Source organism: Komagataeibacter oboediens, from assembly GCF_018491655.1.
GTDB lineage: Bacteria > Pseudomonadota > Alphaproteobacteria > Acetobacterales > Acetobacteraceae > Komagataeibacter > Komagataeibacter oboediens.
The window spans coordinates 57,672-115,342 of sequence record NZ_JABLUU010000009.1 but is presented as its reverse complement, the minus strand read 5'-3'; the positions used below and the strand labels follow the sequence as shown (position 1 = coordinate 115,342).

Sequence of the window (57,671 nt, the reverse complement as noted above, 5' to 3'; positions counted from 1 at the left end):
TCTGGGCACTGGCTTCCAGCCGGACCATGATCGGGGAAACGCTGCAGCGCGCTACGGGCACGGCCTTTGCACCTCCGATTGTGGTGTGTAACAACGCGCACCGTTTTCTTGTCGCAGAACAGTTGCGCGAAAATGGATGTGAGGACGGACGGATCATCCTGGAACCCGCCGTGCGCAACACCGCAGCCGCAATTGCGGCTGCAGCGCTGCTGGCGGCGCAGGATGACCCCGAGACCCTCCTGTGGATCATGGCCGCTGATGCCGTTTTCCGTTATCCCGAGCGCCTGCCTGCAGTTCTGGAAAAAGCCATGACCGTGGCGCGTGAAGGATACATCGTCACATTCGGCATGAAGCCCGACGTGCCGGAAACCGGTTACGGTTATATACGGCTTGGTGCGCCGCTGCATTCCGGCGATGCTGACGATAACGTGTACCGCGTCGCCCGTTTTATTGAAAAGCCCGATCGCCTGCGTGCGACCGAAATGCTGAACGAAGGGGGCTACCTGTGGAATTCAGGCATGTTCCTGGCCCCGGCTTCCGTCATTCTGGCAGAACTGAAGCGGCATGAACCGGATGTTCTGGAAAATGTGCGCCATGCGTTGCTGCACAGCGAAAGCGACCTGACGTTTCGCAGGCTGGAAACTGCGTCCTTCATGCGGTGCCCCAATGTCAGTATCGATTATGCCGTCATGGAACGGACGGATCGTGCGGTCGTGATACCCGCCGATCTTGGCTGGTCGGATGTCGGGAACTGGAATGCATTATGGGAACTGGGCGATAAGGATGCGGCAGGCAATGTCGTGGTGGGCGATGTCGTGCTGGAACAGTCCCATAACTGTTACGTGCGCAGTGAGGGCATGCTGACGGCGGTAGCGGGGCTTACGGATATCGTGCTGGTAGTGACATCGGATGCCGTGCTTGCGATTCACCGTGATTATGCGCAGGACGTGTCCGCCCTTGTGTCTCAGCTGAAAATGGCCAGGAGAACGGAAGCCGAAATTCACAATCGGTGTTACCGGCCCTGGGGTTTTTACGAAGGGCTGATCCAGGGGGAACGTTTTCAGGTCAAGCGGATCGTAGTGTATCCGGGCCAGAAACTATCCCTGCAGAAACATTTTCACCGTGCGGAGCACTGGGTTGTTGTCAGTGGTACCGCCATCGTGACGCGAAATGAGGAAAAACTTATGTTGCAGGAAAACGAAAGTGTTTATCTGCCGTTAGGATGTATGCACCGGCTGGAAAACCCGGGGCGCATACCCCTGACCCTGATCGAGGTCCAGTCCGGTCCCTATCTCGGTGAGGATGACATTGTCCGGTTCGAGGATACCTACGGCCGACAGTAGGAAGATACCAGCGCATGCGTGAAATCCGGGCGGGATTTCACGCGGTATGGTTGGCGGTTTTTACTGAATGTCCGTGGTTTTGTCTCTTCTGGCCTGTATCGTTACGATAAAATAACGGAAATATAAAAATGATCGGGTTTTATGAATAAAATATGATTGGGAAATTCCTTCCATGTATTGATGTCGTGACATATTTTCGCCTCAAAATACACAGAATATTCCGGCATCAGGAAGCGGGGTTACCCGATTCATGTAAAAAACAACAATAAATGGGGATTATTTCGCACTCGATTGTGCAGTGCGGAAAATGGCAGGCGGGTCCTGCCCGACGTCAGGTCGTGTTCCGCGTCCACAGGAGATGTTTCAAAATGAGCGAGGCACTCAGGCACTTGAAGAATGGCGAAACGGACCTGTCGTCGCTACCATCCGGTCTCGACAGCATTCCCCGGCGCATCCATACGGCGCGTGGCGTGGATGACAGCTTTTCCTACCGGCATCCTGTCCTGCCCCAGGTTGTGGTCCTGTCTGATGCATTCTGCGTGTGCCTCGCCGTTGTGGCCTGCATTGCCTGGCAGAGGATATACGATACCCCCGATGAACTGTCTGGCGCCCTTCTGCTTGCCAATATCATGGCGGCGGGGGCGTTTTTCCTGTTTCCCAAGAATGTTCCCCTCCTCGACATTCCCGACATAACCAAGATTTCTGTCCAGATCCGTTACCTGCTTCCGCCCGTGGCCTTTGGTGAGGTCGTGTTCTGTACGGTTCTGGTCATGCTGTCATGGCCGTTTGGCGTGACGGTGCGCATGGGAATGGAATGGCTGGTCTTTGTGGTGGCCATCCTGTTCGTGGAACGGTGTGTCGGGACATACATCCTGCACACGCCGACAATGACCCGTCGTCTTGCGCGCAAGGTGGCGATCATCGGATCGGGCAGCGAGGCCACACAGATGGCCACCCGCATCAATACGCGCATGCAGCGCATGTTCCGCCTCGTCGGGACATTTGATGACCAGGGCGGCGATAGTGATGGCACGGTGGAAGAACTGGTCCTGCGCGCGCGTGAGGATCATATCGATGCGGTCATCATATGCTTTCCCCCCGCGTGCGGACAGCAGCATGTCATGGACGTACTGTGGCGACTGCGTGGCGTGCTGGCGGATGTCTATGTCGTGCCATCGCTGATGACCGAGGATTGCCATGGCTGGCCGGTTGAACGGTTCGGGCCGTTTTCGCTGACAGTACTGCAGCGCCGTCCGCTGAGCGAATGGGACATGCTGGAAAAGCGCGCATTCGACCTGACGGCCAGTGTGCTGCTGCTGCTGGCGCTTGCCCCGCTGCTGACGCTGGTGGCGCTGGCGATCAAGCTGGACTCCCGCGGGCCGGTGCTGTTCTGCCAGCCCCGGCAGGGCTTCAATAACCGCTACTTCAATGTCTTCAAGTTCCGGTCGATGTATACGGACATGTCGGACCTTGACGCCGCGCGCCAGACATCGCGCACCGACCCGCGCGTGACCCGTATCGGCAGGTGGATCCGGCGATTGAGCATTGATGAACTGCCGCAGCTTTTCAACGTGCTGCGTGGCGAGATGTCGCTGGTCGGCCCACGCCCCCATGCGCCGCAGACCCGTGCCGGTGGCCAGCTTCTGCATGAGGCGATGGAGGAATATGTCGCCCGCCACCGCGTGCAGCCCGGCATTACCGGATGGGCACAGATCAACGGGTCACGGGGTGAACTGGTCACGCGTGATGACCTGTGCCGCCGTGTGGTGCTGGATCTGGAATACATTCGCGCATGGTCGATCTGGCTGGATATCAAAATCATTTTCCTGACCATAAAACGCGAGATTTTCAGTCGGAATGCGTTCTGAATTCTTCAATTTCCTGACGATGAACGGTGTATTCAAATGAACGCAAATACGGAAATCGCAGTAGATAATACGATTGTCGATGTCATGGGCCTGCCGCTGCACGACATATCACGGGCGGATATTGTCCAGCGCGTGGTCGATGCGGTCCGGGCGGGACGGAAAATGACAGTCGTCAACGCTAATGCCCATATGGCCGTCGTATCGCAAAAGCAGCCCTGGCTGCGCACGCTGTTCCGGCGGGCTGACATTGCGTTCTGTGATGGTGCGGGCGTGCAGCTGGCAGGCATCGTGTTGACGGGGCGACACCTGCCGCGCACCACGCCGCCGGAATGGATCGGTCCGGTCCTGTCGCAACTGGGGAACGATGCCTCGGTCTTCTGGATCGGGGGCACGAAGGATGTGGTGGACAAGGCAGCAGAGGCCTTTTCCGCCCGTTATGGCGTGCGCACGGCGGGCACGCAGCATGGCTTCTTTGACCCGACGCCGGGATCGCGTGATTCCACGCTCCTGCTTGAACGGCTCAAGGCGACACGGCCGGACATCATCCTGCTGACCATGGGCATGCCCCGGCAGGAACGCTGGCTGCATGATAACATGGACTACCTGCCCACCGGCGTCATCATCACGGCGGGCGCGCTGGTTGACCATGCGGCCGGACGTGTGCACCGACCGCCGCGATGGGTCGCGAACATGGGGCTGGAATGGCTTGTACGACTGGTGCGTGAACCGCGCAGGCTGTGGCGGCGTTACCTGCTGGGACTGCCTGTATTCGGGTTTCATGTCCTTGTTTATTTGTGGCGCAGGCTGATGTGCCGGCCCGCGTCATCCATCTCGCGGAAACTTGCCGGATAAACAGCATGAATTATGTTTCCATACAGGAACGGGCCCCTTCAATGTCATGGACAGCGCACGACGTGGGCCTCGTCATTCGCCAGACGGTGCGGGCATTCCTGCGCCACAGGGTGCTGTTCACCCTGACCGCCCTCGGGGTCGTGGTCGTGGGGGGGGCTGTCATGCTGACGCTCAAGCCGCGTTATACCGCGACCACGACGGTCGTGGTGTCGGGCCGTGCACAGCAGGACCCGCTTGCCCCGAACGGGCAGCAGCAGAACCTGGCCCCGCCGGATGATGAACTGGTGTCGACCGAAGCCGCGATGATCCATTCGCGTGATGTCGCCGCCGCCGTCATGGCGCAGCTTCCGCCACCTGCAGCCCCGCCGCATGTGGGCCTGCGTGACCGGCTGTGCCATATGGGGCTGGGGTTCCTGTGCCATGCCAGCACACCGGTTGACCCGCAGGTGCAGCGCGAGCATGAGGAAGACGCCTTCCTCAACAACCTGACGGTCACACCCGAACCGCGTACGCAGATCCTTGATATCAACGTGGTTGATGGCAATCCCGAACGTGCTGCCGCACTGGCCAATGCGGTGGTGACGAATTACCAGCGCATTGCGCTGGCGCGGCAGACGGCGGACATCAACCGTGTTGCGACATGGCTGGACAACCGGACCGCGGCACTGCGGCAGCGGTGGCTGGATGCGGTGCAGAAGGCCAATACCTTTGATAATGTCCATGGCCTCACCAACACGAGCGAGGGCAGCACCAGCACCCCGCTGATCGAACGTCAGATTGCCGATACATCCGCCAATCTCAGCCAGGCAGAAGGACGGCTGGCGGCGGCACAGGCGCGCGCGGACGCGCTGCAGGATGCTGCGGCACGCGGGGATGCGCGCGCGGCTGTCGCCCTGTCGCAGGAACCCATCCTGGTCGCTACCGCGAATGCGCTGATGCAGTTGCAGAGCACCCGGCAGGAAGAAGCGGCGACCTATGGCCCGCAGCATCCGCGCCTGCGCGCGCTGGATCAGCAGATCGCAACCACCCGCGCCAGCCTGGAGGCCGAAACGCAGGCCGCGCTGAGCACGATACGTGAAGATCAGATTTCCGCCCGCGCGGAAGTGCAGCGCCTGAACGAGAACCTTGACCTTCTGCGCCAGAAGGCAGGCGGGCAGAGCGCGCCGCAGGCAGAATACCGCACCCTGGACCAGGAAGCCCAGAGCGCGCGCGCCGTGTATGAAACCTTTCTGGAACACGCCAAGGAAGTCGTGGACCGTGCGGCCCTGCTGCAGCCGCCCATTTCCGTCGTCTCGCATGCCTCCCCGCCTGATGTGCCCAGCTTTCCCAATCGCAAGAAAATCGGTCTGGGGTTGATCGCGGTTGCGCTGGCGGCCGGGGCAGGGGCCGTGCTGCTGCGTGATTACTTCGCGGCGGGCTTTACCGAAATCGAGCGCCTGCGCGCTGCGGTTCCGCTTCCCCTGCTGGCCGTGGTGCCCAAGGTGCGTGGCCGGACGGAACAGGCCGTGCGGCGGCATGTAATCGACCATCCCTATTCCCGTGCGACCGAGGCGGTGCGCAGCCTTGTCATGCAGCTGTCCATGCGGGTGCATGAAGGGGGGCAGCCGCTCTGCCTTGCCATCACGTCGGCGGGGCCGGAAGAAGGCAAAAGCACGCTGGCATTGTGGATGGCGACCATCGCCCGCCGGGGTGGGCAGAAAGTACTGGTCATCGATGCCGATCACCGCCGGGGCATGCTGGACCAGTATCTGGCCGATGGCACGACGGGGCGTCCGTCGCTGGGCATGAGCGACCTTGTGACATCGGGCGTGCCGGTGGCCGATGTCATCCGCACGGACCCGGATACCGGGTTTGACTACATTCCCGCCGGGCGCACGATGCAGCATGCCTTCAGCCCGGTCGAGATCAGGCGCCTGCGCACGATCCTGACGGAACTGAAGCGGTCATATGAACTGGTCATCATTGATTGTCCGCCGCTGCTGGGGCTGAGTGACGCCCTGGTGCATGCGAACATGGCCGATCAGGTGATCTTTGTCTGCCGCTGGAAAAGCACGGCGCAGCGTGCCGTCATGGCCTGCCTGGAACGGCTGGAAGCCTGTGGCGCGCCGCTGGCGGGTGTGGTGGCCACCATGGTGGAAGACAACGCCATGGACGTGATGGGCTACAGCTACGGTAACCGGGACATCAAGATCCTGAGCCGTTTCGACGACAAATGACAACAGGGGGATGAAATATTGAAAGTTCTGCATATCTGTCGCCAGTTCAGTCCCTCTGTCGGTGGGCTGGAGGATTCCCTGCTCAACCTTGCACGCAGCCAGAGACGCAACCTGAATATCGATGCGCAGGTCCTGACCCTCGACAGCGTATTCGGTCGTCCGGGCCGGCTGGCGCATCGTGATATGGTCGAGGGCATACCGGTCATCCGCATTCCGTGGCGGGGGTCGACGCGTTATCCGCTGGCGCCGGGGGTGCTGCGTCATATCGGGACCTTCGACCTGCTGCATGTTCATGCGATCGATTTCTTTTTCGATTTCCTTGCCTGGACATGGCCGGTTCACCGCAAGACCATGATAGCCTCCACCCATGGTGGTTTTTTCCATACCGGTGCGTTGCGGCGCATCAAGGAAATATGGTTCCGCACCATCACACCGGTTTCCGTGCGGGCATATAAGCGCATTGTCGCATGTAGCTATAGTGACGCCGACCTGTTCCGCACCGTTGCGGCGGGACGGCTGCAGACAATCGAAAACGGTATCAACCAGACGCGTTTCCGTGATGCCGCCTCCCGCACGCCGGGGCGCACGATCCTCGCCTTCGGGCGTTTTGCCGTGCACAAGCGGCTGAAGCTTCTGTTCCAGCTTGTTGCCATGCTGCGGCGTGAAAATCCGGAATGGAAACTGATCGTTGCAGGGCAGGATTCCAACCTGACGGCAGCGGACCTGCAGCAGCAGGCGCAGGCATGCGGCATTGCGGAGGCCATGCGCATCGTGTCCGGTCCGTCGGATGCCGCCCTGCGTGACCTGATGGGGGAGGCGAGTTTCTTTGGCTGCCTGTCCGCACATGAGGGGTTCGGCCTTGCAGCGGTGGAGGCGATGTCCGCGGGTCTGGTCCCTATCCTGAGCACCATCACCCCCTTTGTCCGGCTGATGCAGCAGGGGGCGGCGGGGGTCATGATCGATCCCGACAACATCGGTCCCGGCGCGCGGGAAGTCGAGGCACTGGCCATCTCCCTGCCGGACACGGCGGATGCGTTGCGCGCACGCAATATGGAAGTGGCCAGTCGCTATGACTGGAACAGTGTCGCGCAGGAATATGTGCGTCTTTACCAGCAGGTTCTGGGTCAGGCGGGACCACATCCCGTCATGGCGACAGCAGGGGCGGAGTGATGGCGCAGAGCAAATTTTCCACCAATTTCCTGTTCAACGTCTTCGGTTCCATCTTCCCGATCGTCGTCTCGCTGGGCACCGTGCCATTCTACCTGCACCTGATCGGCACGGACCGGTACGGCATTGTTGCCATTTCGTGGATCCTGCTGGGGTATCTGGGGTTTCTGGATTTCGGTCTGTCGCGCGCATCGGCCAATGCACTTGCGCAGTTGGGCCATGCCACGTCGCGGGAACGTTCGCCCGTGCTCATGACGGCGTTCTACAGTAACCTTGGCCTTGGTGCGCTGGGGGGGCTGATCCTGTATCCGATCGGGGATATGGTGCTGCTGCATTTCGTGCGTATTCCGCCCGACCTGATGGCGGAAACGCGCCATGCCTATCCGTGGATGGCGGTCATGTTGCCGCTGGGCATGATCAATGGCGTGGCGACGGGTGCGCTGGAATCCCGTGAACGGTTCCTGCTGTCGAACATGCTCAATTCCAGCACGACCATGGCGGGCCAGATCATTCCGCTGATCTGCATCCATTTCTTTGGGCCGCAACTTACGGTTGTCCTGCCGTCCATCGTGCTGTCGCGACTGGGCATGATCGTGCTGGCCTACTGTGTGGTCATGGCGCTGGAGTGGCCGATCCGTCCGCTGGACTTTGATGTCACATGGCTCAAGCGCCTGCTGGGCTACGGGTCATGGGTCAGCATTTCCAGTCTGATCAACCCGCTGCTCGATACGTCCAACCAGTTGATCATCGGTGCGACACTGGGGGTGACGTCGGTGGGGCAGTATACCGTGCCGATGAACCTGGCCATGCGTTCGCAGGTTGTGGCGACGGCGCTGGCCCGCACGCTGTTCCCCCGCCTGTCGCGCGCCGACAGGGGGGAGGCGGTTGACCTGACCCGCCGGGCCACGGCGTCACTTACTTACGGGTTCGGCATGATCTGTGCGCCGGGTATCCTGTTTTCGGGCGCGTTCCTGCATATGTGGGTGGGGGGAAGCTTTGCCGATGTGTCCCGTCCCGTGGCCGAGATCCTGATGTTCGGCGCCTGGACCAACGGCATTGCCTTCCTGCCCTATGGTCTGCTGCAGGGGCAGGGCCGGCCGCATATCACGGCCAAGGTCTCTATGGTGGAAATCCTGCCGTTTTTCTGTGTGCTGTGGCTTCTGATCAAATGGTGGGGCCTGCCGGGGGCGGCCGCGGCCTGGACATTGCGGGTCACAATTAATTTAGTTGCTCTTTACCTGTTGTCGGATTGCCTGTCTAAGCAGACTTGGCGGCTTGTGCCGGGACTGTTGATAATGACAGGAGCGCTGATTGTGAGTCTGCTGATTCCCATGAATCTGGTGGTATCCGCCTGTGCCGCCGCGGTGGCGGGGCTGGCAATGGCTGTGGCTGCATACCGGCTGGATCCGGGCCTGCATGACATGGTGCACCGGTTTGTCCAGCGTGCGGGGGGCAATCCCCGTCTTACGATTACAGGGTAGGTTACAGTATGAAGGTGAGGCGGTTGCAGGACAGCGCCATGACGTGGCGCTGTCTGTCGTGGGGACCGGTTGGTATGGTGATGCTGGGGATCGGCCTGCATGCGAACAGTGCGCATGCACAGTTGATCCAGCAGCTTTTTCCCGCTGATATTCCTGGCTACTCGACGGATATGACCGGTTCGGTCGTGACCCGGCAGATGATGGGCCAGCAGACCGATGGCATAGGCCTGGGCAGCTGGTTGCTGCGGCCCAGCGCATCGGAAAATGTGGGCTATAACTCCAACACGCTGGGCATTCCGGGATCGGGCAGCCCGGCAGTGCAGACTTCGGCCAATGTCAGCGTCAATTCGCGTTGGCGACGGCATGCGCTTGGCGCGTCCGTGGGCATGGATGACCACCGGTATCCCACGCAGTCGATCGCAAGCTATACCAACTGGCATGGCAATATCGGCGGGACGCTCAATCTCGGGCATGACACGCTCAGCGCGGCCTATTCCCACTACCAGTACCATCTGTCCGCGACCAACCTCGGGGTGTATGGCGTTGTCTATCCTGTTCCCTATCAGGTCAATGACGGGCGGCTGACCTATACCAAGATGTTCGGCCGTTTCAGTCTGATCCCCGCGTTTGATTATCAGGATTTCTCCTTCGGGACGGCGCCGGGGCCGATTTCCATCGATTACGGCGCCATCAGCCACAAGGTGGAAACCGGGTCACTGACCTCGCGCTATGAATTCTCACGCGGGAACGCGGCTGTCGTGGTGTTCCGCGGGTCCGCCGCGCAGTATGATTCCGCGCCGGAGGCATCGGTCAACAATTACGCCGATGGCGCCGGGTTTGCCGGGGTCGATTTCCGTAGCGGGCAGGTCTGGCAGTACCGCCTGCTGGTGGGTGGGGAAACGCGCAGTTTCAGCAATGCCACCAGCCCATCGGTCACGACGCCTACATTCGAGGTCAACGTGTCGTGGATGCCGCGCAAGATTGATACCGTCAACCTGACGGCGGCACGGCATCTGAGCGACCCGGAAACCCCGTTTGCACGCAACCAGGTGGTGACGGACGTGCGGCTGCAATGGGATCATGAACTGCGGCAGAACGTGTTCCTGCGCGCGTATGCCGAATATGGGGAAAGTGCGTCGCAGTCCAACATGGTGACCCCCGAAGGAAGCGCCGTTTCCACGCTGGAGGGGAACCGGCTGCAGAAACAGATCCATTTCGGGGGATCGGTTTACTGGAATATCGACCGTCATGTGCGGGCGTCGCTTACCTACAACTATGTCAATAACGCCACATCGGGCGGGAACGTGAATTACCTGAACATCCCGGGGCGTCTTTCAACGTTTACGAGCAATACAATACTGTTGGGCTTTTCCTTCTCTGGCTGATGACGGTGCCCGCCATGCGGGCGGGGTGAAGGAAAGTCACATTGAATGATTTGGGAGTGGCCATGTTTGCAATGATACGGAAGACGTGTCGGCCCATGATGATGCAGGCAGTCGGTGTCACGGCCCTGCTTGCCTTAAGCTGCTGTGCCTCCGCGCGGGAGCAGTCCTTTGAGACGGTTGATGCCCGGGTCTACCATCTGGGCCCGGGGGATCAGGTGCGTGTCATTACCTATAATGACCCGCAGCTGAGCAATACGTTTACCGTAAGTGACAACGGGAATATCGATTTCCCGCTGCTGGGGGTAGTGCCGGCGGCGGGGGCCGCGCCACCGGAACTGGCTGCGCGTATTTCTGCCAGCCTGGAAAAGAAAGGTATCCTGACCCAGCCCAGCGTGTCGGTCGAGGTCGCGCAGTACAGGCCGATCTTCATTCTGGGGGAAGTCAACCATCCGGGGCAGTATCCTTACCAGCCCGGCATGACCATGCTGACCGCCGTGGCGCTGGCGGGGGGCTTTACCTATCGTGCCGTGACCAGCCACGCGACCGATGTGCGGCAGGAAGACCTCAGCACCGCCCCGCATGAAGGCCGCATATCGCGCGCGACCGTGCTGCTGCCCGGTGATGTGGTGACGATTGACGAAAGATTTTTCTGAAACCTGAACCAGAATAGATGAATCCGGGGGAACAACATGCCCAAGGCCCGTTCCATCCCCAGCCTGACCGGTGTGCGCGGTATCGCGGCGTTATGGGTTTTCATGACGCATTTCTATGGTCTGGCTGCCGATATCCTGCATCAGCCATGGATGCTGCAGTCGCTGTTCCTGTTTAATGGCTTCCGTGGCGTGGACCTGTTTTTCGTGCTGTCGGGGTTCATCCTCATGCATGTGCATGAAGGGCAGTTCACGGTCCTGCGATGGCGCGTGGTCCGGGATTTCTTCATTGTCCGGTTCTTCCGGGTGTATCCGCTCAATACATTCGTGCTGCTGGCCATGGTGCCGCTTGTGCTTCTGGCACCCGGCTATGTGGCCATGCAGCGGTATTATGCGGATCCTGCCTTCGCCTATCGTGCGCACAACCTGTCCCTGCCGGGTTTTGTGCAGACCCTCCTGCTGGTGCAGAGCTGGACGGTGCTGAAGCTGGGGGAATGGAACATTGTGTCATGGACCCTCAGCGCGGAAGTACTGGGGTACATCCTGTTCCCGTTGCTGGCGATGTGGGCAATGCGCATTTCATCGCCACGTAACGCGCTGGCGCTGTGTGCATGCAGTCTTGTCACGCTGGTCGTGGTGCTGTTCGCCTGTCACCATGCCAATAACAACCCGACGGGAACATTTGGCGCCATTCGCATGTTCTTCTGTTTTGTGTCCGGAATATTGCTGTATCGTGCCTACCATCTGCTGCCTGATAGTATGGAGCGTCATGCATCGTCCATTACATCGGGTGCTGTCATATTTATTGCGGCAACACTGTTTTTCCCCGTTGCACCAGTACTGGATGTATTCGGGTTTACCGCGCTGATTTTCGGCCTGGCCTATCAGCGCGGGGCGGTGGATGCGCTATTGCGTTCGGGGCCGGTCATATGGCTCGGGCGCATATCATTTTCCTTTTACCTGACGCATTACCTGCTGATTGGCATCATATCCTGGAGCCTGGGCGAGTGGCTGCGCCACCTTGATCTGGCATCCGGGCTGGCGGTTACTTTCGCTATATTCGGGTTGTGCCTGATTGTGGGCACGGTCTGTTACCATCTGGTTGAACGGCCGTCACAACGTCTGGGCCGCAGGGTCATGCAGCGGGTCGAGACGCGTGATGCCATGATTGGCGCGCGCAGGACAGCGTGAACGGTTCGGCAGGACATGCGCGCTGTTTTGCGTACAATATTGTTTTATTGTTTTTTGACTGAATAAGGCACCACTTTCCATATTTATGACACAGACTACCCCTTAGAATGTCGCGTTCCATTCATGATTTTACAGGGCCGTCCCGGTTTTTGCATTCGGCCCGTATAAATGAAACGACCGGCTTTTTCCCCACCGTGAAAAGTCATGGGATCGTACGGTCGCGTAACGGGGGAAAGGAAGTGAGACATGCGAATACTTGTAACAGGGGGATGCGGGTTCATTGGTTCCGCGGTTGTGCGGCGTCTGATTGACCAGACTACGCATGAAGTCCTCAATGTGGATGCCCTGACTTATGCCGCAAGTATAAAGGCAACGGAAGCCGCTGCGCAAAGCGGGCGTTACAGGCTGGAAGTGGCGAATATTATTGATGCCGCCAGCATGGAGCGGATATTTGCGGAATTCAGCCCCGATGCCGTCATGCACCTTGCGGCGGAAAGTCATGTGGACCGCTCCATCGACGGTCCCGGCACGTTTGTCAGCACAAATATAGTGGGCACCTATACATTGCTGGAGGCCGCACGGAAGTGGTGGGCGCGACAGGATGCAGAACGGCGGAAGGCATTCCGCTTCCACCATATTTCAACCGATGAGGTATTTGGCGCGTTACAGCCCGGTGATCCGCCATTTACCGAACGGACCCCCTATGACCCGCGCAGCCCGTATTCCGCCAGCAAGGCGTCTTCCGACCATCTGGTTCGGGCGTGGTACCATACCTATGGGCTGCCGACCTTCGTCACCAATACCACCAATAATTACGGACCTTGGCATTTTCCTGAAAAACTGATCCCGCTGGTGACGATCAATGCGATCGAAGGACGCGAACTGCCGGTTTATGGTACGGGTCAGAATGTGCGCGACTGGCTGTTTGTCGAAGACCATGCCGAAGCCCTGGTCCGCGCGGTGGAATGCGGGCAGCCCGGTGAAACTTACGCCATCGGGGCACGACAGCCACGCACCAACATGCAGGTGGTGCAAACCATCTGCACGATACTTGATGAACTGCATCCTGACCCGGCAGGCCCGCATGCGCGTCTGATCCGGCATGTGACCGACCGGCCGGGACATGACTTCCGTTATGAAATCGACCCCACCCATGCCGAACAGGCGCTGGGCTGGCACGCCCGCCATGATTTTGAACACGGTATCCGCCGCACGGTGCAGTGGTACCTCGATAACCGGGACTGGTGGGAAAGCATTCGTGCGGCCCGGTACGCTGGGCAACGCCTGGGCCAGACGGGTGAGAAGATGGGAACAGCAGCATGAGCAAACATACCGCGACCAAACCGCCCAAGGGTATTCTTCTGGCCGGTGGATCAGGCACGCGCCTGCATCCCATGACGCAGGCGGTCAGCAAGCAGCTGCTGCCGGTTTATGACAAGCCGATGATTTTCTATCCCCTGTCCACGCTCATGCTGGCGGGGATACGCGATATCATGATCATATCGACCCCCGCGGACCTGCCGCTGTTCCGGCGTCTTCTGGGAGACGGGTCGGACATGGGCGTGACCTTCACCTATCGCGAGCAGCCTTCGCCCGATGGGATTGCGCAGGCATTCGTCATTGCCGATGACTGGCTGGATGATGCGCCATGTGCCCTGATACTGGGGGATAACCTGATTTTTGCCGATCATCTGGGCCGGCAGCTGCGCGAAGCGGCGGCGCGCCCGACGGGGGCTACGGTATTCGCCTATGAGGTACGTGATCCTGAACGCTATGGCGTGGTCAGTTTCTCGGCAGATGGTCACGCACTGGACATTGTTGAAAAACCCACATCCCCACAGTCGAACTGGGCCGTGACCGGCCTGTATTTCTATGACGGTCGCGTGCGGGAATATGCGCGCTCCCTGAAGCCCTCATCGCGCGGGGAACTGGAAATTACCGACCTGAACCGCATCTACCTGCAAAAGGATGATCTGCATGTGCAGCGTCTGGGGCGTGGCTGTGCATGGCTTGATGCCGGCATGCCCGACAGCCTGATGCAGGCAGGGCAGTTCGTGCAGACCATCCAGTCCCGGCAGGGGCTGCTGGTTGGATCCCCGCATGAAGTTGCCTTCCGCCGTGGGTTTATCGACGCAGCGGCACTGAAGTTTTACGCACAGCGCATGATCAAGACCGAACTTGGGCGCGAACTTATGAAAATTGCCAGTACATTGCCCCAGAAAGATGCAGTGGCGGCCTGACCGCCGATGGGGGGCACAGCATCACGCAAACGTGTCGTCACGTTGTGGATGTATTGCGCTCCCCCAATGCCCTGAATGAAATTTTCCTTATATTTTAAGGGAAGTTATTTATTCAGGAGCAAAAAACATGGGACGTGTATCGGGAAAAGTGGCGCTGGTTACAGGTGCTTCCCGTGGGATCGGCAAGGCGACAGCCCTGCTGCTGGCACGCGAAGGGGCAAAGGTGGTCGTGGCCGACCTGAAGGAAGACGAAGGTCAGGCTGTGGTTGCTGAAATTGCAAAGGCTGGGGGCGAGGCGCAGTTCGTCCCGCTGAACGTCACCGCGGAAGATGACTGGAAACAGGCGATGGCTGCCATTGATGCCCGTTTCGGGCGGCTGGACATCGCGGTCAATAACGCGGGCATCCTCTATACAGGCTCGGTCGAGAGCACCAGCCTTGCGGACTGGCGGCGCGTGCAGTCTGTCAATCTGGATGGCGTGTTTCTGGGCACGCGTTATGCCGTGGAGGCCATGAAGCCGCATGGCGGCGGGTCGATCATCAACCTGTCCTCGATCGAGGGGCTGGTGGGTGACCCCACGCTGGCTGCCTATAACGCCAGCAAGGGGGGCGTGCGGCTGTTCACCAAATCCGCCGCCCTGCATTGTGCCCGGCAGGGATACAAGATCCGGGTCAATTCCATCCATCCCGGTTATATCTGGACGCCAATGGTGCAGGGCTTTACCGCCGAAACCCCGGATCAGGCCGCAGCCCGGCAGCGTCTGGTTGACCTGCATCCCCTCGGCCATCTGGGTGAACCTGATGACATTGCCTATGGCATTGTCTTTCTGGCATCCGATGAATCGAAGTTCATGACCGGTAGCGAACTGGTCATTGATGGCGGTTATACCGCACAGTAAAAACCGGGGCCGTGGCGCATGGCCCCTGCATCCGCGTCCCTGCCCATATGATGGGCGGGCGCGGCTGGCATATGTTCAGGGGCAGCGGCGCGGCACGTAGGATACGACCCGGTCCAGCAGTGTATCCATTTCGGGCCGGGAAATCGGATCGATGCAGGTTGCCACATACGCCCGTGCCCGCTGCTTGATGGTATTGGCCGAACGGAGATTGATGGAAAGCGCGTCGCTGTCTTCAATCAGGTCCGCCACCGTCATGTGGCGCTGAAATGCGGCGCGGGCGATATCAAAGGCCAGGCGTTCCACCACCGTTTTCATTTCCGCACGACCGAAGGCGGACTGGCAGTTCATGAACTGGGCATTGGCCTGTGCATACAGCCGGATAACGGGCAGCTTGCCGCTGCGGTGGAAATGACGGTGGTGCCATGACCGCGCCCACGCGTGTTCCCGCTGGGCGGTTTCGTATTCATGCAGGTCCGTGCTGTCATCGCGGATCAGGGCATGTACGCCACGCGCTGCAAGCCATGCTGCGGCAAAATCCGGATAGGCCTGTCCATTCCATAATGGCTGCACGCCATGCGAACCGGTGGCGAAGCGGAAATTGCGCTGTCCATCCACACCATACACGATGGAAACGGACGGGTCCGGAACCGGGTCACGTCCCAGGACAAGGATATGTCCCCCGTCGCCCCCATGCATGTGGCGCTGCATGGTAAACAGGTCAAACAGGGCGTCGTCTTCGGCCGAACGTTCCGCATGGGCCTTCACATAGGTCAGGAAGAGTGGATTGCGCACCCCGGTTACGCCACGCGGGCAGAAATCAAACCGCCACCAGCGCGACATCTTGACCAGATGGAATGCCAGCGCATTGCGCAGCCTTGTCAGCGCGGGCGGGCACGAACCCGCATCACACAGGGCCTGCACATCACGGAACCGTGCCGTCAGTGTGTTGATCTGTCGGGCAAAAAGGTGCTGGGGCGCAAGATAGTGAAGAAACATCCCGGGAGAAGAGTGTTCAAGGTGCCAGTCGGCCGTGCATCCTGTGGTTTCACTCATGATTGACATGGTCCCTGCATGAAAAAAAGGAGTACGGCATCGCGCGGACACGATGCCGCAGGAGTTTTCACGGCGTGGTGCTGGGAAATCGATGGTTGGGAAACTGCCTGATCGTGCCGTGAGTGTGTCATTCCTATTGCAAACGAATATCAGTTGCAACAATAAACCGCATGGAGCATTCGCATGGTGTAACCGGATGGCCGGACAAGAACCCCACTGGTCAATCGGCGTTAAAGGCCATGCCACCCCACATGTGCCCGCAACCGGGGCAGTGGCATGAAAAGACGCCAGACCAGATGACAGAACAGGGGAGACGATGATGACTGATGCAATGGCAAAGGCCGGTGCGGCCCATGTCCGGACCTATCTTGGTACGCCCACGGATCTGAAGCAGGCTGCCGTACATGAAATTGCCGCCGGGTTGAAGGCGGTCCTGGCGGATGTGTTTGCCCTTTATATCAAGACCAAGAATTTCCACTGGCACATGAGTGGCCGTCATTTTCGCGATTATCACCTGCTGCTGGATGAGCAGGGCGACCAGCTATTCGCCATGACCGACCCACTGGCCGAACGCGCCCGCAAGATCGGGGGAACGACACTGCATTCGGTTGGGGAAATTGCACGGCTGACAAAGGTGGCTGATAATGACGCCAGCTATGTCACGCCAGAAGATATGCTGGCGGAACTGCGGGAGGATAACCTTGCCCTGACCGCACGCCTGCGTGCGGTTCATGCCGTGTGTGACGACGGCAATGATGTCGCGACCGCCAGCCTGCTGGAAAACTGGATTGATGAGACCGAACGCCGGACATGGTTCCTGTTCGAAGCCACGCGCCCCGCCTTTGGCGGCAATAGTTGAGGGAAGTGTCACGGCGACGCCATAAGAGCCTGTTCAGAAATCCGGCTTGATGAAACAGATCGCAGATATTGAACACGGTTCTGGTAAAGAATTTTTCAAATAGCTTTGAAAGTCATCGCCTTTTAAAAAAAGGCGACAGCCATTTCCGTACATGGAAACGAAGATGCGGTGGGGAATGGTTGTCGCTGGACCTGATGCCGTGACAGGACAGCGGGCCGCGTATTCATTATGTCATCTTTGGTATCGAAACCTGTTCATTGTATTGTCCCGGCTGTTGCCTGCGGGCGCATGACTGCGCCATGCCGATCCGGGCGACACGGAGGGATTGCAGGCTGTCAATCCCACCAGTGCTTGACGATGGCCGTGATCCGCGCTTTTAAGAACTGACGGCAATGGATTCTGCCGGACCATGATGGTCGAACCGCCTCTGTATGGGGGCTGATGATTCCTGCCCAATGCCATTGCGGCAACAAGGGGAGGAATCCGTGTAGGGTCGTACGATCATGTCCGCGCGCAGGCGCAATCTGCCTGTTATTCCATGAAAAACATGCCGGGTTTGGCGAATATCAATGAATATTGACGTAATCATGCGCGATGGCTGCCGTGTGGCGGTCGTGGTGCTGAAATGGGCGGGGCTTCTTGCCGCGCTGTCATTGTGTGTGGGCAGCGCCTGCGCCATGTTCCTGTGGCTGCTGGATCACGCGGCGGCAACGCGGCTGGGCCACCCATGGCTGCTGTATGGCCTGCCGGTGGCGGGTGTCGCGATCGGGTTGCTCTATCACTGGTTGGGCCGCACGGTGGAAGGGGGCAATAACCTGATCGTGGATCAGATCCACGAACCCGGCGGCGGCGTGCCCCTGCGCATGGCGCCCCTTGTCATGGTGGGGACAGTTGTCAGCCACCTGTTCGGGGCGTCGGTCGGGCGTGAAGGCACGGCGGTGCAGATGGGGGGCAGTATCGCCAGTGCAATCGGGCGGCAGTGCCGCCTGCGCGACCCATATGAAGTCCGTGTCCTGCTTATGTCCGGCATTGCCGCAGGTTTTTCGGCCGTATTCGGCACGCCGGTGGCGGGTGCGGTTTTCGGGCTGGAGGTCCTGCGGGTGGGGCGCATTGAATATGGTGCGCTGCTGCCTGTCATGTTTGCCGCCACGCTGGCGGACTGGGTCTGTCACGCATGGGGGATCGAGCATGTGCCCTATACCCTCCGTTTTCATGGCTATGCAGGGCTGGATGGACGGTTTTTCCATGCGGACATGCTTCTGCTGGCCAAGGTGATGGTGGCGGGCGTGGCGTTTGGACTGGCTAGCCTGCTGTTTGCTGAATCGGTGCATCGCGTGGCGGCATGGCTGCGGCGTATCTGTCCCATGCCGTGGTTACGGCCGGCCATTGGCGGGGGGCTGACCATTGCGCTGGTATGGATATGCGGGTCGCGGGATTATCTGGGACTGGGCATTGCAGCGCCGGAGGACGGCGGGGCGTCAATCCTCAATTTCTTTGGTCCCGCGCATTATCCGCTGGCATGGGCGTGGAAGCTGGTCTTTACCGTTGCGGTGCTGGCGGCGGGTTTCAAGGGCGGCGAGGTCACCCCCCTGTTCTTTATCGGGGCCGGGCTGGGCAATGCGCTGTCCGCCTGGCTGCATGCGCCGGTGGACCTGCTGGCGGGGGTCGGGTTCGTGGCGGTATTTGCCGGAGCGGCCAACACGCCGCTGGCCTGCACGCTTATGGGGGTGGAACTGTTCGGGGCGGCGGATATTGTCTATTTCGCCATGGGCTGTTTCGTGGCCTATGCCTGTTCAGGACATTCCGGGATATATCTGGCGCAGCGGATCGGGGTGCCCAAGCGGCGTGCCGCGCAGTACCTTACGGGCATGACGCTGCGGCAGGCCCGGGCAGGATATCAACCCGCTACACCCGCCGCGCCATCCCCGACAGGCAGAAAGACACCTCCATGACCATACGCCCCACCGATTTCCCCATATCCATGGTAACTGGCCGCCTGTTCCGCGCCATAACCATGATGCTGTGCGTGGGAGCGGTCCTTTCGGGCATATCCGCGGATGCATGGGCGCAGGGAAATGCACATCCTTCGCCCGCGGAACACCAGATCATCATGCGGCGTCTCGACGCACTTTCCGCGCGGGAACGTCCCGGTGTAATGGGGCAGGACATGGCGTGGCAGATGACCACTTTCCTGTGTCAGGATGCCGCGCGCGCCATGCTGGTGCGCAGGGGGGCGCTGCCCCATCGCTTTTTCCTGCAGGATGACCGTCCGGGCAGTCAGGTCGTGGTCAGTCCGGCACTGATTGAAGGGCGCGGGCAGTATCAACCGGCAGCAGCGCCCATGCGCTGGGTTCCGTTTACATGGGCGTGTCATCTGGACCCTGCCACGGGTCATGTCGTGTACTTTGATGTCAATCCCGCAGGGCGGCAGGGCGGGGGATCGTGATGCGGTGGCTGATCCCGGCTGTTACCCTTGGCCTGTCCATCCTGCCTGCAGGTGCTCATGCCCATGCCGTGCGGGCGTGCATGCCACGTCATACGGTCATGGTGCTAGATGATGGACAGGGCGAATTTGATGGCATGATGCACAGCGGCCTGTGGCTTGTTGTGCGGAACACCGGCACGCATGCCTGTTCGCTGGCATCAGTCGGCCCGGTATCGTTCGAGGACGCCCACCATCATCCCATTCCGGTCGGATGGCGGCAGACCGTGGGTGCACCTGGTGGCGTGCTCGACACCGGCACGCAGGTTGCCACAGCCCTGCGATGGGTGTCGGGGAATGCATTTGATCCGGGGTACTGCATTACGCCAGCCCTGCTTGCGTTGCCAGTGCACGGGGGCATGTTGCGTCAGCCCTTCGGGCGTAGCCTGTGCGCCTCGTCCGGTGCACCGCCCCAACTGGAACAGCAGTCATGGCGGCCATGGCCGGAACGACAATAAACAGGGGTGGTTTATCGGGAAGCGTTTTCAGGGCGCTTCGGGTGCCTCCCCTTCAAGAAAGGTGGCACCCGAAGACTTTTGTTTATTTCAGATCGTTTTAGCGCGTCAGCGACTTGAAATCCCGGGTCTGCTCGGTCAATGCCACTTCAACCGGCAGGCGCTCCATGCTGGATGCACCATAGAAGCCATGGCAGTCCGGGCAGCCGGACAGGACTTTCTGCGCATCAGCCGGCATGGCGATCGGACCACCATGGCACAGGGTGATGATGTCGGGGCGTATCGCGCGCGCGGCTTCGGTAATCACATTGATCCGTTCAATGCAGTCATCCAGCGTAAACGCAGTTTCCGCCCCGATCGCCCCACCGGTTGTCAGCCCCATATGGGCGACCAGCACATCAGCGCCCGCCTTTGCCATGTCCACGGCATTCGCAGGGTCAAAGACATAAGGCGTGGTCAGCATGTCCTTTTGGTTGGCGCGGGCGACCACATCCACTTCCATGCTGTAGCTCATGCCGGTTTCCTCAAGATTCTTGCGGAAGTTGCCGTCAATCAGCCCCACTGTGGGAAAGTTCTGGATGCCCGAAAAGCCGACGCGTTTGACATCATCAAGGAACACATCAAAATTCACGAACGGGTCGGTGCCATTTACCCCGGCCAGTACTGGCGTATGCGGCACGACAGGCAGGACCTCGCGCGCCATTTCCATGACGATCTGGTTGGCGTTGCCATAGGCCAGCAGTCCCGCCAGCGATCCCCGTCCGGCCATGCGGTAGCGGCCGGAATTGTAAATGACAATCAGGTCGATCCCGCCCGCCGCCTCGCACTTGGCGGACAGGCCGGTGCCCGCACCGCCGCCCACAATGGGTTTGCGCGCGGCGATCATTGTGCGAAATTTGGCAAGGATCTCACTGCGGGGAATGCTGGGCATTGTCTGTGTCCTTCATGAAGATATGGGAAAACTCATGCGCAAGCGCATCGGCGAAGGCCGGGTCGTTGATCGCATGGGGCAGGCGGATCAGCCGACGGCGCGGGGTCTGGTCCAGTGTTTCGGACAGGGCGGCGTAAAAAGCTTCATCCGCTACCGGGTCGTGAAACGGCGCGCCGGGGCGGTCCAGTATGGAAAAGCCGCCCTCGGGGTAGAGGAACCGGACCTCGCCTTCGCACCGGTTCAGCTGGTGGCCGATCATGTGGCCCATGGCGCGACATTCCGCCGGGCTGGTGCGCATAAGGGTAATCTGGGGGTTATGTTCGACAAACACGCGGTTGCGATACCGTTCGGGCACCGTAGCGCGTGCACCGAAATTGACCATGTCCAGCCCGCCGCAACTGCCCACATACGGGTATTGCGTGCGGATGACGGCACCAAGGCGGTCCGTGTCGCACGGAAAAATGCCGCCTGCCACCAGATCGCAGAACTCGGTCAGCGTCACGTCAATGAAACCGCGTATCACCCCGTCATCCGCCAGCCGTTCCATCGCCCGACCGCCAGTGCCGGTGGCATGAAACACCAGGCAGTCAAACAGCTGCGACAGGTCATGGACGATATGATCGACACACGGCGTGGTCACCCCGAACATGGTCAGGCCAATGGCCGGGCGCGGGTCCGGGGGGACGGTACACGGGGCCTGCACCATGCCTGCCATGGCATTGGCGGCGTTGCACAGTATGACGCGTGACAGACGGTTCAGGCCTTCCATGTCAGTTACGGAATACAGCATGGCAATATCCGATCCCCCGACATAGGGCGCGGTATTGCCCGACGCCACGGTGGAGACCACCAGCTTGGGCAGTCCCAGCGGCAGGGCCTGTAGCGCCGGGCTTACGAGTGCCGTGCCGCCCGACCCGCCAATGGCGATCACGCCCCCCATATCGGTGCGCGCCAGCAGGTAATGGCGCAGAGCGACCGCCATCGCGGCGATGGATTGCCCACGTTCCCCACGGAATACGGCACTTTCCCCATCCGGGTGAAACGCGGCGACCGTTCGTGCGCTGATATCCGCCTGTGTCTGTGCGCTGCGCGTGCTGACATCCACGATCAGGCCCGTTATCCCGCGCGCATGCAGGCACTGGCGGATGTAGGCCAGTTCCGCGTGCTTGGTATCGCAGGTGCCAAGGATATAGACGGGATGCGCCGTCATGCTGGCTCCTTCCCATGGTGGACAGTCAGCAGGGCGAGAATGATGACAGCCGCCCCCGTGGCACACAGCCCGCCGATCAGAAAGACGATCCCGTACCCGAAATGGTCCGCCAGAAGCCCCGCCAGCGGCCCGGTCGCGCCATAGGCCAGATCCTGAAAGGCGGCGAACCCACCCAGCGCCGTGCCCCGCATATGGGGCGCGACCAGGCGCACGACCTCCACCCCGAGCGACGGATAGACCATGGAACAGCCTGCCCCGGTCAGCACCGCGCCCGCCAGCGCCAGCAGGGGTGTGGGCGCACACCACAGCAGGTACTGCCCCGCCGCTTCGATCAGGAGCGAGAACAGCGCGACCTTCAGCCCGCCGATACGGTCAGGCAGATGCCCGCACATGAACCGTCCGGTGACAAACGCCAGCCCGAAACATGTCAGCCCCAGCCCCGCATAAGGCCAGTGCGCATGCAGGAAACGTAGCGGCAGGAATGCCCCGAGGGCGGCAAATCCCACCCCCTGCAACGCCACGGCGATCCCCTGCCAGCGGATGGTACCCAGAATGCGCCAGAATGGCGGCCTGCCCCCGGCATGCGGCTGTGAAGGCGGTACGCCATGCACCAGTGTCAGTCCCACCAGCGGCAGCAGCGCCGATACCAGCATGAGGACACCCAGTCCCCAGTGTTCATATATCGCAAGCCCGACGGGCCCCCCCACGGCGAAAGCGCCGTACATGGCCGCCCCCGTCCATGCCAGAACCCGCCCCGCGCGCTGCTGGCCCATAAGGCCGATGCCCCAGCCCAGCATGCCCACGATGGTCAGGCTTTCCCCGATCCCCAGCAGCAGCCGTCCCATGATCAGGATCGTGTAGCGCGCGGCGTGTGGCAGGCTGTCCATGCCCGCCAGCACGCAGATCAGGCTGGCCACGACATAGATCGCCAGCCCCGAGCGCATGCATGGCCGTCCGCCCCGTATATCGGCAAAGGCACCGGCATGATTGCGGCTGAGGATGGTGGAAAAGAACGCAACGCCCACCGCCAGCCCCGCAAGGCCATTGCCATAACCCGGCCAGTGGAGGATGGAGACCGGTATGGCCGCCAGCGGCAGCGCCACCGCCATGTAGGACAGGAACAGCGCAATGGCGAGGCGGCCCAGCAGCCCCAGTGGCGCGGGGTCAGATTTCACGTGTGATGCGCACATGCAGCGGTTCGGCCAATGCGGCCCTGAACACCTCCGCCATTGCGCGGAAATGCGGGGTGGTTTCATGTTCGGCCAGGGCTTCGGAACTGGCCCAGCGTTCCACGAACACGAAAACATCCCTGTCCGACACATCGCGGTGGCATTGGTAGGATATGTTTGATTTTTCCAGCCGGGACGCCTTCACGCAGTCATGGATGGCCGCGACCGCCGCCTTTTCATGGTCGGGGTGGACGCGGATTGTGGCAATGACCGTAATGGGCTGGTCTGTCATGGAGTGTCCTCGGCTTATGTCTGTTCAGGGAATGATAGGATGCTGTGACACTTTTCTTCTACGAAGAAAGTGTCACGTGACACTATTGTGCAGTTCTGTGCGCACATGGCGCAGACGACGCAGCGCATCCGTCAGATCGGGCAGGGTGGCAGGGCCAAGGCACAGCCGTATTCCGCCCTGTCCGCAGGTATCAGGGGTTGCCACGAAGGGGGAAAGCGGGGTTACCCGAACATCTTCGCGTGCGGCGGCGGACACAAAATCCGCCGCCTGCTCCATCGACATGGGCATCCATGCGTGAAAGGCGTCATAGGCTGGTGGCGTCAGGTCAGGGCCAAGGATGCGCAGGGCCAGTCCGCGCCGTCGTTCCGCCTCCCCACGCAAGGCTTGCCGGACGGAGGTCGCGGTGCCATCCAGCATCCACTGCGCCATCATGGCATAGGAGAGTGGCGCGATCATGAGCGATGAGTTGAGCAGAGCCTCCCGTGCAGCCGGCATGAAGCGGGCAGGGGGCGCAAGCGTGCCGATGCGCAATCCGGGGCTGAGGGTCTTGGACAGGCTGTTGACATAGAACGTCCGGTCTGGCGCCAGCGTCACCAGCGGGGGAAGCAGGTCATCACGCGCGCAGTCATAGACATCATCCTCGATGATCAGGGCGTCATGTGCCTGACATATCCGTACGATGTCCTGCCTGCGGGCATGGTCCATGGTGGCGGTGGTCGGGTTGTGCATGGTGGGGGTGACGTACACCACGCACTGGCCTGGTCCATGTGCCTGCAGCATGCGATCCAGCGGCGCGGGCAGCAGGCCATGCCGGTCCATGGGCAGGCCATGGGGCGGTAGTCCGGCCTGCCGCAGCAGGGACAGCATGCCGGGATAGGCCAGTTCCTCCGTTACGGCGGTCGTGCGGACCGTGCGGCAGACCGATACCGCCACGCCAAGCGCCTGTTGTGCCCCGCTGGTCAGAAGCAGGCGGTCGGGCGGCATGTCCACCCCCAGTTCCGCCAGCCAGTGGCCCATGATCCGGCGGTGTTCGATATGTCCGGCAACAGGGGGGTAGACATTGAACAGCGCCGGATCGACCGTATGGGCAAGGCGCCCCAGCGTGCGGGCCAGTGCCCGATTGCCGAACATGGGCGGCGGCATGTTGGCCGACAGGTCGATCATCTGTCCCGATCCGCCGGGGCGGGAGGCCACGAACATGCCGCGCCCGCGTACGCTACGCACCAGACCACGACGTTCCAGCATGGCATAGGCGCGGGTCACGCTGCCCACGCCTATGCCCAGTTGCCATGCAAGATCGCGATGCGCGGGCAGGCGGTCGCCCGCATCCAGCTTTTCCCCCAGAATGTCGCCCGCCAGCGCATCTGCCAGACGTTCGGCAGGCGGTGTGTCGCCGGGTGGCAGGTGTGGATGCCAGGGGGAGCGCAGGCGCATGCGAAACCAAGCCTGTCCTGTTACGGGTCCGCCCGGCATAGCAGGTCATGGCAGGGTAAGAAAACAGGCCGTTTGGGCAAGGCTATTGCATTCGTGGATCATGATGCTTCGGCATGCAGGGGTATCCCGGTAGATGGATACATACGGTCGTTCATCGTCGGGTAGGGGCAGGTCATGCCTGTGGCATGTGCTCACCGGCGACCATGGCTGGACGTTTTTGCCGTCGGCTTCATAAGATGACCGGATGGTCTTTTATGGCCTGTATGCAGGTGGTTCCGGTTCTGGCCCCGTGACTGCATTGGGAAGCGATGTGCCGTTTTCCCTGCCTGTTTTATAAACGGATACCGCGTGGAGGCTGAATGACGGCGGCCTGTGCCTGTCATCGTGGTTGCTGGCAGGTCCTTCTTTGGGGCGCATGTGCATAGGTGCCAAAGGTCCCGTGCGTTATCAGGGGCCAGGCCGTGCCGAGCGAGGGACGATTGTCGCGACAACAGGCGGATAATCCGTATGACGTCATGCAGGACAGGCACGGTGTATCGCATTCACGGGGAGTGCCGATAAAGTATATGATATTATCGCACATATTATATTTTCTTATTATCATATGCACGATATTGGCAGCGACATGGCCAATGCCGTTGCGATGCCAGACGATTTCGTGGGTGGTCACCGGCAGGCGGTATCTCGCCCTGGCACTGCCAACCATGGTCGTTTCATTACGATCAGTGGCATGAGGCAGGGTGGTGTGGAGGATGCTTATACATGGGCAGCCGTGCATGCCATGGGCGGGGCGTATCGCGCAGGCTGGTTGAATCCGGACTTGGGAGACAGGTGATAATGGGGCAGCATGGCGGCCCTGGTCCGCTTATGGAAAAGACATCCCGCTATGCCCGACATCCGCCGTTTCCGGTTTGGTCTGACGTTTGTGTTCATGCTGGGAGTGTCTGGGCACGTGCCTGTTGCCAAGGCGGCCCCGACGCTGATGCCGCAGCCCCGGACCTATCATGTCCAACCTGGTGCGCTGCCCCTGACCGGCGGTGCTGTGGTGGACTGGCAGGGAACACGATCCGAATTGCTGGACCACGCGGTCGCACGTTTCACGCAGAACCTTGCAGCCCTGTCGGGGCGTGACGCCATGCCGGGCGGTCGGTCTGGGCTGGTTGTGCATATCCACTGCATGGGGCCGGATGCGGATATGCTGTCCATTCACATGCGTGAACATTACCGCCTGCATACCGATGCGCAGGGCGCGGTGCTGGAGGCCGATGGCCCGGTGGGCGTGCTGCGGGGACTGGCGACGTTGCTGCAACTGGTGGAACGGCGCGATGACGGGCCGGTGCTGGATGCTGCCGACATTGATGACGCCCCGCGTTTTGCATGGCGGGGCCTGCTGGTGGATGTCAGCCGGCATTTCATGTCCATTGCCGCCCTGAAACGGCAACTGGATATGATGGAACTGACCAAGCTGAATGTCCTGCACCTTCATCTGTCGGACGGGCAGGGGTTCCGGGTCGAAAGCAGACTGTATCCCCGTCTGCAGCAGGTCGCATCCCATGGGGAATACTATACGCAGCAGCAGGTGCGTGAACTGGTGGCTTACGCGGCGCAGCGGGGTATCCGCATCGTGCCGGAATTCGATACGCCGGGGCACAGCTATGCATTGCTGCTGGCCTATCCGCAATATGCGGCCCAGCCCGTAACCACGCCCATGGACCCGAAACGGGTGGTCCGGGCAGCGATTGATCCGACCAGCCCGCAGGCCCGCGATTTTATTGCCGGGCTGTATCATGAAATGGCCGGACTGTTTCCCGATGTCTATTTCCATGTGGGCGGGGACGAGGTCCGGCCTGACGAATGGACGGCCAATCCACGCATCAACACCTATATGCAGCAGCACAACCTGACCACCGCCACCCTGCAGGCCATGTATACGCAACGTGTGCACGACATGCTGGCACGCGATGGCAAGATCATGATGGGTTGGGACGAACTGCTGGACGCCCCCATACCTGCCAGCATCGTGATCGAGTCATGGCGCGGGTCACGCTATACGGCCGCGGCAACACAGGCGGGGCACCCGGTTGTGGTTTCGTCCGGGTATTACCTCGACCTGCTGTTGCCTGCAGTCATGCATTACCGGGTTGATCCGCTGGATCCGCAGGGCAACGGCCTGCCGCCCGATCAGGTGGTGCAGGCCCATGCGCCCGCCCTTGCCCCCCTTGCACTTGACCCTGCAGCGCGCATGACGCCAGTGCAGGACGACCGCGTAATGGGGGCAGAGGCCGCACTGTGGACAGAAATCGTGACGGAGGAAATGCTCGATAACCGCCTGTGGCCGCGCGCTGCGGCACTGGCTGAACGCTTCTGGTCGCCTGCCACCGTGCGTGATGAGAGCAGCCTCGCCGCCCGCCTGCCGGTTGTTCAGGCGGAGCTGGAACTGCTGGGCAATCGTGCCACAGCGGACCGCGCGCGCATGATGGCGCGACTGGCCCCTGATGACGTAGTGCCACTGGCGACCTTGCTATCCGTCAGCAGTCCGGTGCGCAATTACGCCCATAACCATGTATTTGGCCCCAGCCGGGCTGCTGCCACCAGTGATCCGCGCCCGCTGGATCGCGCTGCTGACATCGTGGCGACGGATAATACGGAAGCCGCGTTGTTTAACCATGATGTGCAGGTCTATCTCGCCGGACGAACGGAACTGGCGGCAAGCCTGCGTACCCGGCTGGAAAACTGGCGTGGAAACGACGCCCGCCTGCGGCTGCTGGCGCAACGTGATCCTTCCATCAGGGAGGTGTTGCCTGCATCCGCCCTGCTGGCGCAACTGGCGCAGGCGGGACTGGACGCCATGGATCGGCCCGCAACAGCCTGGCGTGAACATGCCGCGACGACCCTTGCCATGGCGCAGGGACAGTTCGCTGCATCGATGTCCCTGCTGGCGGTCAGGGCCAGCCCCCAGCCCGCAGGGGATATTCTACCTGATATTACCCCTGCCATTGCGGTATTGGTACAGGCTGCCCGATCACCGGAAGCGGTATCACGACAGGATGTGGCAGGTCATCCGCTCCCTTAAACGACCAACCAGGGCAGCGATTGGTTGATCATTTACCGCTTTGCATGGAAGTAAACCTGTAAATGATCTGCTGTGACTGTCTGATAGCCAGATGAGGCGGGTAAGCTGGTTTTCTTCTCTGGAGCATGGTGCCGCGCGTGGATGCGCGCCGTATTCTGAGCGGGATCGCCTACGTAATTCATAATAGTGTTTTGTAAAAAAAGTACTGAAGGCATGTGGTACCCATAAACCGCTGTATATCCAATTTGCTGCCCTGATGGGACAGGCAGACGGGCAGGTCAGTCCCTGTGACGTCCTGCGTCCTGATGAATGATAGACGTATAAGGGCCTCATCTCATCGAAAACATGTTCGTAAAGCGAAAATACTGGCGGCGTGTCGCAACATGATGCGACCGGTGTGTTCCTACGTCTGTGTCCACCATCTATATCGCAGCTGCCTTTACCTTTCATTTCAAAGAATGAAGTGCTGATCCTGCCTTTCGATTTTTTTAAAACCAGTTGGTAATAAAAAAGGTCTCAAGCATGCGGACATGTGCCAAAGATGCGGTGTTTCCAGACGTGTCCAAGACAGGATTCCTGTAACTCTGCACAGCATGAACAGGCAGGAAGCCTGTGGAGGACGTGCCCTTGCCCTTAGGGGGCTGGCCGACCCTTTATCGCTCCATATCGTTTAGCCCATCACTGCTTCAAGGCTCGAAAACTGCGCGGGAGAGTAGACCGTAATCCCGTTACGGCGCAGTAATGCCGCCGTAACGCCCTGTCCTGTATGGCGGGAGCCCGTGAACCGGCCATCATAAATGAAGCTGCTGCCGCATGATGGACTGCCATCCATCAGCAGGGCGAGCCGGCTGTTATGACGTCGTGCCAGATCCAGCATCAGGTAAGCGCCAGTCAGGAAAGGGGCGGAGACATCATGGCCGGATACCTCGCATACACGGCCCGATCCATCAAGGACTGCCGCCCCGTCCCGGCCATGGGTAATTTCCGCGGGTGGTCGGGGTGTCGGCAGGCCTGCAGCTGTTTCGGGACAGAAGGCGATGACCCGCCCTTCTGTCCGCCAGCGGGCCAGGCTGTCATGCATCAGCGTTCGCGCAGCGCCGTCATACCGGACAGGTTGGCCAGACAGACAACCGCTGATCAGTAGGGTCGGTTTCATGACCCGATCATGCCATGCCCTGACACGGGAAGGAACCGGGCCATGATGGGAAAAGGAAAATTATGCAGGGAAAACTGCATCGGGTCCCGAAATGCAGTGGGAGGGCAGTCTTTCTACCAACTGACGATATGCCAGAAACAGGGGCGATGTTGCTTCTGCATCAATTCAGACAGATGCCTGTGACTGAACAGGAATATTTCCAAAAAGGAATTCATCATCATTCAGTTTCTGGAATTATAAACGATATGGAAATAATATCAATTATGTATAATAATGAAAACAGAGATATGGTTATGTAAAACCCAAATTTGTAATCTATGTTTGAAACGATTACAGGACTGAATCCGCCAACAGCACGTCCAATGTTGAATAGCATGTTCTGGGCGGTTGCACGGATTTTGACCGGATACCGCCTGCTGATAAGCGCGGCATACCCTCCAAGCATACCGTTCACAAAAAAACCAAGTATGGCGCCACCGACCAGAAAGGCTGTTGGACCCGTAAGGTGTGGATAGAGAAGGGTCGTGACCATCGCACCAATCATATAGGATACGAATATCGTCTTGTGCCTGAATTTTTCAGATAACAGGCCGAAGGTGTACATGCCACAGGACATTCCCACCAGCATGACAACAGTCCAGATTCCTGTATTTTGCAGGCTTAAATGCAACCTGTGACTTAAAAACTGGGGCATCCAGACAATAATTCCGTAATACCCACAATTCTGCACGATGCATAATATTGCGATTCCCAGACTTGTGCGCCACAGGTCCCTGCTTTCTATAAAATATCTGAAAGAGAAAGCAGAGTTGCCCTGTCCCGTTTCGATCCTGATCGGATCATGAAGCTTTCGCCGGAAAATGGCTGCAAGAATGGCTGGAAAGGCACCAACAAGAAACAGTCCACGCCACCCGATGACAGGCATTAGTAAAGTTACACAGAATACAGCCAGAATGACACCGACCTGTCCACCAATGGCAACAAAAGCCGACATGATATCCGTCTTGCCGCGTGGCCACGCTTCGGAGACAAGTGCCATCCCGATACCAAATTCACCCCCCAGTCCCAGTCCGGAAAGGAAACGGGCCACGAGAAGGAAAGGGTAACCTGGCGCCAGCGCACACACGGCGGTAAAAACGGCAAAGCAGACAATCGTCCATGTCAGTATTCTGATACGTCCATATCGATCCGCCAGAATGCCAAAAATCACGCCACCCAGGACAGCACCAACAAGTGTGCTGGTTGCCAGTGAAGCGCCTGCAGTCGGCCCTAAATGAAATTCCTGAGCGATGGCCGGTAAAGAGAAGGCCAGGATCAGAAAATCGAAACCATCCATGGCATAGCCGGTTGCTGCGGCAATGGTTGTCGCCCAACTGTTCGTGTCTCTGCTTTCAGCCATGTTCGGAACCTGGAACCACCGTTTGGTTAAGCAAATCGAGCGCCTTGCAGGCAACCGCAATCAGCCGTTTCTGGGCCGGTTCATAATCTTCCAGCCACTGATCCGTCACACGGTTGCCATGTACTGCCAGAACGGCACCGACCTGAATCCCGATTTTGTTGCCAACGGCAAACAATGCCTCGGTTTCCATTTCAAATCCTGCGATATTCTGCGCCCGGGCGTAATCTATCCTGTCGGTCTCATGCGTTTCATCACCCAGGCGGATAGGCCTGCCCTGACCAAGATAATAACTGTCAGTGGTACATATCCTTCCTACACGAAACGGCACCTGCAGTATTGTCGCTGCCTGAACCAGTGCAGCGACAATGTCAGGACTTGCATGTTCATCGCTGCTGCCGGGTGAATAGACATGCCGGGTTCCGCTGTGCCCGGTAGCACTTTCTACAATGAGCAGACTGCCAAGCGGCATGCCCGGCAGCAATGCCCCCATGCCACCAATCCTGATGGCACGTTCCGCGCCAAGCATGGATAATTCTACAGTAGCAATTTCGGTTGATGGTCCACCGATGCCTGTGGAACAGACCGTAACCGGGCGGCCGTGGGCAGTCATGCCCGTTGCTGCACGGAATTCACGTTTCTGTCCATGTAAAACGGCATTGCTCAACTGTTCCATCACCATGTCAACACGACCGGGATCGCCAGGAAGAAGAACATCAGGCGCGATGTCACTGGCGACACAGGGGAGGTGAGGGGGATGTCCATCCAGCCAGGGAAGGCGTGCACTGCGGCTTTTTATCCCGGTTTCTGTTGCTTTGACCATTCGCTCCATTCCTGTCTGACGCCAGCCTAGAATCCCGTGCCAAACGTAAAGATGGCAGCAAAGGGGCTTCCCACATAGTAGATCGGATTGACACCTGCGACCGACTTCGTTCCGGAATAGACGGTTTTTGCGTTCGCCTGAACGCCTGCGATTCCGGACAGATAGTGATTGTTCCCGACATTCATGAAGTTCAGGCGCAGCTGAGGGCTATGCAGCGGGCCAAAATTGCTGAACCGGTATCCAAGTGTAATGTCCGATGTTACATAGGCAGGAATGGACTGATCATTCATGAAAGTAGAATACTGGCTGTCAACCCACTTGATGCCAGCATTTCCGAAAAAATGCCCGTCATCATAGTCCAGAGCAAACGAGAACTGGAATTTTGGGCTTCTGACAGCAATTTTCCCGGCTGTTGGTAAATAAACGCCATTGCTCAGAAAGTTGTTGTCGATGGTCGCATGAAGATATTCGCCCGCAATGTACGGACGGAAATGATGCCAGGGTCGCAGGCCTGCTTCGATATCGATCCCACGGGAGGTCTGGCCACCAGCGTTAATGGATTCCGTATCATAAGCACCATCAATGAGAACCTGCGAAGTCACCTGACGATTGACGAAATTATAATTGAAAAGCGCAACCGAGAAGTCACCTATATTGCCCTGATATCGATAGCCAAGTTCTTCCTCGATTGAATACTCATCCTTCTGCTTTGCATTGGATGCGGTCACAAGACTGCCTGTTGTAGATGAGTAATTTGCGAAAAGGGTAGCGTTGGGAGGGGAACGAAAATTTGTCGAAGCTGTCAGGAATACCTGGTTATGCCTGTCTATCTTGTAACGTGCCGCCAGTTGCGGTGTGACCTGGGCATCATTGATAATGGTTTTATATGTCGTTGATGGGATGAGGTTGGTACCATCTCGCCGGACCATGGTCTCCTTGACGCCGATATCAAAATTAAATCTGTCATGGAACAGGCTTATGCTGTCACCCAGAAACAGTGCATTGACCGTCGTATAGGTTATCTGGTTTCTATTGTACAATACAGAACCATTGGGTGTATAGACATTGTTCTGCTGCCCCATGGTAGAGGCTGGGGAACCGTTGCCATCGACATAGGAAAAAGGTGTAAACTGCGCTTCATTGGAATATTCAAACCAGTAGCCGGCAGTAATCTTGTTATGCGCGACATTATAATTCAGGCTGGTGATATAGCCGGGACGATAGGTATGGGAAATGGTGGGGCTGTAAAGCAGGACCTTGTCATTTGTCGTGCCATTGCCGTTCAGGTCGCTGCTGTATTTTACATCGCCTGAATAATATCCACTTTCGTTCAGCACTGTCGCGCCACCGCCAGCACCGTAACCATACCAGAAATACGGTGTAAAATTCACGGATGCACTTTTGTTGATCACAAAATGCATGGGCGCCGCAGCAACGACATTGGTGTAGGGATTGGTATGATACTGATAGTAAGACGTATCATTCTGGGTATAATTCTGATCGTAGTTGGAATGTAGCCCGCTGGTCTGCCACTGTGAAAGTGTCGGGTTGGAATAAAAAGCGTTGAATGTCTGGTTATATGATACCGATAGCGCCATCCTGCTGCCGTTATCGAAATTTTTCATGATCTTGAAATCAACATGATTGCGATTATCGGTGCCCGGGCCACGAAAATGATCATCATGAAAATGGGAGTAGGAAATAAAGGCCCGGACACCTGATTTTGCAATATCCCCTGAATCCAGCCGCAGGAATTCACGATCAGCCGCAAAAGAACCGTAGGTGAAATTGAACTGTCCACCAGCTTTTGCCGCAGGATCGAGCATGGACATATTTACGGTGCCCCCCGAGGCCCCGATATGAGGCGCCCCCAGATCTGCAGTGCCCTGTGCAATCCGTATCTGGCGCAGGTTTTCTGAATCTACATATTCCTGAGGGAAAATGGCGTAACTGGCAATATCATTAAGTGGCGCACCTTCCAGTGTGAAACCGATCTGGTTACTATCAAGCCCGCGCACTGTTACATCACCACCATTGACCCCATATGGATCATTGGCAGAAAAATTCACGCCGGGAGACATTTTCATCAACTGGAAAACCGTCGCACTGGGGGGCTGTTTGGCAATATAGTCACGTCCCACGGTGCTGACCGATTTGGGCGCACTTTCTTCGATTATCAATCCGCCGCCTGCAGCAGTCCGCGTTACACCATCCACGCCGATTTTGCGGGTTACCTTGATAAGCTCAGGCCCGGGGGCAGAGGTGGAGGCGTTGTTGCCTGGTTTCTGCACCGCCGTCTTTTCTGTCGTATCTCCCGTCATTGCGGCGAATGCAGCAATTGGCGTGAGCATGCCAGATAGGGACGTGCCGACAAGAAGATAACGAAAGTGCATACGATATCTGTCAACAGACAGCGGCAGCAAGGACATCTCAGCCTCCTGGATTATCAATGTAATGATGTTCAGTTACGTCATGTGAATGGAAATATAAGTAAGCAGGATATGAATTGCAGAATTATTCACCAAAGCATTTAATTGCGTACATTACGAATTTGCAACGTATTTTATGGTGTCGGCCAATATTTTTTGACCTAATAAAAAATCAGATATCTCCATGTGTTCATCAGGGGTGTGGGAGCCATTTCTGTTCCGAACAAAAATCATGCCGCTGGGAATGCCAACAGTCGTAAATATACCTGTGTCATGTCCGGCCCCGCTGGGCATTCTGGTGCACTGGAGCCCATTTCTGGAAAAACTGTTGGACAATAGCGTAATGACATCAGGATCAAGGGTAACAGGCGGTACGGCCTGGCAGGTTCCCAGTGAAAAAGCTACACCGCGCCTGAGGGAGATATTTTTTACTGTCGTTTTGAAAAAATCATCAAATTCAGAAAGTGTATCAATATTGTCACTGCGCATTTCAAATGAAAAACTTACGGTATCTGGTATGCGCGTAATCGACTGGTTGGTGGCATTCGTGCCCATCAATCCGGTTGTATGCACAATATCATGCCCGGCATCATTCATTTCCAGGCATTTGCGTTCCATCGTGACCAGAAGTTCGGATACCGCAAGTAGCGGATCGTGGCGCAGGTTATTGGGTACTGTTCCTGAATGTCCACCCTGGCCGATACACATGATATTTCTGTAACGGCGGTTTCCTCTGATGCTTGTTACAACGGCAGCCGGTTCATTCCTGTTAACCAGGTAAGGACCCTGCTCGATGTGTAATTCAAGCCATATCTTTATATTTTCAGGATTGGTAATTACCGTTCCTTTTTCTATATTATCCACATCCGCACCTACCCTGTACAGGCATTCACGCAGTGGTCTGCCTGTGGCGGAGTCGGTAAGGTCCAGCATATTTCCGGTTGCCAGTCCGAACAGAAGAGATGAACCTATATAAGGAATTCCAAAAGCCGCACTTTCCTCACCTCTCAGGACAAGAAGGTGAATGGAACGTCGTGGTCTGAATTCCCGCGTTTTCAGGTGCGCAATGGCAAGCAGTCCCGCAATGATCCCTGCAGCACCATCATAATTTCCGCCCTGCGGTACGGAATCCATATGCGATCCACAACAGACAACGGGCAGGGCGGGATCCGTTCCCTCCAGCACGACCACAAGATTTGCTGCGCAATCACGGTATGTGTGCAGTCCGAAACAGCGGGCCTTGTGTTCTATTATATCCAGCGCTGCCGTCTCGCGTTTGCCATAACTGAGGCGGTTGATGCCGATATTGTTTTTATCAAGTGCTGCCAGTTCTTCGAAAAGACATTTCGCCTGCTTGGCAATGTCCATCGTCAGAAATTTTCTATCGTTGTCTTTAACACACGATATGCGCGATTTCTCATTGATCATGCATCCCTCCTGTCAGTCGGGCTGCGCCTCGCAATATTGCCTGCAGGCGCCTATTATATCGGAAAGCTGCTGTATTCCTCGGTTTTTGCAGAATTTATCCAGACCAAAAATAATGTCCGACATTGTAGATGTATTTAAAAAATTGGCCGTGCCGACCTGTAATGCACTTGCTCCGGCCAGCATGTATTCAATGGCATCAGCTGTTTCTGTTATGCCGCCACATGCAATAATTGGAATATTCACACATTGTGCGCATTGATAAACCTGCCGAAGAATGATTGGCTTGACCATCGGTCCTGACAGTCCCCCCATGGTACTTCCAAGGGACGGTCGGAAAGTGTGGATATTGATGGACATGGCCAGAATGGTGTTGGCAACAACAAGGGCGCCTGCCCCGCCTTCTTCCGCCGCGCATGCAATGGTGGTGAGATCGGACGCGTTTGGCGTCAGTTTGACCCATAAGGGCAAATGGCTTCTGGACCGTATTTCCTTCACCACCTGCATTGTGGTGTCAGGGTACATGCCAAATGCTTTTCCGTCCTGTTCCAGATTGGGGCATGATATGTTGGCCTCAATGGCGGCAACGCCGGAGCGGGTTACCTGCTCAGCCAGTCTTCCGAAATTTTCTACTGAACTGGCTGATATCGAGACAACAAGCGGAACATCCCACTGTTGGTAAAAGGGCAGGTGATGGTGCAGGAAATGCTCTACCCCCCTTGAAGGGATACCGATCGAGTTAAGCATGCCGCCCGGGAATTCGGCAACGCGGGGTAACGGGTTGCCTAAACGTTCTTTTTCCGTAATTGTCTTGGTGACAAAAGCACCCAGACGGCCCATATCTATTACGGATGCCATGCCTTCCCCAAACGTCCCGGAAGCGGGCATGACGGGATTGGGCAGTTCAATGCCACCCAGATTGACACGCATGTCCATCATGACTGGACCTCAAGTGCATCAAAGACCGGGCCATCCCAGCACACGCGCCGGTGGATCGTCTTCTGCCCCTCGCACATGACCCGTACGCAAGAGAAGCACATGCCCAGCCCGCAGGCCATCTGCTGCTCCAGCGCGACCTGGCCGGGCAGACTGTATTCCCTGGCAAGATGCTGGATGATCCCCAGCAAACGTTTCGAGCCACAAGTAAACAGGGCATCACATTGCCCGGCCTGTATCTGTGCGCGGATGCACTCCATGACATTGTCAGGCGCGCTACTGCCGTCATCGTCGTTTACTTCAACCAGCCTTGCGCCGACATCAACAAAATGGTGTTGCGACATGCTCATGTGACGTTCGCGCGAGGACAGTATTGCCGTAACCCCCAGATTGTTTGCCCGGGCGGCTTTTACCAGAGGGGCCAGTGTGGCCAGCCCCACACCACGGCCAACAACCACAAGGTGTTTCCAGTCAGGTTGAAGTGTAAACCCGTGCCCGAGTGGCCCAAGCAGACGGATGCTCTCCCCCTCTTTCAGGGTTGCAAGCGCCCTGGTGCCCGTCCCGGTGATTTTGTACAGAAATTCTACGGTGTCCGGCCCTCTCCCGTTCGCGTACAGGCTCATGGGCCGACGGAAGAACGGCCTGTCTTCCGGGCCGGGGGGCATGTCAGCATATAAAACTGTCCGGGTTCACCCCATATTCTGGTCTGCGGGCAGGTAATGACGATGTGCTTGTAAAGTGCATTGACGTGGTGGTTCGACACCACGGTGCCAACAGTGTCATGCGCCATTCCATTTCGGGCCGGGGAGGGCGGCAACTGGTCGCCAGCCGCAACCGGCATCGAATTTGAGAGAAAAAACGACACGGGTTATCTCTTTCAAAAAAAGAAGTAATAGAGTGTAAGAAATCACAACGCAGAAAGAGCATCTCTTCCTGCGTATCCACTTACGTGTCCTGTCGATGTTTTCTTGAAACTGGTGGGGTAGTTTCTATATTCCGTTATCGTAATCATTGCGGGGAAGGTCTTGCAAGAAGAGAAATTTGCGCAGCCTGCTGCCGAATGGGCATCGCGCGCAGAGGTATTGAACACGCAGATTTCCCACTTTTCGGCGCATGAAAGCCGGATAAGGCTGTAGACATTCCTTATATGGCGCGTATCATGGCGTGCTTGTAAAAACAGGCGATACCGACCGGGGTGGCCATGGCCAGGATAAGATTACAGCCCCTGATGATCGTCTGATCAGGAAGAAAACGATGGCAGAAAACCGGCTTCGGATTCATGCATCCTCGCTTTATTACTTTGATACGGTAAGAACGGCAGGGTCCATCCGTGAGGCGGCGCGCAGGCTCAATATTGCGTCATCTGCAGTAAACAGGCAGATTCTTGCGCTTGAGGCCCAGATCAATGCCCCTCTGTTTGTTCGCCTGTCATCCGGATTGCGCCTGACACCGGAAGGAGAAATACTGTCCCAGCATGTCATTTCAGTCCTGCGGGATTCCGAACGTGTCTACGCTGCCTTCGATGCGCTCAAGGGGCTGCACTCAGGCCATGTGGAAGTGGTGACGCTTGAAGGCATATGCCATCATATTGTCCCGGCCAGTATCGTTTCCATGAACAAACGTTTTCCACGACTGACCGTAGGGATCAGTATCAGTGAAACCGAAAATGTTCCCCGTGCGGTCATAAACGGGGACGCGCATCTTGGGCTGGCCTTTGAAGTGCCGCCAACGTCCAGGCTGAAGCGGCTGGCCAATGTCAGCTTTCCCCTGGGGGGGCTGGTCAGGCCAGATTCTCCCATGGCCAGGAAAAAGAGCCTGTCCATAAGTGATTTACGTGATATCCCCCTTATCCTGCCCAAGCGGAACTTTGCCAACCGGGTTCAGGTCCGTAACTTATTATATGACGCATCAATTGCGGACAGGGGGCAGGTGGAAGCGGGCTCCGTCGAACTGATGAAACAGCTGGTCATTCGTGGCCTGGGCATGGCGATAATGACGCGTGTGGGAAGTGAACAGGACCTGAGCGCAGGCCGCCTGGTGCATATTCCCTTATTTGCAAACCGGAAACCCATTACCAGCCATCTTGGTCTGTATGCCCGTGAAGATACTGCCCTGCCACTCGCTGCGGAGGCTCTGGCCAGCAATATTATTGACCTCATGAAGTCCGTTTCTACTAAATAACGATATGGGACGGTCCTGTAGGGCGATTGGCTCCTGCGGGACTGGTCATGGTACTTCGTGGTTCCTGAACGCCTCATGATGGACACGGGGAAGAGGAGAAACGGGACAATAAAACCGGATGTGGACTGGATACATCATCAGTTGCTGGAAAATTCCTGTTCCGGACGAAGGAGCTATTAATAATAGTGGGAGGTCAGTAGATGTCATATCCGCCTGCCATTCCATACAGGAGTGTTGGTCGGGGGCGCAGTATCTCTTGATTTTGTAGATCCATATCGTCAGGCATTTGCGGCGCGCTACCACACGCCACCGGAATGCTGTCCCGTTGCGGGCAGATCGGCCGTACGCCCGGCCGCCCACTTCAGCCCTCCATGGATGGTTCCGAGGCAGGCTTGTTCGGTCTGATACTGTTTTCGTGTATGATCGAGGCCGATGGCGTCCTGTCTAAGCTGCAGATCCGTCTGGCTTGTGAACATGCAGTGGCTGACGGGGTCGGCAGTTTTATCAGGGACAGGTACGTTTGACAGCTGCGTCAGTCAGAATCGATACCCCCGCCCTTCGGCCGATACCCCCATCATGACTGTCATCCGGCGTCCCTCACTGTCATCGGATGTCACAGCCAGAGGGGTAAAACGGCAGATTTCCAGGATTTGTGTCAACACATGTCTCCCCCTGAGGGGGGACTGGAGGTCTGGGCGGGAATCGAACCCACGTTCGCGGATTTGCAGTCCGCTGCATCACCATTCTGCCACCAGACCTCAGCGGCTCTGGCGCTATATCTGCTGAAATCTGGCTCAGGTCAAGCCGTTGTGTGCAGGTGGGGCGTTGTTTCGGTGTAAAAGCGGCGCATAAATAGAAAAAAAGCCGGAAAAAATATTGCCCGTCCGGCCGGGCGGCCGAACGCCTTCCCTTCAGGGCACCGTGTTTCAAGGAAACGTTATGGACAAGACAGACCCCGATTATGTGCCTCTTGATTTTGTCGCGGCACGGCAGCGCATGGTTGATGCCCAGATCCGTCCGGCACAGGTCAGCAATCCCCATGTTATCGCGGCCATGCGCGCGCTCCCGCGTGAACAGGCTGTGCCGGATGCCCTGCGTGCCTTTGCCTATTCCGACCAGAACCTGCCGCTGGGGGAAGGGCGCTACCTGACCGAACCGCGTGTCACGGGGCGCATGCTGCAGGTCGCTGAAGCCGTCCGCGGGGAACGGGTGCTGGTGGTGGGGGCCGGGACCGGATACCTCGCGGCGCTGCTGTCCACTATGGGGGAGTCGCTGGAGATCGTGGCCCTCGAATCGGAGCGGCGGCTGGCGGATATCGGCCGGGCCCTGTGTTTCACGTGGGCATCTGACGTGCATTGGCGTGACGGTGCGCTGGTCAGGGGCGCGCCGGATGACGGACCGTACGATCTGATCATGATTGACGGGGCGGTGCGCGAGGTGCCCCCGGCAGTGCTGGAGCAACTGGCGCAGGGCGGCCGTGTGATCGCGCCGGTCTGCGCTGGATCGGGGGTGACATCCGTCAGTCGCGTTGTCCGCACGGCGCAGGGCTGCGCCACGCAGCCACTGTTTGATGCCGCAGTCCCGTTGCTGCCGGAACTGGAACCGGCCCCTGCTTTTGTTTTCTGACCGGGGCATGATCGGCTGACGGTTAACGCCTGCGCAATATCCTGTCCGTAAACATGCCATGCGGGGCGGCACGTTCCCGCATGGCATATCAGGCGGACGGGGACGATCATGCGGGGATACCGGGCAATCGGGGCGGGAAGTGCGGCAATCCTGTGCTGTGGCACGGCGCTGGCGCGCGCGCCGGTGCCGCGGGTGGAGGATCAGGAGGTCCCCCATACCCTTAAGGCCGCACTGGCCATGGCCTATCTGACCAACCCGGTGCTGCGGCAGGAACGCGCCGCCCTGCGGGCAACGGACGAACAGGTGCCGCAGGCGCTGGGCGGGTGGCGGCCCACCATTACCGGCAACGCCAGCATGTCGTACTATTCCGGGCTGCTCCGTATGGCCCCGGTTGCAGGGGAATCGGGGGGATACGCCCGCAAGTATGACAGTCCCGGCTATTCCGGCGGGGTCAGCATTTCCCAGCCCATCTATACCGGCGGCAAGACAACGGCGAACACGCACAAGGCACGGCATGCCGTCATGGCGGAACGCGCGCGCCTGATCGAAGCGGAACAGCAGGTCTTTTCCGATGTGGTCAGCGCCTATGTCACCGTGGTGGAAGATGAGCAGATACTGAGCATCGACATCAATAACGAACAGGTTTATGCCGCCCAGCTGCGCGCCACCAGCCTGCGGGCGCATGGGGGTGAAATCACCCATACCGACGTGGCGCAGGCACAGGGTGCGCTGGCCAATGCGCGCGCGGTCCGGCAACTGGCCGAAGGGACGTTGCAGGCGGACCGCGCGACCTACCGACAGGTGGTGGGTTGCGACGCGCCTGATGACCTGTCCCCGCCCCAGCCGCTGGTCCTGCCCCTGCAGACCGAACAGGACGCCATGACGCAGGCGGTGCAGAACAATCCCGAAGTCATTGGCGCACTGTTTGATGAGGCCGCGAAAAAGGACGCCGTCGGCGTGGCCTTTGCTGCCCTGATGCCTACCGTCAGCGCCGAGGCCGCCTATATGCACGGCATCAATCAGGACGAAGGCCGTTCGCTGAACAATAACAAATACGCGCTCGTCAACGCCTCCATGCCGCTTTATCAGGGCGGGGGCGAATATGCCGCCGTGCGCATGGCGCGCCAGCAGGCGGCCGAGGCCGGTCACACGGTGGATGTCCGCCGCCGGGCGGCAATCCAGCTGGCGGCGGCAAGCTGGCAGCGCATGCAGGCCAACCGGGAAGCGATCGACAGCAACCGCGAAGCCGTTGCGGCGGATGCCACCGCCCTGCATGGCATGCAGCGTCAGGTCATTGTGGGGACCACCACCACGCTGGCGGTGCTGCAGCAGCAGGAAACCCTGCTTCAGGCCCAGATCGCGCTGGTGCGCAGCGCGGGCAATCTTGTGCAGTCATCCTATCAGGTCACGGCGGCCATCGGACGGCTGACCGCGCGTGACCTCAGCCTTGATGTCCCGCTGTATGATGAACGGGCCTATTACCATGCCGTGCATGACCGGTTGTGGGGGATCAGCGATTACGCCACCAGTCAGCCGGGACGCTGAGGGAACAGGCATGGACCGGCGGCACCAGATGGCGCCGCGCCCACGTGATCCGGGGTATGTGGCAAGGCTACGTTGCGGCAGGGCAGATAAAGATTGCATGCGCGCCGTTCCCTTCGCGCCGGTTTGGGGTATATCTGCGCATGGCCGGGCGCGTTGTCCTGCCCTGCGTCTGATTATGGTGGATCTGGTTTTTCGTGATGCTTGACAAGTCGTTCTCCCCCGACGGGACAGAAACTTCCCTCTATGCCCTGTGGGAGGCCAGTGGTGCGTTCAGCGCCCGGCCAGACAGTTCGGCCAAGCCTTATACCATCATGATACCGCCGCCCAACGTCACGGGCACGCTGCATATTGGCCATGCCCTGACCATGACCCTGCAGGACACGCTGATCCGCTGGCGGCGTATGCAGGGGCGTGACACCCTGTGGCAGCCGGGCACCGACCACGCCGGCATTGCAACGCAGCTGGTGGTCGAGCGGATGTTGCAGAAGGACGGCACGTCACGACAGGAAATGGGCCGTGACGCCTTTGTCGAACGCGTGTGGGAATGGAAGGCCGAATCCGGCGGCGGCATTACAAAGCAGCTGCGTCGCCTGGGCGGTTCCCTGGACTGGCCGCGTGAACGCTTCACCATGGATGATGGCCTGTCGGATGCGGTGAAAGAGGTGTTCGTCACCCTCTACCGCGAGGGGCTGATCTACCGCGACCGCCGTCTGGTCAACTGGGATCCGGCCTTCCGTTCCGCCATTTCGGATCTGGAAGTCGATAACCGGGAAACGCGCGGCAACCTGTGGTATATCCGCTACCCCGTCGAAGGGCAGCCGGGCCGCACCATCACGGTTGCCACCACCCGTCCCGAGACCATGCTGGGCGATATGGCCGTGGCCGTTCATCCGGAAGATGAACGTTTTGCCGATCTGGTGGGCAGGAATGTCATCCTGCCGCTGACGGGCCGCCGTATTCCCATTGTGGCGGATGAACATTCGGACCCGACCAAGGGCAGCGGCGCGGTCAAGATCACGCCCGCCCATGACTTCAACGATTTCGAGGTCGGGCGCCGTCACAAGCTGGATATGCCCAGCGTGCTGGACGAGGAAGCCCGTATCACCCTGACCGAAATCGAGGGTGAACTGCGTGCCGAGGATGGTCTGGCCGATCCCGCCTTTGTGCGCACGCTGGAAGGCATGCCGCGCGATGAAGCGCGCAAGGCGATGGTGGCCGAACTTGAACGCCTTGAATGGCTGGAAAAGATCGAGCCGCATACCAATCAGGTGCCCCATGCCGAACGCAGTGGTGCGGTGGTCGAACCCCGCCTGACCACGCAGTGGTACTGCGACGCCAAGACCCTTGCCGGCCCCGCAATCGATGCGGTTGAAAGCGGCAGGATCGAATTCGTGCCCCGGCAGTGGGAGAACACTTTCTACGCCTGGATGCGCGACATCCAGCCGTGGTGCATCAGTCGCCAGTTGTGGTGGGGACACCGCATCCCGGCATGGTATGGCCCGGACGGGCACGTATTCGTTGCCCATGACGAAGCCGATGCAGTAGAACAGGCCCGTGCCCATTACGGGCAGGACACCGCGCTGACGCGCGATGAAGACGTGCTGGATACGTGGTTCTCCTCCGCGCTGTGGCCATTTTCCACCCTTGGCTGGCCGCAGCAGACGCCGGAACTGGCCCGCTATTACCCGACCGACGTGCTGGTTACGGGTTTTGACATCATCTTCTTCTGGGTCGCGCGGATGATGATGATGGGCCTGCATTTCATGAAGGATGTGCCGTTCCGCACGGTGTTCATCCATGGTCTGGTGCGTGATGAACGCGGGCAGAAAATGTCCAAGTCCAAGGGCAACGGCATCGACCCGCTGGAAATGATCGACAGCTACGGCGCGGACGCCATGCGGTTCTGCATCTGCTCGCTGACCGGGTTGGGTCGTGATGTGAAGCTGGGACGCAGGAAGGTGGAGGAATACCGTTCCTTCATCACCAAGATCTGGAACGCCGCACGTTTTTGCGAAATGAACGGCGTGGCCCCGGTCGAAGGGTTCAGCCCCGCCAGCGTGCAGTCACCGCTGGGCCGCTGGATACTGGCGGAACTGGCGCAGGCGGTGGAAGATGCTACGAAGGCGCTGGAAGCCTTCCGCTTCGATGAATATGCTGCAGCCTGCTACCGGTTCGTCTGGAATTTCTTCTGCGACTGGTTCCTTGAACTGGCCAAGCCGGTCTTTGCCGCAGGCGATACGGCCGAAGCGGTCGAGACCCGCGCCGTGGCCGCCCATGTGCTGGGCACCATCATGCGGCTGCTGCAGCCCGTCACCCCGTTCGTGACCGACAGCCTGTGGCGGCATTTCGGCTTCGGGGCGGAGGGATCGCTGATTACCGCGCCATGGCCCCAGCCCGAACATCTGGATGGGGCAAAGGAAGCCCGTGAGGAAATGGAGTGGCTGATCCGCTTCATCAGCGCGATCCGGACCGTGCGTTCGGAAATGAACGTGCCGCCGTCACGCCTTGCCCCCGTCCTGCTGCGTGATGCCTCGCCCGTGACCGTGGCGCGTGCCGCCAAATGGTCGGAAGCAATCGGACGCATGGCGCGCGTGTCCGAAGTGCTGCCACTGGAAGGCGAAATGCCCCAGGGTGCGGCGCAGCTGGTGGTGGATGAAGCAACACTGGTCATTCCGCTTGCCGGGATCATTGACCTTGCCGTTGAACGCCAGCGTCTGGAAAAGGAATGCACCAAGGTTGATGGCGAGATCACCAAGGTCGAGCGCAAGCTGGGCAATGCCGATTTCGTGGCCCGCGCCAAGCCTGAGGTGGTTGCTGAAAACCGTGAACGGCTTGAGACGTTCCAGGCTGAACGCCAGCGTCTGCAGGCCGCGCTGGCGCGCATTTCCTGACGGACCTGTCAAATAGGGGGAGCAGCACGCATGACCGGACACGCATTGGAAACACTGGTGCTGGGTGGGGGCTGCTTCTGGTGTCTTGAAGCGCCGCTGAAGGAACTGCGCGGCGTGGAGGGGCTGGAACCCGGTTATGCCGGGGGCCATACCGCCAATCCTACCTATGAACAGGTCTGTTCTGGCCGCACCGGCCATGCGGAAGTCGTGCGGGTGACATTCGACCCTGCGGAACTGTCATGCGCCGACCTGCTGCGGATCTTCTTTGTCATGCATGACCCCACCACGCTCAACCGGCAGGGTAATGACGTGGGGACGCAGTATCGCTCCGCCATATTCTGGCAGGGATCCGAGCAGGAAATGACGGCCTATGCCATTCGCAATGAAATCGCGGAAGAAAAGGTATGGCCGGACCCGCTGGTGACCGAAATTGCGCCACTGACGCATTTCTGGCCAGCGGAGGATTATCACCGGGATTACTTCGCCCGTAATCCCGGCAATGCCTATTGCAGCGCCGTGATCCCGCCAAAGATTGCCAAGATGCGGCGGCTGTTTCGCGACCGGCTGGTGGATACGGCGGGCTAGGCCCGGTTATCCGGCTTCGTCGTCAAGGAAAAGCTGGTCAGCTTCTTCATCAAAATCAAACAGTTCAGCATAGCGTGCCCAGCCGATCAGCGTCTGTAATGTCTGGCGCGCATATTCGGGGGACATGCTGTCTTCCAGTTCGTCACGGAATCGCTCGGCGCTGGCGCGATGGTTCGGACGTTCATCCAGCACGGCGCGGATGGTGCGCACCAGGGGAATGTTGTGCAGCATGCTGTGCCACAGGATGTTCTTGCGGATGTCATGTTCGCTCTGGACAAAGCGCATCCCCTCGGGCGTGAGCAGGATATCGCCGTCCTCCAGTTCGGCAAAGCCCAGCAGTTGAAGGGATTCGCCCAACGGGAACAGGTCATCCAGTTCCAGTTGCAACCGGCTGGCCAGCAGGGGCAGGTCGGCGCGGCCATGCAGCGGGTCGGCCGCCAGTGTTTCCATCATGCCCACAATGGTATTGATCGGCAGCGGGGGCAGGGCCACGGCATCCGTCGTGATCTGCACATGGTCCATGTCCGGGTCGGTCATGTCCGCTTCCGACACCACGGGTGCGCGCCGGGTCATGAGGGCGTATATCCGGTCCACGAACTGCCGGAAGGCCGCATCCTCGCGATTGCGGGGATGTTCGAAGGGAACCTGCAGTTCGTACGCCACCCGGCCGGGGTTGGAGGAAAAGATCAGAATGCGGTCGCACATCAGCACCGCTTCCTCGATATTATGCGTGACCAGCAGGATGGACTGGATCGGCAGTTTCTTTTCTGCCCATAGTTCCACCAGATCGGTGCGCAGGTTTTCCGCCGTCAGCACATCCAGCGCGGAAAATGGTTCATCCATCAGCAGCAGGTCAGGCCGGACCACCAGCGCGCGTGCCAGCCCCACGCGCTGCCGCATGCCCCCCGACAGTTCTTTGGGGTAGGCGTTTTCATATCCCCCCAGCCCGATCAGCCCGATCGCATCTTCCGCCAGTTTCTGGCGTTCGGCCACAGGCACGCCCTGCGCTTCCAGACCCAGTTCCACGTTTTTCTGCACCGTCAGCCATGGGAACAGCGCGAATGACTGGAACACCATGGAAATGCCGGCAGCCGGTCCCTCCAGTTTCTTTCCCTTCCAGATGACCTCGCCCGCTGTTGGCGTCAGAAGGCCCGCGATGATGCGCAGCAGCGTGGACTTGCCCGATCCGGACCGGCCCAGCAGGCCAACGATTTCCCCACTGCGGATGGACAGGTTCACGCCATCCAGCACCACCAGGTCCGTAGCGCTTTCCTTGTGATAGGCCTGCCGGCAGTTGATGATCCGGACAAGCTCCGCCCCGGTTTTGGGGTGGGGTGCGGTGTCGGGCTGCTGCATCATGAACTCTCAGTCAAAGGTATAATGCCGTGCGGCATAATTGGATAACGGGCGCCACAGGGCGCGATTGAGCATCAGCACGAACGCCGCCATGATGGCCATGCCCAGCCCCACCTGGTCGGTCGCCCCCGCCACGGTGGCATGGGCAATATACGCCCCCAGCCCGTTCGCGCTCAGGGTCGTGTCACCCCAGCTTGCGACCTCGGTCGCGATGGCTGCGTTCCACGCCCCGCCCGAGGCAGTCAGCGCCCCTGTAATGAAATAGGGGGTAATGCCCGGCAGCATCACGCGCCACCACCACAGCCAGCCCCGGACATGGAAGTTTTTGGCCGCCTCCAGCAGGTCGCCGGGATAGGACGATGCCCCCGCCACGATATTGAACAGGATATACCACTGCGTGCCCAGCAGCATGAGGGGGGTCAGCCAGATATTGCTGTTCAGGTGCCAGCGCACGATTCCCACCACCACCAGCGGGAAGAACAGGTTGGCGGGGAAGGCGGCCATGAACTGTGCGGCCATCTGCGCCCGTCGCGCACGGCGTGGCGACAGGCCCAGCCATATCCCGACCGGCACCCATATGACCGACGCGACAAGAACCGTCACCATCACCCGCGCCAGCGTGATGCCACCCAGCATGATGACATGCAGCACCTGCGCCATCGTGTAATGGGTGCTGCCATAGGTCCATGTCTTCCACCCTATGGTCACGGCACAGACGGCCAGGGCCGCGATCCATGCAATATCCAGCAGGCGGGAGGGAACGAGTGGCTGCCGGGGGGCGGATGGCCGCGATCCCAGCGGCAGCCAGCCGATGCGTGTCATCATGTCCCCCATCCGCAGGCAACCCTGACGCAGCAGGTGCGTGCGCCGCAGCAGCGTCAGCACCCACGGGTCGGGGGCGGCAAGGGTCGTGCCTTCATCGGTCTGGAAACGTGCCGACCATGCGACCAGCGGGCGGAACAGCAACTGGTCATAGGCCAGGATGACCGCCAGCATGGCGGCAATGGCGTAGAAGATTGCCCAGATGTTGCGCTGTTCGATCGCGACACCCACGTATGACCCGATTCCCGGCAGCGCGATGTCGGTGTTTCCGACCGTGATGGTCTCGGAATAGACGACCATGAACCACCCGCCGGACATGGAAATCATGGTGTTCCAGACCAGCGACGGAATGGCGAATGGCACTTCCAGCCGCCAGAAACGCTGCCACGGCGTCAGGCCGAAGCACAGGGCGGCTTCCTCCAGATCCGGCGGCACGGTGCGCAGTGCCTGATACATGGCAAAGGCCATGTTCCATGCCTGACTGGTGAAAATGGTGAAGATCGCGGCCAGTTCCGCGCCCATCATCCGGCCGGGGAACAGGCCAAGGAAAAAAACCACCGTAAATGTCAGGAACCCGAGGATCGGCACCGACTGCAGGATATCCAGAAGCGGGATCAGCACCTGTCCCGCACGCCTGCTTTTCGCGGCCCACACGGCATAGGTGAAGGTAAACAGCAGGGACGCGGCAAGGGCGGCAAACATGCGCAGCGTGGTCCGCACGGCATAGGCGGGCAGCCATGCGGGATTGAGGTGGATGGTCCCCGCCTCGCTTGCGGGAATGGGCACAAGCATGTGACGCCCGGCGGTGGCGATGATGACGGCCCCCGCCATGATCGCCAGCAGGCCAAGCAGGTCCGCGATGTTGGGGCGAACCCGCAGGTTCCCCGGCAGGCTGCTGTCTGTCACCCTGCGGTGCCCGTACTGCCAAAGCCACCCGCGCCGCGATCCGTGTCCTCCAGTTCTGAATATTCAACCCATGCCCCGCGCACGATCGGGGCCAGCACGGCCTGTGCAATGCGCATGCCACGTTCGACCACAAAGGGGTCGCTGCCTGTGTTCATGACGATGATGCCGATTTCACCCCGGTAATCCTCATCAATCGTGCCGGGCGCATTGGGCAGGGTAATGCCATGTTTCAGCGCAAGGCCGGAGCGTGGGCGGATCTGCATCTCGTATCCCCGGGGTAGCGCCACACACAGCCCGGTGGGAACCAGCGCGCGGCCACCGGCCGCGATGGTCATCGGTTCGGTCACGGCTGCCAGCAGGTCCATCCCGGCCGCCCCGTCTGTGGCGTAGGCCGGTAGCGGCAGGCCATGGGCGTGGGCCAGGCGGCGGACTTGGATGGGCAGGGGGGAGGAAGTCATGGCGGGGTCCGGTTATTCAGGGTTGGGGGTGGCGTTTGCAGGAATGTGGCGATCCGCGCAACCAGCTTCCGGGCGACCTGCGTCTTGTCCAGCCGGGGCCAGTGTTCGCAGCCCGCGGCATCGATCAGGCAGACCTCGTTTTCCGTGCCGCCCATGATGCCGGTGCCGGGACTGACATCATTGGCCACGATCCAGTCACAGCCCTTGCGCAGGCGCTTGGCGGTGGCATGTGCCACGACGTGTTCGGTTTCCGCCGCGAAGCCGATGACAAGTCCCGGTCGCGTTGGGGATGGCTGGCTGAGGGTTGCCAGAATGTCGGGATTGGGCACCAGTTGCAGCGTGGGAGGGGGGGCGCCTGCGGTTTTCTTGATCTTCTGGGGCGCGGGGGCGACATGCCAGTCGGCCACGGCCGCGGTGCAGATCGCAATATCACAGGGCAGGGCCGTAAGGCAGGCCTCCAGCATGTCACGTGCCGTCTCCACCCGCACGGTCCTCACGCCGGCAGGGTCGGGCAGGGTGGTGGGACCGCTGACCAGCGTAACATCCGCCCCTGCTGCCGCAAGGGCTGCGGCAATGGCATACCCCTGCGTCCCGGAGGAGCGGTTGGCGATATAGCGCACGGGGTCGATCGGTTCGTGCGTGGGGCCCGCGGTCACCAGTGCCCTGCGGTCAGCCAGTGGCCTGTCTGGGTGCAGGAGGCGCAGTATGGCAGACAGGATATCATCCGGTTCCGCCAGACGTCCGGGGCCGGATTCGTTGCACGCCATGAGGCCGGAGTCCGGCCCCACGAAGGCCACGCCACGTGCATGTAATGTCGCGACATTGGCCTGTGTGGCAGCATGGGTCCACATGCGCACGTTCATGGCGGGGGCAACCAGTACCGGCGTATCGGTCGCCAGTAGCACGGTCGTGGCCAGGTCATTGGCCAGTCCGGCCGCCATGCGGGCCAGCAGGTCGGCGGTGGCGGGGCAGACCACGATCAGGTCGCTGCTGCGGGACAGGGCGATATGCCCCATCTCGCTTTCATCGGTCAGGGAAAACAGGTCGCCGAAAACGCGTTCGCCACTCAGCGCCTGAATGGACATGGGGGTAACGAATCGTGCCCCTGAATCCGTCAGCACCGTGCGCACGCGCAGGCCATGTTCGCGTAGCCTGCGAATCAGCTCCAGCGCCTTGTAGGCGGCAATGCCACCGCCCACGACAAGCAGGACAGAACGGGTCGCCCCATCCCCCATCAGATTTTCCAGCCGGAATGGATGGCTGCGATCCCGCCGGACAGGTTCTGGTAGGATACGCGTTCCAGTCCTGCTTCGCGCATCATGTCCGCCAGCGTTTCCTGGTCGGGGAACATGCGGATGCTTTCAGCCAGGTACTGGTAGCTTTCGCGATCCCCCGCGATCGCGGCCCCCATGCGGGGCAACACGTGAAAGGACCATGCATCGTAGATCGGGGCGAAGGCCGCAACCTGCACGCGGGAGAACTCAAGGCACAGGAACCGTCCGCCCGGACGCAGGATGCGCCGTGCCTCCCGCAGCACCTGCAGCTTGTCCGTGCAGTTGCGCAGGCCGAACGCGATGGAGACGCGATCAACCGAATTGTCGGCCAGCGGGATGGCTTCGGCATCGACAGCGATGAAGTTGAGGCCGGAGACAAGCCCGCGTTCCAGCGCACGATTGCGCCCCACCGTCAGCATGCTGACATTGATGTCGGACAGGATGGCGGGGCCACCGCCACCGCGCAGCCATCCGAAGGAAATATCCCCCGTTCCGCCCGCAAGGTCGAGCAGCGACAGGTCGGGGTGGGGGGCAAGCTCGGTGACGAAAATCTTTTTCCATGCGCGGTGAATGCCCAGCGACATCACGTCATTCATGATGTCGTATTTGGAGGCCACGCTGTCAAAGACGTTCCGGACCAGGGATTTCTTCTCGCGCAACGGCACGTCGCGGAAGCCGAAATCGGTGGTATCCGCCTGGCGGTCATCGGGACGGCCTGCGGAAGGGGAGGGATGGTATGGCTGGCTAATGTCGGTCATGATGCACAGGTATAACCCCAGATGAGGCCATGCCGGAACTACCTGAAGTCGAAACTGTGATGCGCGGGATGCGAGTGCATCTTGAAGGTCACACTATTTCCCGCGCCAGCACGCACCATACCGGCCTGCGGTGGCCGTTTCCACCCGATCTGGCCACGGCGTTGCAGGGACGGCGGATTGATGGATTCTCCCGCCGGGGGAAATATATCCTCATCACGCTGTCGGGCGGCATGGTCGTGGTGCTGCATCTGGGCATGTCCGGCCGGGTGCTGCTGTCGTCTCCCGCGGGAGCGGAACGGGGCCTGCCGCCCGCGCGGCACGAACATCTGGTGATCGAGACGGCGCAGGGTGCGCGTTGTGGGCTGGTGGACCCCCGGCGTTTCGGCATGGTCGATCTGGTGCCCGCGACGGGGGTGGAAACCCACCGCCTGCTGGCGGGCATGGGGCCGGAGCCACTGGGCAACCGGTTTGACGGTGCATGGCTGGCCGCGCGCGCCGGGCGGCGGCGCACCAGCATCAAGGCCCTGCTGCTGGACCAGCGCGTCGTGGCGGGACTTGGCAACATATATGTATCCGAAGCCCTGTTCCGCGCGCGCATCCACCCCGCGCAGACGGCAGGGGACATAAATGCCGAACAGTACGAGAAGCTTGCCAACGAAATCCGTGCGGTTCTGGAGGAAGCAATCGCGGCCGGAGGCTCAAGCCTGCGTGATTACGTGCAACCGGATGGGGAGCTGGGCTATTTTCAGCATGCCTGGCGTGTGTATGGGCGGGAAGGGGAAGGCTGCCCCGACTGCCCCGGTCCACCGGCATGCGATGGGGTGATGCGGATCACCCAGTCCGGGCGTTCCAGCTTTTTCTGCCCCCGACAGCAGAGGGTGGAAAATGATTTAGGCAAAGACTTGTCTTGACGAATGGGGTCAGGGTGGACTAGATCGCCAGCCTGATATGGGATGTCCGCAACGATCGGGTGGCGGACCGCCGTAACCTGATTTATGCAGATGAACTGAGAGCAATGGCCAATACAGCATCCGCGCGCAAGCGCATCCGCCAGAACGAACGCCGCAACGCCCGTAACACGGCCCGCCTGTCCCGCGTGCGCACCTTCGTAAAGAAGGTCGAGGTCGCGATCGCGACCGGCAAGAAGGACGATGCCGCTGTTGCGCTGCGTGAGGCGCAGCCTGAACTGCAGCGTGCGGTTGGCAAGGGCGTTCTTCACGCCAACACGGTTGCCCGTCGTATTTCGCGCCTGTCCGCCCGTATCAAGTCCCTTGCTGCGGCGTAAAAACCTTCTGTATTCTTTTATCTGAAAGAATGCGGTAAGTAATGAAGAAGGTCGTGTATCACCATTAGTGGTGATAGCGGCCTTTTTTGTTTGCCATTTCCACAGGTGTGATCGGGTTTTGGCGGGGTGGGGGCAGATTCTCGTTGCTTCGTCCGATTCTCTGCTCTACCTTATGTGGATAATTCCAACGTCATCTGTTGCCTTGGGCCTTGATGGTCCGGGTTGTGGGTCGTGTCAGGTGCGCGGCTGGCGTGCCGCCTGCTGTGTGCGGGCGCAGTGGCGTTGTGGAACAGTTGATGGATGGAGCGGGGGTGCGGGTGCATGCGCGGGGGCGCGTGTTCCATGTCCCATGTAGCCGGGAGCGGATATGACAGGCGGACTGGAAGGCTATGACGCAGTTGCGGAAGCCAATGCGCAGAAAAGTGTGCTTGCCATCCACTGGTCGCGCATCTGCGAACGGCTGAAGGCCGAGGTCGGGGAAGTCGAATACCGCACGTGGCTGCGCCAGATCACGGTCGGCCCGGTGGAGGAGGACGAGATTACCCTCTACCTGCCCACCCGATTCCTGCGGGACTGGGTGCGTGGGCAATACGGCGACCGTCTTGGTACGCTGTGGAATGCCGAAGTGCCCGCCATCCGCCGTGTCGAACTGCAGGTCGCCCGTCCGGGAAGCGCGTCCGCGCCAGTCCAGGCGGATGGCGCGGCAGCCGCAGCACCGGCCAACAGCGAAGATGCGGCCCCCCGTGTGGCGGCAGCTCCCGCCCCGGCACAGGAAGAGCCCCGGCACGCCGAAGTCCGCAGCGACCTTGCCGCCCCGCTGGACCCGCGCTTCACCTTCGATACCTTTGTGGTGGGCAAGCCCAACGAATTTGCCTATGCCTGCGCCCGCCGGGTTGCGGAGCGGCCCTCCAGCCCCGGCTTCAACCCGCTGTTCCTGTATGGTGGGGTCGGGCTGGGCAAGACGCACCTCATGCATGCCATCGGGGCTGAGCTGCTGCGTGAGGGGAAGGTATCCGTCGCCTACATGTCGGCGGAAAAGTTCATGTACCGCTTCATCGCGGCCATCCGGTCCCAGTCCACCATGGAATTCAAGGAGCAGCTGCGCTCTGTCGATGTGCTGATGATCGATGACCTGCAGTTCCTGATCGGCAAGGATAATACGCAGGAAGAATTCTTCCATACCTTCAACGCACTGGTTGATGCGGGACGGCAGATCGTGGTTTCGGCCGATAAATCCCCCTCCGACCTGTCGGGGCTGGAGGACAGGCTGCGCACCCGCCTTGGCTGCGGCATGGTGGCGGATATTCATGCCACCACGTTTGAACTGCGTATCTCCATTCTGGAGGCCAAGGCCAGTGCGTCCGGCGTGGTGGTGCCCGCCAAGGTGCTGGAATTCCTTGCGCACAAGATCACGTCGAACGTGCGTGAGCTGGAAGGCGCGCTGAACCGCCTGATCGCCCATGCCAACCTGTTCGGTCGCCCGGTCACGCTGGAAGCGACGCAGGATGTGCTGCATGACATCCTCAAGGCCCATGACCGGCGCGTCACGATCGAGGAAATCCAGCGCAAGGTGGCCGAACACTGGAATATCCGCCTGACCGACATGTCCTCGGCCCGTCGCGCGCGCGCCGTGGCGCGGCCCCGTCAGGTGGCGATGTACCTGGCCAAGCAGCTGACCAGCCGTTCCCTGCCTGAAATCGGGCGCAAGTTCGGCAATCGTGATCATACGACGGTCATGCATGCCGTGACCCGCGTGACGGAGCTGATGGAACAGGATCCCGCTTTTGCCGAAGATGTGGAGCTGTTGCGCCGCATGCTGGAAAGCTGAATAAATTTAGGGTTCAACGCCCCCCTTTACCAGAGTCGCCCGCGGCTGCTAAACATGTCACCCCCCGTCTGTACGTATGCCTGACGTGACGGGATGTGGAGGATATTGTACCGATGAAGTTGAAGGCCGACCGTGTAACGCTGCTCAAGGCACTGGCCCATATCCAGAGCGTTGCCGAGAAGCGCAATACCATCCCCATCCTGGCCAACGTGCTGATCAATGTCGTTGATGGTGCCATGACACTGACCGCCACCGACATGGAAATCGCGGTGGTTGAAGGCGTTGCGGCGGAAACCCTGCGTGACGGCGCTGTCACGGCGCCAGCGGCTGTCCTGTATGAAATCGTGCGCAAGCTGCCCGATGGCGCGCATGTCGAACTGGACCATGCCGGGGGTGATGCGCCACTGGGCCTGCGGGCGGGGCGGTTCGCCACCAGCCTGAATGTGCTGGATGTGGATGATTTCCCGTCCATGATGGCTGGCAGCCTGCCGCATGAATTCAGCATTCCGGCACAGGTGCTGCGTGGCCTGATCGACCGTACGCGCTTTGCCATCTCCACCGAGGAAACGCGCTACTACCTTAATGGCATCTTCCTGCATGTGGCCGAAGGGGATGCGGGTCCGGTGCTGCGCGCGGTGGCGACGGACGGGCATCGCCTGGCCCGTGTCGAGACCGAACTGCCCGCAGGCGGCGCAGGTATGCCGGGCGTGATTGTCCCGCGCAAGACGGTGGCTGAGCTGCGCAAGCTGCTTGACGAAGGGCCCGAGCAGGTTGCCGTGGCCCTGTCCGATACCCGCATCCAGTTCTCCATTGGCAACATCACGCTGACCTCCAAGCTGATTGACGGTACCTTCCCCGAATATGAACGCGTGATCCCGCACGGGAATGACAAGATCCTGCGCGTGGGCAAGAAAATATTCTCCGATGCCGTATCCCGCGTGGCGGCGATCAGTCAGGAGCGTTCCCGCCCGGTCAAGCTGAGCATGGCGCACAACCTGCTGACGTTGTCGGCCGCAAGCCAGGATCAGGGGACCGCGACGGAAGAGCTGGACGAAAACCATGTCTCTTATGATGCGTCGCCCATGGAGATCGGCTTTCAGGCCCGCTACCTGAACGACATTACCGATCAGGTGGAAAAGGAAGTGGAATTCGCCTTTTCTGACAGTTCCGCGCCCACCATCGTGCGTGATGTGGACAGCCCGTCCGCGCTGTACGTCCTGATGCCGATGCGCGTGTAATCGCGCGCGGCCTTCCGGTCGCATGGCCTGCGTGACACGACTGGTACTTACGGATTTCCGTAATTATCATCATCTTTCATGGAAACCGGCATGTCCGGCCACGGTCATTACCGGGCCGAACGGCAGTGGCAAGACCAACCTGCTGGAAGCGGTCTCGCTGCTGGTGCCAGGGCGTGGCCTGCGGGGCGCGCGCATGGATGAACTGCCCCGTCATGGTGCGACGCTGTGGGGTGTCGCCGCCGACGTGATGGCGCAGTGGGGCGATGATGCCCTGACCGTCCAGATCGCCACGGGGGCCGATCCGCTGCGGCCGGAACGGCGTGCGTTTCGCGTGGATGGACAGGCCCAGCGCAACCGCGATGCGGTGGGCGAATATTTTTCCGCCGTCTGGCTGACACCGCAGATGGACCGCCTGTTTCAGGACGGGGCAGGCAGTCGCCGCCGGTTTCTGGACCGGCTGGTGCTGGCGCTTGAACCTGGTCACGCGCGTGAACTGGCCGCCCATGACCGCGCGATGATGCAGCGTAGCCGCCTGCTGACGCAGCGTGGAGCGGATACGGACTGGCTGGCCGCCCTGGAACGCACTATGGCGCGCCACGCGGTGGCGGCTGTTGCCGCCCGGGTGGATATGGTAGCGCGCCTGAATGCGGATGAGCAGGCGGTTGCCGATGGCTTTCCCGCCGCATGGCTGGAACTTGATTGCCGTATTGCCGATCAGTTACGCGAAATGCCTGCCCTGGCGGTGGAAGACTGGCTGGCGGAGCAGATCGCGGCGACACGCGCCATCGACCGGCAGCGCGGGGGGAGTCGTTTTGGCGCACACCGTACCGACCTGCGCATGGCGGACCGGCTGACGCGGCGTCCGGCCAGTCTGTCCAGCACGGGGCAGCAGAAGGCGCTGCTGCTGGGTATCGTCCTGTCACATGCGCGTATCCTGGCGGCATGCCGGGGGCAGATGCCGATGCTTCTGCTGGATGAACCGCTGGTGCATCTGGATGATGTGCGGCGCGAGGCCCTGTTTCAGGCGATCGGACGGATGGACACCGGCGTTTTACTGACTGGAACAGACCGCGAACAGTTCACGCCTCTGCGCCAGATCGCCGAATTCGTGACGCCGGGTGAGGGTAATCTTGCCCCCCATGCATGATTTCGGCGCGGAATGCTGGTTACACCGGGTGGTTCAGGCTATAATGCATTCTGTTATTTTGTTGTTATCCGCTGTGGAGCATCTGCCGGCATGTCCGATCAATCCAGTCCCGATCAGAAACACGATGCCGAGGTCGCAGGTGGCGTGACACCCGCTGCGGACTATGATGCGGCATCCATCTCGGTTCTGCGGGGGCTGGACGCGGTACGCAAGCGCCCCGGCATGTATATTGGCGATACCGATGACGGGTCGGGCCTGCACCACATGGCCTTCGAAATCATTGATAACGCCGTGGATGAGGCGCAGGCCGGGTTTGCGACCACCTGTATCGTGACGCTCAATGGGGATGGCAGCGTCAGCGTACGTGACGACGGGCGCGGCATTCCTACCGACATGCACCATGAAGAAGGGGTGAGTGCCGCCGAAGTCGTACTGACCAAGCTACATGCGGGTGGCAAGTTCAACCAGAATTCCTACAAGGTATCGGGTGGCCTGCATGGCGTGGGTGCGGCCGTGGTCAACGCGCTGTCGGAATGGATGGAAGTCCGGATATGGCGCGATGGCAAGGAACACGTCATCAGTTTCCGCGCGGGCGAGCGTGATGAGCCGCTGCGTGTGGTGGGGGAAAGCAGCGAGCCGACCGGCACGCAGGTCACCTTCAAGCCCAGCGCAGAGACGTTTGCCAGGGTTGAATTCGAATTCCCGATTCTCGAACGCCGTCTGCGCGAACTGGCCTTCCTCAATTCCGGGCTGAAGATCATCCTGCGCGACGAACGCCATACCCCGGCGCGGGAGGAAAAGTTCCATTACGAAGGCGGTCTGTGCGCCTTTGTCGAATGGCTGGACCAGGGCAAGAACCCGATTGTCGAGCCGCCGATCACCGGCAGCCTGCAGAATGAAGATAACGGCATCAAGGTCGAGTTCGCCCTGACCTGGAATGACAGCTTCCATGAAACCATGCTGTGCTTCACCAACAACATTCCCCAGCGTGATGGTGGTTCGCACCTTGCCGGTTTCCGTCAGGCGCTGACCCGCGTGGTAGGCCGCTATGCCGAAGCCAATGCCAGCAAGAAGGACAGCCACGCCCTGAATGGCGAGGACATGCGCGAAGGCCTGACCGCCGTGCTGTCGGTCAAGGTGCCCGACCCCAAGTTCTCGTCACAGACCAAGGACAAGCTGGTTTCTTCCGAAGTGCAGCCGGTGGTGCATGCCGCCGCTGCCGACATGATTTCCCACTGGTTTGAAACCCACCCCAAGGAAGCCCGCCATATCGTGGCGAAGGTGATGGATGCCGCCGCCGCGCGTGAGGCGGCGCGGCGTGCGCGGGAACTGACACGGCGCAAGGGCGTGCTGGACA

The 57,671-nt window shown here is 59.8% G+C and carries 46 protein-coding genes, 1 tRNA gene and 1 riboswitch (2 of these 48 cut by a window edge); of the genes, 28 read left to right on the top strand and 19 right to left on the bottom strand.

Annotated features, from left to right (window positions below):
• The 12 genes from HNO79_RS09540 to HNO79_RS09485 form a co-directional block, all read left to right on the top strand.
• A protein-coding gene (locus HNO79_RS09540) for a mannose-1-phosphate guanylyltransferase/mannose-6-phosphate isomerase (RefSeq protein ID WP_010515479.1) crosses the window boundary here: on the top strand, positions 1 to 1,343 show its 3' portion. The gene continues 136 nt to the left of window position 1, outside the view; the window shows 1,343 of its 1,479 coding nt (coding positions 137–1,479); its start codon lies off the left edge, out of view; its stop codon occupies positions 1,341 to 1,343.
• A 368-nt stretch (positions 1,344 to 1,711) separates the two neighbouring features.
• Positions 1,712 to 3,211, top strand: a complete 1,500-nt coding sequence (locus HNO79_RS09535; RefSeq protein ID WP_244987495.1) for an exopolysaccharide biosynthesis polyprenyl glycosylphosphotransferase — start codon at positions 1,712 to 1,714, stop codon at positions 3,209 to 3,211.
• 36 nt (positions 3,212 to 3,247) lie between these two features.
• Positions 3,248 to 4,063, top strand: a complete 816-nt coding sequence (locus tag HNO79_RS09530; RefSeq protein WP_010515953.1) for a WecB/TagA/CpsF family glycosyltransferase — start codon at positions 3,248 to 3,250, stop codon at positions 4,061 to 4,063.
• 41 nt (positions 4,064 to 4,104) lie between these two features.
• The gene (locus tag HNO79_RS09525; protein WP_214165229.1) at positions 4,105 to 6,279 is read left to right on the top strand and encodes a GumC family protein; all 2,175 of its coding nucleotides are present in this window, start codon (positions 4,105 to 4,107) and stop codon (positions 6,277 to 6,279) included.
• A gap of 18 nt (positions 6,280 to 6,297) precedes the next feature.
• The gene (locus HNO79_RS09520) at positions 6,298 to 7,449 is read left to right on the top strand and encodes a glycosyltransferase family 4 protein (protein ID WP_048856149.1); all 1,152 of its coding nucleotides are present in this window, start codon (positions 6,298 to 6,300) and stop codon (positions 7,447 to 7,449) included.
• Entirely contained in the window at positions 7,449 to 8,927 is a 1,479-nt protein-coding gene (locus HNO79_RS09515; RefSeq protein WP_010515948.1) for a flippase, read from the top strand. Before HNO79_RS09520 ends, HNO79_RS09515 begins: the two co-directional genes overlap by 1 nt.
• Positions 8,928 to 8,965: 38 nt before the next feature.
• Positions 8,966 to 10,312, top strand: coding sequence for an outer membrane beta-barrel protein (locus HNO79_RS09510; protein WP_232275905.1), 1,347 nt, complete (start codon positions 8,966 to 8,968; stop codon positions 10,310 to 10,312).
• Between the two features lie 95 nt (positions 10,313 to 10,407).
• Complete coding sequence (locus HNO79_RS09505; protein ID WP_010515946.1) at positions 10,408 to 10,965, top strand: polysaccharide biosynthesis/export family protein; 558 nt, start codon at positions 10,408 to 10,410, stop codon at positions 10,963 to 10,965.
• A 36-nt stretch (positions 10,966 to 11,001) separates the two neighbouring features.
• Complete coding sequence (locus tag HNO79_RS09500; RefSeq protein ID WP_214165228.1) at positions 11,002 to 12,153, top strand: acyltransferase family protein; 1,152 nt, start codon at positions 11,002 to 11,004, stop codon at positions 12,151 to 12,153.
• Between the two features lie 246 nt (positions 12,154 to 12,399).
• Entirely contained in the window at positions 12,400 to 13,476 is a 1,077-nt protein-coding gene (gene rfbB, locus HNO79_RS09495; RefSeq protein WP_214165227.1) for a dTDP-glucose 4,6-dehydratase, read from the top strand.
• Positions 13,473 to 14,393: a glucose-1-phosphate thymidylyltransferase RfbA gene (gene rfbA / locus HNO79_RS09490; protein ID WP_048856146.1), complete on the top strand. Its 921-nt coding sequence runs from the start codon at positions 13,473 to 13,475 to the stop codon at positions 14,391 to 14,393. Before rfbB ends, rfbA begins: the two co-directional genes overlap by 4 nt.
• A gap of 127 nt (positions 14,394 to 14,520) precedes the next feature.
• Entirely contained in the window at positions 14,521 to 15,291 is a 771-nt protein-coding gene (locus HNO79_RS09485; protein ID WP_010515940.1) for an SDR family oxidoreductase, read from the top strand.
• Between the two features lie 75 nt (positions 15,292 to 15,366).
• On the opposite strand, the gene HNO79_RS09480 is transcribed toward HNO79_RS09485, so the two are convergent.
• Entirely contained in the window at positions 15,367 to 16,344 is a 978-nt protein-coding gene (locus HNO79_RS09480; RefSeq protein WP_048856164.1) for a hypothetical protein, read from the bottom strand.
• Between the two features lie 319 nt (positions 16,345 to 16,663).
• Between HNO79_RS09480 and HNO79_RS09475 the strand changes: the two genes are divergently transcribed.
• The 4 genes from HNO79_RS09475 to HNO79_RS09460 all read left to right on the top strand — a co-directional run bounded on the left by HNO79_RS09475 (position 16,664) and on the right by HNO79_RS09460 (position 20,143).
• Complete coding sequence (locus HNO79_RS09475) at positions 16,664 to 17,203, top strand: Dps family protein (RefSeq protein WP_029329686.1); 540 nt, start codon at positions 16,664 to 16,666, stop codon at positions 17,201 to 17,203.
• Positions 17,204 to 17,582: 379 nt separating this feature from the next.
• Positions 17,583 to 17,661, top strand: a riboswitch (Fluoride riboswitch).
• A 111-nt stretch (positions 17,662 to 17,772) separates the two neighbouring features.
• Entirely contained in the window at positions 17,773 to 19,155 is a 1,383-nt protein-coding gene (locus HNO79_RS09470) for a voltage-gated chloride channel family protein (protein WP_214165226.1), read from the top strand.
• Positions 19,152 to 19,649 (top strand): hypothetical protein, encoded by a 498-nt coding sequence (locus HNO79_RS09465; RefSeq protein WP_214165225.1) that lies wholly within the window; start codon positions 19,152 to 19,154, stop codon positions 19,647 to 19,649. The genes HNO79_RS09470 and HNO79_RS09465 overlap by 4 nt, the downstream gene beginning before the upstream one ends.
• Entirely contained in the window at positions 19,649 to 20,143 is a 495-nt protein-coding gene (locus tag HNO79_RS09460; protein WP_244987494.1) for a DUF4232 domain-containing protein, read from the top strand. Before HNO79_RS09465 ends, HNO79_RS09460 begins: the two co-directional genes overlap by 1 nt.
• Before the next feature lie 97 nt (positions 20,144 to 20,240).
• Here HNO79_RS09460 and HNO79_RS09455 read toward each other — a convergent pair whose 3' ends face one another.
• The 5 genes from HNO79_RS09455 to HNO79_RS09435 all read right to left on the bottom strand — a co-directional run bounded on the left by HNO79_RS09455 (position 20,241) and on the right by HNO79_RS09435 (position 25,176).
• Complete coding sequence (locus HNO79_RS09455; protein ID WP_214165223.1) at positions 20,241 to 21,071, bottom strand: phosphoenolpyruvate hydrolase family protein; 831 nt, start codon at positions 21,069 to 21,071, stop codon at positions 20,241 to 20,243.
• Positions 21,049 to 22,281, bottom strand: a complete 1,233-nt coding sequence (locus tag HNO79_RS09450; RefSeq protein ID WP_214165222.1) for a Tm-1-like ATP-binding domain-containing protein — start codon at positions 22,279 to 22,281, stop codon at positions 21,049 to 21,051. Before HNO79_RS09450 ends, HNO79_RS09455 begins: the two co-directional genes overlap by 23 nt.
• Entirely contained in the window at positions 22,278 to 23,471 is a 1,194-nt protein-coding gene (locus tag HNO79_RS09445; RefSeq protein WP_029329684.1) for an arabinose transporter, read from the bottom strand. The genes HNO79_RS09450 and HNO79_RS09445 overlap by 4 nt, the downstream gene beginning before the upstream one ends.
• Positions 23,446 to 23,742 (bottom strand): putative quinol monooxygenase, encoded by a 297-nt coding sequence (locus tag HNO79_RS09440; RefSeq protein ID WP_214165221.1) that lies wholly within the window; start codon positions 23,740 to 23,742, stop codon positions 23,446 to 23,448. Before HNO79_RS09440 ends, HNO79_RS09445 begins: the two co-directional genes overlap by 26 nt.
• 72 nt (positions 23,743 to 23,814) lie before the next feature.
• Entirely contained in the window at positions 23,815 to 25,176 is a 1,362-nt protein-coding gene (locus HNO79_RS09435; RefSeq protein ID WP_214165220.1) for an aminotransferase-like domain-containing protein, read from the bottom strand.
• An 886-nt stretch (positions 25,177 to 26,062) separates the two neighbouring features.
• Between HNO79_RS09435 and HNO79_RS09430 the strand changes: the two genes are divergently transcribed.
• The gene (locus tag HNO79_RS09430) at positions 26,063 to 28,249 is read left to right on the top strand and encodes a beta-N-acetylhexosaminidase (RefSeq protein ID WP_214165219.1); all 2,187 of its coding nucleotides are present in this window, start codon (positions 26,063 to 26,065) and stop codon (positions 28,247 to 28,249) included.
• Positions 28,250 to 28,919: 670 nt separating this feature from the next.
• Here HNO79_RS09430 and HNO79_RS09425 read toward each other — a convergent pair.
• The 7 genes from HNO79_RS09425 to HNO79_RS09395 all read right to left on the bottom strand — a co-directional run bounded on the left by HNO79_RS09425 (position 28,920) and on the right by HNO79_RS09395 (position 36,872).
• The gene (locus tag HNO79_RS09425; RefSeq protein ID WP_200410683.1) at positions 28,920 to 29,405 is read right to left on the bottom strand and encodes a DUF523 domain-containing protein; all 486 of its coding nucleotides are present in this window, start codon (positions 29,403 to 29,405) and stop codon (positions 28,920 to 28,922) included.
• Positions 29,406 to 29,622: 217 nt separating this feature from the next.
• On the bottom strand, positions 29,623 to 30,804 hold the full coding sequence (locus HNO79_RS09420; RefSeq protein WP_244987493.1) for an MFS transporter: 1,182 nt from the start codon (positions 30,802 to 30,804) through the stop codon (positions 29,623 to 29,625).
• Positions 30,797 to 31,624: a nucleoside phosphorylase gene (locus HNO79_RS09415; protein ID WP_214165218.1), complete on the bottom strand. Its 828-nt coding sequence runs from the start codon at positions 31,622 to 31,624 to the stop codon at positions 30,797 to 30,799. Before HNO79_RS09415 ends, HNO79_RS09420 begins: the two co-directional genes overlap by 8 nt.
• 26 nt (positions 31,625 to 31,650) lie before the next feature.
• Positions 31,651 to 34,053: a TonB-dependent receptor gene (locus tag HNO79_RS09410; RefSeq protein WP_214165217.1), complete on the bottom strand. Its 2,403-nt coding sequence runs from the start codon at positions 34,051 to 34,053 to the stop codon at positions 31,651 to 31,653.
• Positions 34,054 to 34,167: 114 nt separating this feature from the next.
• Positions 34,168 to 35,481, bottom strand: a complete 1,314-nt coding sequence (locus HNO79_RS09405; protein ID WP_214165216.1) for a Zn-dependent hydrolase — start codon at positions 35,479 to 35,481, stop codon at positions 34,168 to 34,170.
• Positions 35,482 to 35,493: 12 nt separating this feature from the next.
• Positions 35,494 to 36,417, bottom strand: coding sequence for a dihydroorotate dehydrogenase (locus tag HNO79_RS09400; RefSeq protein ID WP_214165215.1), 924 nt, complete (start codon positions 36,415 to 36,417; stop codon positions 35,494 to 35,496).
• The gene (locus tag HNO79_RS09395) at positions 36,414 to 36,872 is read right to left on the bottom strand and encodes an iron-sulfur cluster-binding protein (RefSeq protein ID WP_214165214.1); all 459 of its coding nucleotides are present in this window, start codon (positions 36,870 to 36,872) and stop codon (positions 36,414 to 36,416) included. Before HNO79_RS09395 ends, HNO79_RS09400 begins: the two co-directional genes overlap by 4 nt.
• Positions 36,873 to 37,668: 796 nt before the next feature.
• Between HNO79_RS09395 and HNO79_RS09390 the strand changes: the two genes are divergently transcribed.
• Positions 37,669 to 38,595 (top strand): LysR family transcriptional regulator, encoded by a 927-nt coding sequence (locus HNO79_RS09390; protein ID WP_214165213.1) that lies wholly within the window; start codon positions 37,669 to 37,671, stop codon positions 38,593 to 38,595.
• A gap of 684 nt (positions 38,596 to 39,279) precedes the next feature.
• Here the strand turns inward: HNO79_RS09390 and HNO79_RS09385 are convergent.
• Positions 39,280 to 39,353, bottom strand: a tRNA-Cys gene (locus HNO79_RS09385).
• Between the two features lie 181 nt (positions 39,354 to 39,534).
• Between HNO79_RS09385 and HNO79_RS09380 the strand changes: the two genes are divergently transcribed.
• From HNO79_RS09380 to msrA, 4 genes are all read left to right on the top strand, one after another.
• Positions 39,535 to 40,221 carry a protein-L-isoaspartate O-methyltransferase family protein gene (locus HNO79_RS09380; RefSeq protein ID WP_214165212.1) on the top strand — a complete coding sequence of 229 codons (687 nt, stop codon included), beginning with the start codon at positions 39,535 to 39,537 and terminating at the stop codon, positions 40,219 to 40,221.
• A gap of 108 nt (positions 40,222 to 40,329) precedes the next feature.
• On the top strand, positions 40,330 to 41,766 hold the full coding sequence (locus HNO79_RS09375; RefSeq protein WP_010514589.1) for a TolC family outer membrane protein: 1,437 nt from the start codon (positions 40,330 to 40,332) through the stop codon (positions 41,764 to 41,766).
• A 197-nt stretch (positions 41,767 to 41,963) separates the two neighbouring features.
• Positions 41,964 to 44,657 carry a valine--tRNA ligase gene (locus HNO79_RS09370; protein ID WP_214165239.1) on the top strand — a complete coding sequence of 898 codons (2,694 nt, stop codon included), beginning with the start codon at positions 41,964 to 41,966 and terminating at the stop codon, positions 44,655 to 44,657.
• Positions 44,658 to 44,687: 30 nt separating this feature from the next.
• A complete protein-coding gene (gene msrA, locus HNO79_RS09365; protein ID WP_010514585.1) occupies positions 44,688 to 45,242 on the top strand; it encodes a peptide-methionine (S)-S-oxide reductase MsrA in 555 nt (184 codons plus the stop codon).
• A 6-nt stretch (positions 45,243 to 45,248) separates the two neighbouring features.
• Here the strand turns inward: msrA and HNO79_RS09360 are convergent, their stop codons facing one another.
• Genes HNO79_RS09360 through HNO79_RS09340 form a run of 5 tightly spaced genes read right to left on the bottom strand, consistent with a single transcriptional unit; the run spans position 45,249 to position 50,816 of the window.
• Positions 45,249 to 46,598 (bottom strand): ABC transporter ATP-binding protein, encoded by a 1,350-nt coding sequence (locus tag HNO79_RS09360; protein ID WP_083819090.1) that lies wholly within the window; start codon positions 46,596 to 46,598, stop codon positions 45,249 to 45,251.
• Between the two features lie 9 nt (positions 46,599 to 46,607).
• On the bottom strand, positions 46,608 to 48,326 hold the full coding sequence (locus HNO79_RS09355; protein ID WP_214165211.1) for an ABC transporter permease: 1,719 nt from the start codon (positions 48,324 to 48,326) through the stop codon (positions 46,608 to 46,610).
• Positions 48,323 to 48,784 (bottom strand): dUTP diphosphatase, encoded by a 462-nt coding sequence (dut, locus tag HNO79_RS09350; RefSeq protein WP_214165210.1) that lies wholly within the window; start codon positions 48,782 to 48,784, stop codon positions 48,323 to 48,325. Before dut ends, HNO79_RS09355 begins: the two co-directional genes overlap by 4 nt.
• Positions 48,781 to 50,019 (bottom strand): bifunctional phosphopantothenoylcysteine decarboxylase/phosphopantothenate--cysteine ligase CoaBC, encoded by a 1,239-nt coding sequence (gene coaBC, locus HNO79_RS09345; protein WP_214165209.1) that lies wholly within the window; start codon positions 50,017 to 50,019, stop codon positions 48,781 to 48,783. Before coaBC ends, dut begins: the two co-directional genes overlap by 4 nt.
• Positions 50,019 to 50,816, bottom strand: coding sequence for a class I SAM-dependent methyltransferase (locus HNO79_RS09340; RefSeq protein WP_214165208.1), 798 nt, complete (start codon positions 50,814 to 50,816; stop codon positions 50,019 to 50,021). The genes coaBC and HNO79_RS09340 overlap by 1 nt, the downstream gene beginning before the upstream one ends.
• A gap of 29 nt (positions 50,817 to 50,845) precedes the next feature.
• Here HNO79_RS09340 and mutM point away from each other — a divergent pair, with 29 nt between their 5' ends.
• The 6 genes from mutM to gyrB all read left to right on the top strand — a co-directional run.
• Positions 50,846 to 51,727: a bifunctional DNA-formamidopyrimidine glycosylase/DNA-(apurinic or apyrimidinic site) lyase gene (gene mutM, locus HNO79_RS09335; RefSeq protein ID WP_214165207.1), complete on the top strand. Its 882-nt coding sequence runs from the start codon at positions 50,846 to 50,848 to the stop codon at positions 51,725 to 51,727.
• Between the two features lie 104 nt (positions 51,728 to 51,831).
• Positions 51,832 to 52,101: a 30S ribosomal protein S20 gene (gene rpsT / locus HNO79_RS09330; RefSeq protein WP_010514577.1), complete on the top strand. Its 270-nt coding sequence runs from the start codon at positions 51,832 to 51,834 to the stop codon at positions 52,099 to 52,101.
• A 367-nt stretch (positions 52,102 to 52,468) separates the two neighbouring features.
• On the top strand, positions 52,469 to 53,929 hold the full coding sequence (dnaA, locus tag HNO79_RS09325) for a chromosomal replication initiator protein DnaA (protein WP_214165206.1): 1,461 nt from the start codon (positions 52,469 to 52,471) through the stop codon (positions 53,927 to 53,929).
• 113 nt (positions 53,930 to 54,042) lie between these two features.
• Positions 54,043 to 55,167: a DNA polymerase III subunit beta gene (gene dnaN, locus HNO79_RS09320; protein ID WP_214165205.1), complete on the top strand. Its 1,125-nt coding sequence runs from the start codon at positions 54,043 to 54,045 to the stop codon at positions 55,165 to 55,167.
• Between the two features lie 22 nt (positions 55,168 to 55,189).
• On the top strand, positions 55,190 to 56,314 hold the full coding sequence (recF, locus tag HNO79_RS09315; RefSeq protein ID WP_214165204.1) for a DNA replication/repair protein RecF: 1,125 nt from the start codon (positions 55,190 to 55,192) through the stop codon (positions 56,312 to 56,314).
• Between the two features lie 90 nt (positions 56,315 to 56,404).
• On the top strand, positions 56,405 to 57,671 hold the 5' portion of the coding sequence (gene gyrB, locus HNO79_RS09310; RefSeq protein WP_010514570.1) for a DNA topoisomerase (ATP-hydrolyzing) subunit B. Its footprint extends 1,202 nt past the window's final position; only the first 1,267 of its 2,469 coding nucleotides appear in the window; it begins with the start codon at positions 56,405 to 56,407; the stop codon falls past the right edge of the window.

Bases quoted from the DNA above. Each gene is read 5' to 3' on its own strand.
- HNO79_RS09535 (WP_244987495.1), top strand. From the start codon at position 1,712: ATGAGCGAGGCACTCAGGCACTTGAAGAATGGCGAAACGGACCTGTCG.
- HNO79_RS09530 (WP_010515953.1), top strand. From the start codon at position 3,248: ATGAACGCAAATACGGAAATCGCAGTAGATAATACGATTGTCGATGTC.
- HNO79_RS09525 (WP_214165229.1), top strand. From the start codon at position 4,105: ATGTCATGGACAGCGCACGACGTGGGCCTCGTCATTCGCCAGACGGTG.
- HNO79_RS09515 (WP_010515948.1), top strand. From the start codon at position 7,449: ATGGCGCAGAGCAAATTTTCCACCAATTTCCTGTTCAACGTCTTCGGT.
- HNO79_RS09510 (WP_232275905.1), top strand. From the start codon at position 8,966: ATGACGTGGCGCTGTCTGTCGTGGGGACCGGTTGGTATGGTGATGCTG.
- HNO79_RS09505 (WP_010515946.1), top strand. From the start codon at position 10,408: ATGATGATGCAGGCAGTCGGTGTCACGGCCCTGCTTGCCTTAAGCTGC.
- HNO79_RS09500 (WP_214165228.1), top strand. From the start codon at position 11,002: ATGCCCAAGGCCCGTTCCATCCCCAGCCTGACCGGTGTGCGCGGTATC.
- rfbB (WP_214165227.1), top strand. From the start codon at position 12,400: ATGCGAATACTTGTAACAGGGGGATGCGGGTTCATTGGTTCCGCGGTT.
- rfbA (WP_048856146.1), top strand. From the start codon at position 13,473: ATGAGCAAACATACCGCGACCAAACCGCCCAAGGGTATTCTTCTGGCC.
- HNO79_RS09485 (WP_010515940.1), top strand. From the start codon at position 14,521: ATGGGACGTGTATCGGGAAAAGTGGCGCTGGTTACAGGTGCTTCCCGT.
- HNO79_RS09480 (WP_048856164.1), bottom strand. From the start codon at position 16,344: ATGAGTGAAACCACAGGATGCACGGCCGACTGGCACCTTGAACACTCT.
- HNO79_RS09475 (WP_029329686.1), top strand. From the start codon at position 16,664: ATGACTGATGCAATGGCAAAGGCCGGTGCGGCCCATGTCCGGACCTAT.
- HNO79_RS09470 (WP_214165226.1), top strand. From the start codon at position 17,773: ATGAATATTGACGTAATCATGCGCGATGGCTGCCGTGTGGCGGTCGTG.
- HNO79_RS09465 (WP_214165225.1), top strand. From the start codon at position 19,152: ATGACCATACGCCCCACCGATTTCCCCATATCCATGGTAACTGGCCGC.
- HNO79_RS09460 (WP_244987494.1), top strand. From the start codon at position 19,649: ATGCGGTGGCTGATCCCGGCTGTTACCCTTGGCCTGTCCATCCTGCCT.
- HNO79_RS09455 (WP_214165223.1), bottom strand. From the start codon at position 21,071: ATGCCCAGCATTCCCCGCAGTGAGATCCTTGCCAAATTTCGCACAATG.
- HNO79_RS09450 (WP_214165222.1), bottom strand. From the start codon at position 22,281: ATGACGGCGCATCCCGTCTATATCCTTGGCACCTGCGATACCAAGCAC.
- HNO79_RS09445 (WP_029329684.1), bottom strand. From the start codon at position 23,471: ATGTGCGCATCACACGTGAAATCTGACCCCGCGCCACTGGGGCTGCTG.
- HNO79_RS09440 (WP_214165221.1), bottom strand. From the start codon at position 23,742: ATGACAGACCAGCCCATTACGGTCATTGCCACAATCCGCGTCCACCCC.
- HNO79_RS09435 (WP_214165220.1), bottom strand. From the start codon at position 25,176: ATGCGCCTGCGCTCCCCCTGGCATCCACACCTGCCACCCGGCGACACA.
- HNO79_RS09430 (WP_214165219.1), top strand. From the start codon at position 26,063: ATGCCCGACATCCGCCGTTTCCGGTTTGGTCTGACGTTTGTGTTCATG.
- HNO79_RS09425 (WP_200410683.1), bottom strand. From the start codon at position 29,405: ATGAAACCGACCCTACTGATCAGCGGTTGTCTGTCTGGCCAACCTGTC.
- HNO79_RS09420 (WP_244987493.1), bottom strand. From the start codon at position 30,804: ATGGCTGAAAGCAGAGACACGAACAGTTGGGCGACAACCATTGCCGCA.
- HNO79_RS09415 (WP_214165218.1), bottom strand. From the start codon at position 31,624: ATGGTCAAAGCAACAGAAACCGGGATAAAAAGCCGCAGTGCACGCCTT.
- HNO79_RS09410 (WP_214165217.1), bottom strand. From the start codon at position 34,053: ATGTCCTTGCTGCCGCTGTCTGTTGACAGATATCGTATGCACTTTCGT.
- HNO79_RS09405 (WP_214165216.1), bottom strand. From the start codon at position 35,481: ATGATCAATGAGAAATCGCGCATATCGTGTGTTAAAGACAACGATAGA.
- HNO79_RS09400 (WP_214165215.1), bottom strand. From the start codon at position 36,417: ATGATGGACATGCGTGTCAATCTGGGTGGCATTGAACTGCCCAATCCC.
- HNO79_RS09390 (WP_214165213.1), top strand. From the start codon at position 37,669: ATGGCAGAAAACCGGCTTCGGATTCATGCATCCTCGCTTTATTACTTT.
- HNO79_RS09380 (WP_214165212.1), top strand. From the start codon at position 39,535: ATGGACAAGACAGACCCCGATTATGTGCCTCTTGATTTTGTCGCGGCA.
- HNO79_RS09375 (WP_010514589.1), top strand. From the start codon at position 40,330: ATGCGGGGATACCGGGCAATCGGGGCGGGAAGTGCGGCAATCCTGTGC.
- HNO79_RS09370 (WP_214165239.1), top strand. From the start codon at position 41,964: ATGCTTGACAAGTCGTTCTCCCCCGACGGGACAGAAACTTCCCTCTAT.
- msrA (WP_010514585.1), top strand. From the start codon at position 44,688: ATGACCGGACACGCATTGGAAACACTGGTGCTGGGTGGGGGCTGCTTC.
- HNO79_RS09360 (WP_083819090.1), bottom strand. From the start codon at position 46,598: ATGCAGCAGCCCGACACCGCACCCCACCCCAAAACCGGGGCGGAGCTT.
- dut (WP_214165210.1), bottom strand. From the start codon at position 48,784: ATGACTTCCTCCCCCCTGCCCATCCAAGTCCGCCGCCTGGCCCACGCC.
- coaBC (WP_214165209.1), bottom strand. From the start codon at position 50,019: ATGGGGGATGGGGCGACCCGTTCTGTCCTGCTTGTCGTGGGCGGTGGC.
- HNO79_RS09340 (WP_214165208.1), bottom strand. From the start codon at position 50,816: ATGACCGACATTAGCCAGCCATACCATCCCTCCCCTTCCGCAGGCCGT.
- mutM (WP_214165207.1), top strand. From the start codon at position 50,846: ATGCCGGAACTACCTGAAGTCGAAACTGTGATGCGCGGGATGCGAGTG.
- rpsT (WP_010514577.1), top strand. From the start codon at position 51,832: ATGGCCAATACAGCATCCGCGCGCAAGCGCATCCGCCAGAACGAACGC.
- dnaA (WP_214165206.1), top strand. From the start codon at position 52,469: ATGACAGGCGGACTGGAAGGCTATGACGCAGTTGCGGAAGCCAATGCG.
- dnaN (WP_214165205.1), top strand. From the start codon at position 54,043: ATGAAGTTGAAGGCCGACCGTGTAACGCTGCTCAAGGCACTGGCCCAT.
- recF (WP_214165204.1), top strand. From the start codon at position 55,190: ATGGCCTGCGTGACACGACTGGTACTTACGGATTTCCGTAATTATCAT.